The sequence below is a fragment of the uncultured Nonlabens sp. genome, assembly GCF_947495285.1.
GTDB lineage: Bacteria > Bacteroidota > Bacteroidia > Flavobacteriales > Flavobacteriaceae > Nonlabens.
The window spans coordinates 57,672-115,342 of record NZ_CANLXZ010000008.1 but is presented as its reverse complement, the minus strand read 5'-3'; the positions used below and the strand labels follow the sequence as shown (position 1 = coordinate 115,342).

Below are 57,671 nucleotides of genomic sequence, written 5' to 3'. Positions count from 1 at the left end.
GAGTTAGATCACCATCTTAATTACCTTTTCTCTAATTCTAGAAATTTTAATGGCACAAATGGTATCGATACCTGTGAGTTATTAAGTAACACATCGATATGCACTACCATTACTAACAGTTTAATTTCTAGTAACAGACCTACAGCTATGAAAGTCTCGCCCTACACATTAGGTTCTTCTACCTTAATGGTCGGAACAGAGTTCTCTCTAGTACTAAAAGTTACCAACGCAAATACCACAAATCCTATATGGACTAATATCACTGGACCTAACTTTTTAGGTAGTGTGTCAGATATAGAATTCGGTGCGACAGAGTCAGAAATTTATGTAACCATGCACAATTATGGAGTTGAGAATATATGGTACACAAATGATGCTGGTGCAACATGGAGTGCCAAAGAAGGTAACTTACCTGATATGCCTGTAAAAACTATTTTACCTAATCCATTATTACCAGGAGAGGTTATCATAGGCACTGAAATGGGAATCTATGCAACCAGTGATTTTAACAGCGCTAGCCCAACATGGCAACCACTTATAAATGGTATGACTAACGTAAAAGTTGTAGACCTGGATTTAAGAACTACAGATAACACCATACTAGCAACTACTCATGGGCGTGGCATGTTTACTGGAAAATTTGATACTCTTAGTATAAGTGCGGTAGATAAAACAGATCTAGGCATTAAAATCTACCCTACCGTGTCTAGTGGAAACATTAGCATCACTTCTAGTAAAGATCTTATAAACACAAATATTAAGATCTATAACTTAAGTGGACAACAAGTTTTTATGAATAATAGCGATTTAAGCACTGTAGAAACTGCGTTACAACTCGATTTAAAAAGCGGCTTTTACCTAGTAAAAATTAGCTCTAACGGCAACACGCAGACAGAGAAAATTATAATTGAATAATTAAAGAAGTTCTTTAATCAATTTCAACACGGCCTCCTTATCGATTCCTGCTATTTTATGCAAATCGGCAGTGGGGCCGTGTTCCATGAATGAATCTGGAATACCTAGTTTATATACTTTTCCTTGGTACGCTTTCGCGAAAGCGAGATCACCAACAACACTTCCTAGTCCACCTACTACCGTACCGTCTTCAATGGTAATAATGTGATCGTGATTTTTAAAAATCAATTCTAATGCCTTAGTATCTATAGGTTTCAAAAACCTAATATCTAAATGAGTAATACTTAATTGCTCTTCCTTAATTATGTCTTGAATCATAGTTCCTATAGGTCCTATGCTTATTACGGCTATATAATTTCCATCACATAGCAATCTAGAAGAACCTATTTCCATAAGCGTAAAAGGTTGCTGCCAGTCCACAATTTTACCACGCCCACGAGGGTACCTGATTGCGATAGGTAAATCCAGTCCTTGAGAAGCGGTAAACATCATATCTCTTAATTCTACAGCATCCATAGGTGCTGAGATAATTATGTCTGGTATACAATTTAAATAAGCCAGGTCAAAAACACCGTGATGTGTCGCACCATCTTTACCGACTATACCTGCTCTATCTAGACAGAAAATTACCGGCAATTTTTGCAACGCTACATCATGAATTACCTGATCATAAGCTCGCTGTAAAAAGGTGGAATACACGTTACAAAAAGGTACTAATTCTTGAGTCACCATTCCAGCGGCTAGTGTTACCGCATGCTGCTCTGCAATACCTACGTCAAAGGCACGATCTGGCAATTCTTCCATCATAATTTTCATGGAACTACCAGTAGGCATCGCTGGAGTGATACCTACGATGCGATCATTTTTCTTTGCTAGTTCTAATAGAGTGATTCCAAAAACGTCTTGAAATTTAGGAGGTAATTTACTAGTATCACAAGGTGTTAATTCTCCTGTGATTTTATCAAATTTCCCTGGCGCGTGGTAACGCACTTGGTCTATTTCGGCCTGTTTAAGTCCTTTTCCTTTTACCGTTCTCACATGTAAAAGTCTAGGTCCTTTTAAGCTTTTTTGTCTTTTTAGCTCTTTAATTAACAGCGGTAAATCATGTCCGTCTATAGGTCCAGAATAATCTAAGTGTAGTGATTCAAAGATATTATCACTACCTGTCTCTTTACCAGATTTAGTTTTGGTCAGGTATTCTTTAAGCGCACCTACGCTAGGGTCTATTCCTATCGCGTTGTCATTGAGAATAACCAGCACATCTGCTCCACTGACGCCAGCATGGTTCAAAGCCTCAAAGGCCATACCGCTAGCTATACTCGCATCACCTACTATAGCAATGTGTTTTCTATCTTCTTTCTTTAAAGCACTAGCCATAGCCATTCCTAGAGCGGCACTTATAGAGGTAGAACTATGCCCTGTCCCAAAGGTATCGTAAACACTCTCCGATCTTTTAGGAAAACCAGATATCCCACCTAGATCTCTATTGGTATGAAAAACGTCTCTACGACCAGTTAAAATCTTGTGTCCATAAGCCTGGTGCCCTACATCCCAAACCAGTTGGTCGTCTGGAGTATTAAATACATAGTGTAGAGCGATAGTAAGCTCTACCACACCTAGACTTGCACCCAAATGTCCTTCTTTAGCAGCTACTACATCTATAATAAAAGCTCTTAATTCTTGTGCAACTCTAGCCAGATCCTCTTCAGGAAGTTGCTTTAAATGAGCAGGAGAATTAATCTTAGAAAGTAGTGTCGGAGCCATGTTTCAAAGGTAAGACGTATGAACTTGAATCTGAACTCGAAAATGAATTTTGAAAAACAAAATCAAAAAAACTCATTCTAATCATATGAGATATAAGCTACAGTAGTTTTACATAAAATAAGCGATAAGTCTCCTGTTTTATTAAATCATTCAACGTCTAGAAACTAACATGCTGCGTTTTTTTCTTGGCATCTTTGGTTAATATCAACTGAGCTTAGAAATAGCAAAAAAGAATCAAGACCAGATTTAAACAATGCCAACACAAATAGTTACATGTTAAATCTTACGTATTTCTCTTACCGAGATTTTAATAGCGTTTTCGAATACCACTCAAACTAACAATGTTTTTCTTTTACTTTTATTTTTGATTTTGAAATTATAAAAACCAACATGCAAAGTGCTTCTAATGAAATGTTAAAACGACTTCGATAAAGCTAGATATTTATCTAAAACGAATATCAAAAACTAATTTAAACAATGCCATCACAAATAGTTACATGTTAAATCTTACGTATTTCTCTTACCGAGATTTTAATAGCGTTTTCGAATACCGCTCAAACTAACAATAATTTTCCTTTACTTTTATTTTTGATTTTGATTTTGATTTTGAAATGATAAAAACTAACATGCAAAGTACTTCTAATGAAATATTTAGACGACGTCGATCAAGCTAGATAATTGTCTAAAACGATTATCAAAAACTGATTTAAACAATGCCAGCACAAATAGTTACATGTTAAATCTTACGTATTTCTCGTACCGAGATTTTAATAACGTTTTCGACTATCGTTCAAACTAACAATGTTTTTCTTTTTACTATTACTTTTGATTTTTAAAATTATAAAAACCAACATAGCTGACGTCGATCAAGCTAGATAATTGTCTAAAACGAATATCAAAAACTAATTTAAACAATGCCAACACAAATAGTTGGCATGTTAAATCTTACGTATTTCTTTTACCGATATTTTAATAGCGTTTTCGAATACCGCTCAAACTGACAATGTTTTTCTTTTTACTTTTGTTTTTGTTTTTGATTTTGATTTTGATTTTGAAATTACAAAAACCAACATGCAAAGTGCTCCTAATGAAATGTTTAAACGACGTCGATCAAGCTAGATATTTGTCTAAAACGAATATCAAAAACTGATTTAAACAATGCCAACACAAATAGTTGGCATGTTAAATCTTACGTATTTCTTTTACCGAGATTTTAATAGTGTTTTCGAATACCGCTCAAACTAACAATGTTTTTCTTTTACTTTTATTTTTGATTTTGATTTTGAAATTATAAAAACCAACATGCAAAGTACTTCTATTGTAGTGTTTAGACGACGTCGATCAAGCTAGATATTTATCTAAAACGATTATCAAAAACTGATTTAAACAATGCCAACACAAATAGTTGGCATGTTAAATCTTACGTATTTCTTTTACCGATATTTTAATAGCGTTTTCGAATACCGCTCAAACTAACAATGTTTTTCTTTTTACTTTTGATTTTGATTTTGATTTTGATTTTGATTTTGATTTTGATTTTGATTTTGATTTTGATTTTGATTTTTAAAATTATAAAAACCAACATAGCTGACATCGATCAAGCTAGATATTTATCTAAAACGATTATCAAAAACTGATTTAAACAATGCCAGCACAAATAGTTGCATGTTAAATCTTACGTATTTCTCTTACCGAGATTTTAATAGCGTTTTCGAATACCGCTCAAACTGACAATAATTTTCCTTTACTTTTATTTTTAGCTTTATTTTTACTCGATGATAGAACCATTCGACCACGAGTATTTTATGAGAAAAGCGCTACAGGAGGCTGAGGCTGCTTTTGATCGTAATGAAATTCCTGTAGGCGCAGTTATAGTAGCGCAAAATAGAATCATAGCCAAAGGTCATAACCTCACAGAAACACTTACAGACGTGACTGCTCATGCAGAGATGCAAGCCATAACCGCGGCATCTAGCTTTATAGGTGGTAAATATTTAAAAGATTGTACGCTCTATGTAACCTTAGAACCTTGCCAGATGTGCGCCGGTGCTTTATACTGGTCACAAATAGGTACTGTAGTTTTTGCTGCTAGTGATGTGCAACGTGGCTACCTAGCTATGGGAACACAACTGCACCCTAAAACTAAAGTAATATCTGGAATTCTAGAAGAACCTTGTGCAAAATTAATGAAGGACTTCTTTATAAGACAGCGAGGATTAAATTAGAAAACTCCATTAAACACACAAAAAACGCCTTATTTCTAAGGCGTTTTTCAATAAAGTATATAAAAAACTACTGTTCTTGCTTCTTTCTATATTGTAAAAAGAGATATAGAGGGATTATGATAAAGCAAGCAATAACCGCTAGGATTAAAAATTGCATTATAAATAAACCTAAACTAAAATCATTAATCGTCTCTACCATTTTATAAATCAAATTTATCGTTTATAACCTAGACCTACTCTATTTTAAGAATCAAAACGCGCCTTCACACGGTCTGCGATATCCTGCATTTCTTCTTTACTTAAGCTCACTTTGTTACTAAAACGCATATCTTCCATATCACGTAATGGTATTAAATGCACATGTACATGTGGTACTTCTAGCCCGATTACAGACATGCCTATACGCTCGCAAGTAACCTCTTCTCTTAATGCAAGAGCTACTTCTCTAGAAAAATCCATAAGATCAAAGTAAGTCTCACTATCTAGATCAAAGATTTTATTCACTTCTTTTTTAGGAACACAAAGTGTATGACCTGGCGCATTAGGGTTGATGTCTAGAAAAGCGATAAAATCATCATTTTCTGCTACTTTATAGCTAGGTATTTCTCCAGTAATAATTTTTGTAAAAACACTCATAATTAGTCTCTTGTAATTTCCATGATTTCTAACTTAATCGTTCCTACTGGTACAACAGCCTCTGCCACCTCGCCTACTTCTTTACCTAATAATGCCTTACCTATAGGAGACTCTACAGATATGTGACCTTTAGTTACGTCTGCCTCACTTTGTGCGACTAGCTTGTAATTCATGGTCATTTTATTATTTAAGTTTTTAATTTTAACCGTACTATGAATTAAAACCTTAGAAAGATCTAGCGTGTCCTCATCGATTATACGTGCATTACTCACTATAGCATCTAATTGTGAGATGCGCATTTCGAGCATTCCTTGAGCTTCCTTTGCCGCGTCATACTCTGCATTTTCACTTAAATCTCCTTTATCACGAGCCTCTGCTATGGCTTGCGACGCTGCAGGACGCTCCACATCTTTGAGTTGCTTTAACTCGTCCTTTAATTTTTTTAATCCTTCTTCTGTATAATATGATACGTTACTCATGTCTTTTCAATTTTAAGTGTTGTTGTTTGTGTTCCGCTTTCGCGAAAGCGATATAACCACCAGCCTCACTGCTTACATCATGACTAGGTGTCTATAAATAACAAAATCCCATCATTGCTGCGGGATTATCAAACAAATATAATAAATATCAATCAGTTCGTTATACTTTTGAAGCCAATTGATTTCTTATGAACCTACGTCACCCTTATATACTCGCTTTATTGCTTACCGTTTTTGCTTGCACGAGCGATGACAGCCGCAATAACAACCCATTTCTAGTAGATCTAGGATTCCAGATGGACCTTAATACTAATTTACCTCAATATAGTAATCTTAATTTCCCTGGCAATTTTGTGATCATTCCTAACGTAGGTTTGCGCGGTGCGGTGGTTTATAATTTTAATAACTCGCAATATGTGGCTTATGAATTAAGCGATCCTAATCACTCGCCTAACAGTTGCTCAACACTCGAGATAAACGGTATAGAAGCATCCTGCCCATGCCCAGATGATATTAACAAATATGATATTCTAACCGGCCAGCCTATAGAAGGTGACGGACAGTATGGCCTAAAAGCCTATCGTGTAGAAAGAAATGGTGCGATTATTAGAATATCTAATTAATTAACACCATAAAAGTGATTTATAAAACAAGACCATTAAGAATAAATGTAAATATCTATTTATTCTTAATGGCGCTTGTTGATTTTATGTTTTAAAAAATAAGCGTCGCGCCTAATAGGAAATTAGTTCCTGCCTGAGGATAAAATCCTGCTCCTTCTACCGTTGAGATAGTTCCTGGATTTGTAAAATCGTCATCAAAGGTGAAGTAATAACCGTTAGAAACAAACTTCTCATTAAAGATGTTGTTCACTAAACCGGTAAACGTAATGCTCTGGAAAACAGATTTAGGCTCTATAGTATAAGTTACATTGATGTCGTTAGTAAAAAAGCTGTCTAACTTAGATAAGTCTGCCTCTGTATTACTCATGAATTGTTCTCCTACAAATTTACTTAATAAAGAAAACTGCAGGTTTTTCACTGGTTGATACACCAGGGCATTTGCTGCCACTACATTAGGAGAGAATGCTATATCTGTACTTACTAGGTTTTGTAAAGCTCCATCAAAATCGCGTATGGTCTCTACATTCTTGTTGATGCTTAAAGCAAGATTAGGCTGTATAGTAAATTGCTTAGTTACAGGAATAACGGCTTCCAGTTCTAGACCTAAACGGAAACTCTCTCCACTATTTGTTCTTAAAGGAGCACCTACATCATTAATTTCACCGCTTAACACTAATTGCTCATTGTACAGCATTAAATAGGAATTTGCATTAAAAGAAAAGTTTCCTTTTTTATGACGCCATCCTAATTCAAAATCATTTAATTCTTCTGGTCGTATGTCTGGATTACTTTCAAAGTCATTTCTATTAGGCTCTCTATTAGCACGAGCATAAGAAACATAGAAGTCGTTATCTTCATTAAATTTATATGTAAGTCCAGCTTTAGGATTAAAGAACGTAAAGTTTTTATCTACTAGAAACAATGATAGATCTGAGTTGATACCAGATGTCTTATAATTTACATTTCTTACTTGTAGATCTCCATACAACTGCACGCGATCGTTTACTTTATAAGTAGCTTTAGAGAATACAGAAAAATCGTTTTTTCTTCCGTTACCTTCATAATAGCGACTACCCAACGGTAATTCTGAGGCGTACTCAGCCCAAATCACCTCTCCAAAGTGATCTCCATCATAATGACTTAAAGACGTTCCGAAGATCAAATCAATGTCGTTTGCTTTATAGTTAGCACTAGCATTTAAAACATAATAGTCATTATCCAACCATCTACGTCTTATGTAATCCATACTTTCTATAGTCTCACCGTCAACATTTATAGGATCCAAGCCTAAAAAATCAAATCTAGAGTCACCAGAAAATAAAATGTTAGAATAATAATAATCATCTATATATTCTTCGAAATAACCACGCCCATAAGTATAATTCAAACCTATGTTTGTAGACCAGTTTCCATTTATACGTTCATTCCAGTGCAACTGGTAATGATCTTGTCGATAATTATCTACCTGATTATCATAAAAACCTGTTCTGTTACCATCATTATCAAACTGGATTCCACCTATGTTAAATTGTCTATTTTCATTCAGATTTGGGTTTTGACCTATGGCTGCAATAGTCCCAGGATCAAAACCGAACCACGATTGATAGGTCACATTATTACCACCGAAGGTAACCGCTTTAATTAAGGTATTATCATCTACATAAGAACCTTGTAAAAAGTAAGACTTAAGACTTGTAGAAGCGCGATCTATATAACCGTCTGACTCAATATTAGATAATCTACCAGCAATCTCAAAGTGGTCATTCATCAAACCTGTAGAAAACTTTACAGTATGTTTTCTACTATTAAAACTACCGAAACTATTAGAAATTTCTCCACTAGCCTCTTGAGAAAAACCGTCGGTAAGTATATTAATACTCGCACCGAATGCTCCACTACCATTTGTACTCGTACCTACACCACGTTGCACTTGTAAGTTTTCTACAGAAGATGCAAAATCTCCTAAATTCACCCAGAAAGTTCCTAACGACTCTGCATCAGAATATGGGATTCCATTTATAGTAACATTAGTAGATTGCGAGCTTACACCACGTATTCTTAAACCGGTATATCCTATTCCTGCACCAGCATCACTAGTTGTGACTACCGAAGGTAAAAAATTAAGCAACTGCGGGATGTCCTGCCCTAGATTGCGTTTGGCAATTTCTTCTTTAGAAAGGTTGCTGTGCGTAATAGGTGATTTTGCATTTACTCGTACTGCTTTTACTAGAACTTCGTCTAGTTTTTCAGCGTTTGTAGAGTCTTTGACTTGTGTGTTTTGCGCCATTGCAAGACTGGTTGTTGCCAGTGCAGCTGCAATTAAAACGCGGGATAAATGTTTCATAAGAACTTTTTTAAGTTCAAATAAAAGGGGCATTTATTCGGTTTAATTAAAATAAAATGTTTGAAGGATTCTCTTGATAAAGAAAGAAACTATGCACGCTTTCGCGAAAGCGAAATTATAACACACACATCAACTAACTTACATCTTTTCCCTTAGCGACATTACTCGCCCAGGTTCCTTGGGTATTATCTCAGCCTTATTTAAAAAGCACCCCTTGAGACAGGCGGCAAAAGTACGACTGAAATTGAAAAAGAAAATCAAAATCAAAAATAATTTTAAACCTAGTTCAAAAATTATTTTAATCTATTTTATTTCAACGACTTACTATGTATTAAAAAGCTTTTTGTTTTCTTGTTGTAAGAAATGTATCTAAATGTAGTTGCAGTAAAAACGGTAGACGAGTGTTTTAACTTCTTGTTATTATCTATATCATCGATGTAAGATTTCTTATCTATGTTTTTATGAATAGTAGTCACATCACTAGCCGGCATGATAGATCCATTAGCATGAAGACCTATTTCAAAAAATGAATCTGCCTTTTCTTTTACCGTATAAATAGGGTATGCGTCAGACACATCTGGCCCAAAACGCGGCAGGCTGTTTTGTAACATCATTCTGTTTTGCTGTTGTTGCATGATCCACATTTGGTTTTGCATCATCCAGTGATGGTGCCACCACCAGTTATAATTGTAACTATATAACTTCTTATTTACATAATCAACTCTCAGTTTTAACGCACCATCTCGTGCCTCATTAACTGTAACGGTAGGTTGGTTCTTACCTTTGGTAGCATTTTTAAGAAAGCTATTTGCGGCTGCTTTACTAGAAGCTGCACTTACCACATCACCACTCAATAGGTTAAGTTGCTTGTTACTTTTATCATCTAGATTGTGAATATCTAGAGTAGCAGCATCTTTTTTAAGATTCATCTGGAACAACTTATTATCTGAAACGTAAGAAGTACTTTTCTTCAACTTACCTTCTCCACTGTCATTACTTTTAAAGTTAGTCACCTTTAATTCTGTATTTGAAGAATCACTGGTGTCTATTTGCGCCACATTTGTAGTACCTTCTTTAGTATTTTCTTGTGTAATGGTAATCGTGCCTTGATCACTATAGATTCTAAAATCGTTTATAGAACCATTTTCTACAAAATCTTGACTACTTATTGCATCAAGATTATTTTTAGAAAGCGCTTTTAAAAAATCTTTATTAGCAGCCGTAGCTTCTATAGTGATATCTTTTACATCGCTAGCATTTTTAACAGCCACTATTTTAAGCGACTCTTTCTCTGAAAAGACCAGAAAATTTTGATCTTTTTCTCTAACCGTGGTTTTATAATTCTCACCATCTAGAGCCTCAGATTTTTTAACAGTGTGATCTTTAAGGTTTACATCTACCACCTGAAACTTTCTAGATTTACCTTCATTATAAGAAGTAACTACAGATAATTGATCTCCATTATTATGAAATGACAACACATTAGGCTGCTCTTTAAAAGTGATAGGATCCATTTTCACAACCTCTTCATTCTTAAATTGAAAAGGTAAGATATTGTAGTTTTTCTCTTTTTTATTTTTTGCTATTATAAAATGAAAGCTGTCCTCACCTTGAGTATTTCCAGAAAAAGTTCCTTGTACTTTATAGTTCTGGTCTATTTTAAAACCATTTGCCGTATTGCGATCTGGCTTTATAAAACTGGTTAAAATGACAAAAGCTAACAATAGTTGGATGGTTGTTTTCATTGGACAGTAGGTTTGGTTAGGCTAAATATATGAAGATTAATGATATGTAGAAATTATTCCTATTAATAATGATAAGTACTCTTACGAAAAGTAGATTTGTGATGTAATAGCCGTTAAAAATAATTAATCAAATGTCAAATCGTTATATTTGATTAGAAATCCAATTTTTAAACACCTGATTTAAAATGAATTATTTAATAAAACCGTTCTCAATTATTTGCGCGCTCATAATTCTTAGCAGCTGTGAAGAAGATGAAGTTGTAGAAAAATGTCAATTCACTGATCCCACTTATCAATTTACAACAGAGCAAGAGCAAAAAAGAATCTCATTTGAATATTTTGAAGGACAGATTATTAAATATCGTAGTAACGATAATGAAGTATTAAATTTTGAGGTTTACGAGGTGAGAAATTGTCCTAGAGGTTCTTATGAATCAGGATTTTTTGGAACTTCTTTAAAACACACTTATGACAGTCAAATTATAAGGCTACAAATTATCGAAAATGACACTGCCAAATACAGTTATAGAACTAAAGTTCAATATTTTCTAACTTCCCAAGGAAATAGATTTAGAAATGCTTTCAATTTTCCACTTTGGAATGTTAGAAATGCTGGCTATGCTAATCCAGAAGAACAAGACCCTGCAAACATTTTTATAACCAACAATGACGAAATCAATTCTATTGGTACAATGAACATTCTTAACCATACCTTTAACAAAGTAATAAAAATAGAATCTAACTCAACAGATGTTGTTTCAAGTAGAGAATTTGGCTTGTTGGATCAAAATGTTAATATCCTTTACTATGATCAAGACTTTGGAATAATTCGATTTGACGAAGTTGATGGAACTATTTGGCAAGTAAAATATCCTGAGTAACCATTTCAAATCTTAGATATTAAAAAAGGGGCAGAATTAATTCTGCCCCTTTTTGATATAATGTATTTTAATTTCTACGCTATAACCGCACCATTCACACTAGCATCATCTGGATTTACAAAAACTAGTTTTCCATCAGGATCTTCGGCTAGTAAAATCATTCCTTGAGATTCTACACCTCTTAGTTTTCTAGGTGCAAGGTTTACTAAAACCGTTACTTTGCGACCTACTAATTCTTCGGCAGTATAGTGTTGTGCGATTCCAGAAACGATGGTTCTTTTATCTATTCCCGTATCTACTGTCATGACCATAAGCTTGTCTGCTTTAGGCATTTTTTCTGCAGTAAGAATCTCTCCTACTCGCAGGTCCATTTTCATGAAATCGTCGTAATTAGTTTCGTCTTTTTGTGGCATGAGAGTTAATTTTTCTGCAGCATTTGCAGTTTTTGTAGCTTCTAATTTATCTAGTTGTGCTTGTATCTGCTCGTCTTCTATTTTAGAAAAAAGCAATTCTGATTTGTTGATTTCATGTCCTGATGGTAGCGTAATTAATTCATTCCATGAATTAAGAGCCGCAGGCTGCGCATCGCATGCGCTTTTATAATCAAGAATATTTTTTAATTTCTCAGATGTATGTGGTAAAAACGGCTCGCTTAATACAGCAAGCGCCGTCGTTATTTGTATACATACATACATGATGTTCTTTACCTGTTCTGGATCTGTCTTTGCTAGTTTCCATGGCTCAAGACCTTCTTCGGCAATGTACTTATTACCTATACTGGATAAGTTCATCAATTCCTGTAACGCCTCTCTAAAACGGTAACGATCTAGACTATCACCTATAGATTTAGGGAATGTCTTAATCTGATCTAGAACTTTTTGATCACGCTCTGTAAGATTTGACGTTTCTGGGACTATACCGTCGTAATACTTATTAGTAAGTACAATAACACGGTTTACAAAGTTTCCTAAGTTAGCTACCAGTTCATTATTATTTCTCGCTTGAAAATCTTTCCAAGTAAAATTATTATCCTTTGTTTCAGGAGCATTGGCCGTTAACACATAACGCAATACATCTTGTTGCCCAGGGAAATCTGCTAGGTATTCATGCAACCATACTGCCCAGTTTCTAGAAGTAGATATTTTATCGTCTTCTAGATTTAGAAATTCGTTTGCAGGTACATTTTCTGGCAATATAAAATCACCATGAGCTTTTAACATCGCAGGAAAAATAATACAGTGAAAAACAATGTTATCCTTACCTATAAAATGAAGTAGAGAAGTATCCTCATTTTTCCAATAATCTTCCCAATTTTTACCTTCTCTAGCCGCCCAATCTTTAGTTGCAGAGATATATCCTATCGGTGCGTCGAACCATACATAAAGCACCTTTCCATCTGCTCCATTTACTGGAACTGGGATACCCCAATCCAGATCACGAGTCACTGCACGTGGGTGCAGCCCGTCTGTAATCCAGCTTTTAACCTGACCTAGTACGTTTGCTTTCCAGTCCTTAGAATGTCCCTCTACGATCCACTCATTTAACCAGTCGCTGTACTCATCTAGTGGTAAAAACCAGTGTTTAGTCTCTTTTAATTCTGGTGTATTTCCTGTTATGGCACTTTTAGGATCTATTAAATCTGTACCGTTATGAGAAGTACCACATTTCTCACATTGATCTCCATAAGATTCTGTATTACCACATTTAGGACAGGTACCTACTACAAAACGATCTGCCAAAAACTGGTCTGCTTCTGGATCGTATAACTGTTCTGTTACTTGTTCAATAAATTTACCATCATTATATAATTTGGTAAAAAATGCGCTAGCCGTTTCATGATGAACTGGCGCACTGGTACGGCTATAATTATCAAAAGAAATACCGAATTCCTTAAAAGAATCTCCTATGATCTTGTGATAACGATTTACCAATTCTTGAGGTGTAATCCCTTCTTTCTTTGCCTTGATGGTAATAGGCACACCATGCTCATCACTACCACAAATAAATGCGACGTCGCTACCCTTCATACGTTGGTAACGTGCATAAATATCTGCCGGGACATATACACCAGCTAGGTGACCTATGTGTACTGGTCCATTAGTATAAGGCAATGCTGCCGTAATCGTAAAACGTTTTTGATCGCTCATGAAATTCTTTTGAAAGCTGCAAATTTACGACATTGATACCTCTTTAAAGAGGCTTTTAGTATTCTATAAATGGGAGTTTATCTCGCTTTCGCGAAAGCGGAATTCCAACAAACCGCAAACATATTTAATCGATTGCCGTATTTTTAAACCAAATCTCTTGAAAAATTGAACTACCACTCTATTCCCCAACTTAAAGAAGGCGACCACATAAGGATTTTATGCACCGCTAGAAGTGCCGAAAAAAGCCAACTAACACCTGCAAAAGACCTATTAGAATCATGGGGACTTAGGGTAAGTTATGGAAATACGATAGGAAAAACAGAACACCAATTAGGCGGTACAAAAGAAGAGCGCCTAACCGATTTACAAAAAAGCATAAACAATACCGATGTAGATGCCGTATGGATAGCACGTGGTGGTTATGGAACGGTACAGTTAATAGATGCGATTGACTTCTCTGACTTTACTAAAGTAAAATCTACCATCATCATAGGCTACTCTGACGTAACATTGCTTCATGGTAAATTACAGTCTCAAGGTTATGCTAGTTTACATAGTTTCATGCCGCTAGAACTATCTAAAAAACCAGTTTCTAGTATAGAAAGCTTAAGGAAAGCTCTCTTCGGCCAAAGCCAAACTATAACCATCAAAAATTCATTTCACTTATCTAGTCAGGTGATAAAAGCCCCTGTCACCGGTGGAAATCTTTCCATTTTATACAGTATGTTAGGCAGTGACACCTTTCCAAAAACGGACGGTCATATTTTATTTATCGAGGATATAGATGAATACCTTTACCATATAGAACGTATGATGTACTCCTTAAAAAGAGCGGGCAAACTTAAAAACATAAAAGCATTACTAGTAGGCGGCATGACAGATATGAATGATCATGAAATCCCTTTTGGCAAAAATGCCCAAGAGATTATTCTATCCCTTACAGAGAGTTATGAATTTCCAGTTATTTTTAATTTTCCTGCGGGACATATTAAAGATAATCGCTCTTTAATTTTAGGCAGAGAAATAACTATAAGTATAACACCAGAGTCTATTAACTTTAATCAATAATCATGGCAGAGCATAATGAATTAGGTAATGAAGGTGAAGAACTTGCTGCCACACATTTAATTAAAAACGGATATGATATTCTGGTAAGAAACTACACCTATTTAAAGGGTGAGATCGATATTATAGCTCGCAAAAAAGATGTAATAGTTGTGGTAGAGGTTAAGACGAGGTCTACTCCTGACTTTGGCGATCCACAAGATTTTTTAAAACCTGGACAAATTCAAAGACTGGTCGCTACGGCAAATCATTTTGTGGAAAACCTTGTAGATGAGGATGTAGAGGTACGTTTTGATATAGTCGCCATTATTAAAAATAAAGCCGGCACAAAACTGGAGCATATAGAAGATGCTTTTTATCATTTTTAAGCAAAAAAAGCACCTCTATTGAGGCGCTTTTTTTAAATATCATAATACCGGAGTATCGATATATTACTATTTTTATGACGCTTTACCGCTGTCCTAGATTTCTTTTACTATATAAACAAATACCGGAAAGTGATCACTGAAGCCGCCTGTAAATGCACCGTCAGAAAAACTACGCATAGGGTATCCTTTATACCTACCTGTTTTATTAGTCATAAAAATTGGGTTATAGATATTAGCCTGGTAATAACGGTAACCACTTTGATTTGCTTCATTAAGCAATGGATAAGTAAACATAATCTGGTCAAAAATATTTCCAGAATCACGATATGCTAGGGTGTTAAAACCATCTTTTAACATCTGTATATATGGATTATATATCATTTGTGGTTTTACGTCTTCTCTATCTTTTTGTGCATTAAGAGTAACTAACACGCTCTTATTAGTAGGATCGTCGTTTAAATCTCCCATTACAAAAACCTTAGACATCGCGTCTATACTATGTAAAGAGTCTATTGCTTTTTGATTTAAAGCTGCTGCTGCCACACGAGACGCACGACTTTTTTGCTCTCCTCCACTACGTGATGGCCAGTGATTAACGATAATACTCATTTTATCACCATCTAACTCTCCTGTAACGACTAACTGGTCACGTGTATACCTGCGTTTTCCAGAATTTTTATCATAAATAACTAGCTCATTGCTCTGACTATTTAACACTCTAAAATCACTCTTTTTATAAAGCAATCCTGTATCAATACCACGACGGTCTGGAGAGTCGTAATGCTCAATTCCATAATCAAATTCTATAAGCAATGGATGATTTACTAAGTCTTCTAAAACTTTTCTATTTTCTACCTCACAAACACCTAATATAGATGGAGCAGATTGTGATTTTTCAGCACCTATCTTACGAATTACACGCGCCATAGAAGTAAGCTTTTTCTTGTAGACCTCTGCTCTTACACCTTCGGCCATTTCCATGATCGGACTAGCCTCATCATTAATCGTTATGTCATCTTCTGTGTCAAATAAATTCTCTAAGTTATAGAACGCAACCGTTCTCACTTTATATTTTTTTGCTTTTACAGTGTTTTGTGCTGTTACAGCTTCTGCAAAAGCAAAAACACACAAAGCACTCAATATTAGTTTTTTAAACATTTTATTAAAGATATGTTAAGATATGTTAAGTTATGTTATTGTAAACTTCATTACAAACTATGAGCCAAAGGTACGCAACTGATTATAAAATTGTAATTTTGCCCGCATTTCATAACGTATAATTAATATTAATAAATGACAAATCAACATTTTAAGAAGTTTTTCCTGGGTGTTTTTATGCTCGTATCTAGCCTAGGTATAGCACAAGAGCTGTTAAAAGGTCGTGTGATAAGTGACACTACTGAAGAACCTATTCCTGGTGTGATTATTTCTGTACAAGGAACAAATTTCAAAGCTGCAACTGATGCAAATGGATATTTTACGGTAAAAGGGGCTATTCCTGTAGGAGATCAAAAAATAGTTGTAAGTATAAATAATTACTACCCTAAGACTATCCCAATAGTGATAGACCTGGCCAGTGTAGTGGATATAGACCCACTTTATTTAGAAAGAGACAACTCTGACATTACCCAATCTCAAGGTATTATTTCTTTAACAGAAAATGATCTTGCAGATGATGAGAATGCAGCAAACAATGTTTCTGGATTGCTTCAAGCTTCAAGAGATCAATTTTTAAGAGCAGCTGCTTTTGATTTCAGCGCTACATTCTTTAGACCTAGAGGTTTAAATAGTGAAGATGGTAAGGTACTTATAAACGGTATCGAGATGAATAAACAATTTTCTGGTAGACCACAATGGAGTAACTGGGGTGGAGTTAATGATTTACAACGTAATCAAACGTTTACAATGGGATTAACTGCTGCAGACCAAAGTTTTGGAGGGTATGCAGGTGTACAGAATATAGATATGAGAGCTTCTCAACAAAGAGCTGGTAGTCAGATATCTTATGCGAGTTCTAACAGAAGTTATAGAGGTCGTTTTATGGTCTCTCATCGTTCTGGTCTTCTTAATAACGGCTGGTCATATGCTATTACCGCTTCAAGAAGAGCTGGTGAAGAAGGTTTTACGGACGGTACTTTATATGACGCAAACTCTTTAGGTCTCTCTGTAGAAAAAAAGATCAATGATGCACACTCTATCAACTTTACGGGATTATATACACCTAATAGAAGCGGACGCCGTACTGCTGTCACTCAAGAAATAAGAGATTTAAAAGGAATCAAGTACAACCCATTCTGGGGCTTACAAAACAATGTACAACGCAACAGTAGAATAAGAAAGATAGAAGAACCTATTTTTATGCTGAATCACTACTGGACGATCAATGATAAAGTGAAATTAAACACTAACCTAGGGTATCAACTAGGTAAAATAGGAAACACTCGTATTGATAACGGTGGTACTAGACTCGTAGAAACTGATGGTCAAAGCTCTTACATAGGTGGAGCTAGAAACCCAAATCCTGATTATTATCAAAACTTACCTAGTTTTTTCTTAAGAAATGGACAAGACGCTATCGATTTTCAATATGCATATGAAGCACAACAAGCTTTTATAAATGACGGACAGTTAAACTGGGATGCGCTTTATGAAGGTAACCGTATCGTAAGAGAAAACGGTGGTAATTCAATTTATGCTATTCAAGAAGACCGTATCGATGATAAACAATTATCTGTAAATACTATTTTAACAGCAGATATTACTGACAACATCCTTTTTAACGGTGGTGTTAGATATAGAGGATTAAACAGTCAAAACTATGCTCAAATTAATGACCTTTTAGGAGGTACAGGTTTCTTAGATGTAGACTTCTTTGCAGAAGAAACAAATGATATTAATTTAGATCAAGCTGCACAATCTAATGTACGTACTCCTAATAGAATAGTACGAGAAGGTGATCGCTATAAATACAACTACGATATCAACGCAGAAGTTGTTGCCGCATTTGCTCAAACACAATTCAAGACTAAAAACGTAGACTTCTTTGTAGCTGGTAATGTTTCTAGAACTACGTACCAAAGAGATGGGAAATTTGAAAATGGTAACTACCTAGGAAATCTTTCTTTTGGTGAAAGTGAAGAATTAGACTTTACAGATTATGGCTTTAAAGGTGGTGTAACTTATAAAATTTCTGGACAGAAATTTATTACTGCAAATGCAGCATATATAACCCAGGCGCCGACTATCAGAAACTCTTTCAGTAATGCAAGACAAAATAATGAAACTGTAGTAGGGTTAGAATCTCAAAGATCTTACAGTGGTGATATTAGTTATGTATACACTACTCCTGTGGTAAAAGCGAGACTAACTGGTTATTACACACAGTTTACTAATGGAACTGACTTAGGTTTCTATTTTACAGAAGATATTACAGGACTTCCACTTGATGATGGCAGTGCATTTGTACAAGAAGTATTAACTAACGTAGAGAGACGTAATGCTGGTATGGAATTAGGTCTAGAAGTACAAGTAACACCAACTATTAAACTTAAAGGTGCAGCTGCGGTAGGGCAAAACGTTTACACTAATAACCCAAATCTATATCTTACAAGTGACGATTTTGATGGTCAACTTACATTTGGTGACGGTACAACTAGTTTAAAAGATTACCACGTTGCTGGTGGACCAGAAACTGCTTTACAAGTAGGTTTTGAATACAGAGATCCAGACTATTGGAACGTAGGTGTAACAGCTAACTATTTTGCAAACGGTTATTCTGACATTAGTAACTTAAGAAGATCTGCTAATTTTAGATTAGATTACGACGGACAAGAATTTAATGATTTTGATAGCGCTGTTGCAAATGATTTATTAAAACAAGAACAATTTGATAACTACATGTTATGGAATGTAATAGGTGGTAAATCATGGAGAATTGATGGTAAGTATGTAGGCTTCTTTGCTACTATCAACAACGTATTTAATCAGGAATACAAAACTGGCGGTTTTGAACAATCTCGTAATTCTAACTTTAGATCAGTACAAGAAGATCAAAACAACCCTCAAGAAGTATTTGCACCACGTTACTTCTTTGGTAACGGAACAACCTATTACCTAAACGTATATTTAAGATTTTAATAAGCAATGATGAATTTATTTAATAATAAGAATATGAGAAATTTCAATAAACTTTTTGCAATTGCTGTGCTATCGGTAATTACATTTTCTTGTGTTGAGGATGACGACTTCAGTATTCCAGAAACTACCCCACAAGATGTACAAATAGAAGGAAGTATTATCACTCTTAATGCTCTTTATAGCAGGATGGTACAGGATGATTACATCACAACTTTTGATTCTGCCTCTGACGCTTATACAGTAGGATATGTAGTATCTAGTGATGAAGGTGGCAACTTCTTTGAAGAATTACTAGTACAGGATAGTCCTGAAAACCCAACTAGAGGCGCTCGTATAAGTATAGACGCAAGTCCTTTATTCACTAAATATAATGTAGGTAGAAAAGTGTTTATTAAACTTGCTGGCCTCTCTGTTACTACAAACACAGAACCTGAATTTGATAACTTTGGCAACATACAAAACAGCAGTCTTTTAGGGATGACCATAGGTAAAGGATCTACAGTAGGTAGAGCAGAACAGATAGGTGGTTTTCAAGAAGAAAACGTCCTTGTTCGCGATGCTGAAGTTGCTACCATAGTTTACAATGAACTAGAGTTTACAGACCTAACTGCAGCAAATATCTATACTGCTGTAAAATTTAACGATGTACAATTCGACCGTAGACAATTAGATTTAACTTTTGCAGGAGAAGTTTCTGACACTTTTGACGGTGATAGAACTCTAGTAAGCTGTTCTTCTAATGCAACTGGTTTGTTCCAGACTTCTACCTTTGCAGATTTTAAATCGCTTAATATTCCTGATGGTCGTGGTTTCATAAATGCAGTAGTTGCAACAGATTTCTTTGGTGAGAACTATACACTATCTGTAAACACTCCAGATAACATTGTATTGACTGATTCTAATAGATGTGACCCTAGTTTCTTAGAATGTACCACACCAGGTACAGGTGGATCTACTGTTATCTTTGACGTTGACTTTGATACTACTGTAACTAATCAAAGCGATCTAGATGCGCAAGGCTTTGTTAATGAAAATGTTTCAGGTGGTTCTGAGCGTTATGAATTTGGAAGCTTCAGCAACAACAGTTATTTAAGTGTAAACGCATTCGGACAGTCAGATGACCCAATGATTGCATGGTTAGTACTTCCAGGAATGGATTTAAACACTACAACAGACGAAGCTTTAGAATTTGCTGTACAATCTAACTTTGATCAAGGCGGCTTGTTAGAAGTATTCATAAGCAACAACTTTACTGGTGATGTGAACACAACTACATGGACACAATTAGATGCTGCCATCCCAGTTGGTCCCGCAAATGGATTTGCATCCAGCTTTTCTAATGTACCTGCCATCAACATATCCTGTGTAGACGGAACAGATGTACGTATTGCATTCAAATACACCGCATCAGACCCACAAGGAACTACTACACGTTACCACATCGATAATATATCAGTTACTGGTAACTAAATTATAAATTAAACGATAAGAGTTCTATTTATGTAGCTTTCGCGAAAGCGCAATTTTAAAAAGCCCCTAGCATCAATTGATTCTAGGGGCTTTTTCATGCAGTTAATTTAAAGCTTTATAGCATACATAAGTACCATCTACTTAATATAGTTATTAAAACAACACTAAGTTGATTGAGAAAGCTTGTTTAAGGTTCAAAAGAGCAAGGGAAACAACTACTGGAAGTAAACTTATTAGGTTTATACAACAGACAATCATACCAGCATTATTTATAAAACAACATCAAGTTGATAGGACATCATCGCTTACATATTTACTTTACATAAATTAGAACAGCCTTCTTCTTACACTTATAATACTTAAAAAGATGAGTCGCACATAAACCTCTATCAACTTTCATTAAAACAACAATGTTTTTGGAATAATACAGTCTCCTTACAATAATAAAAGAAGGGTATTGAGATTTAGTTACCGCATTAAAATAGAGGTAGAAATAGGTTTAAACAAGATCTAGTCTTTAAGGGAACTATGAGTTTAAAGCACAAAAAAAGCCACTCTTTTCAGAGTGGCTTTCTATTATCATTAAATGTTAGTGATAACTTATTTTACTAAGTTAATCTCTACACGTCTGTTTTGAGTTCTACCAGCTTTAGTACTATTGCTAGCTACAGGCTTAGCCTCTCCATATCCTTTAGAGCTTAAACGGAATTCATCAATTCCATTCTTTACTAAGTAATCTTTTACAGAAAGTGCACGATCATCAGAAAGTCTTTCGTTGTATTTAGCACTACCTGAACTATCAGTATGACCTTCAATTGTAAACTTAGCTTGTGGATATTTTTTTAAGATCGCAGTAATATCAGCTAACGTTGATGCAGACTGTGCCTTTATAGAAGCTTTGGCTGTATCAAATAAGATTGTTTTAGCATACTCATTTAACTGTGCTTGTACTTCTTTAGTAGGTACAACTGGTCTAGGACAACCATTTAATTCTGCAATACCCTTCACATCTGGACATTTATCCATAGCATCTTCAACACCATCATTATCTCTATCTTTAATAGGACAACCTTGTCTTGCAACAGGACCAGCTTCATTAGGACACTTATCATCAGCATCAGCAACACCATCACCATCTGCATCTGGACAACCCATAAGAGCTACAACACCAGGAGTATCAGGACATTTATCATCTTTATCAAGAACCTTGTCACCATCTCTATCTGGGCAACCGTTAGTTTCAGCAGGACCGAAATCGTTAGGACAGCCATCTTTAGAATCTTCAATACCGTCATTATCAGAATCTGGACAACCCATAAATTTTTCTAATCCAGCTACTGTAGGACATGCATCTTTAGAATCAACAATACCATCACCATCAGTATCTACTGCGCCCCAAGTAAACTTAACACCAGCTACATGTTGCCAGTGCTTAGGAAAATTATCTTCAAAGGCATGCTTGTAAGAAGTTTGAACATTTGCATAAACGTTATCGATTATCTTCACGTCAAAACCAAAAGCACCATTAAAAGTACCAAAACCTTGATCATCTAACCACTGGTAAGAACCACCAACACCTAAATAAGGGTTAAAAACTTCACCACCGTTCCATAATTCTGCAAGATTATATCTCAATCCTCCATCTAAAGAATAGTAAGAAAGGTTATCAATGGAGCTATCTCCAACAGTATCTATTGAATTCACAGAAAACGCACCAGTTGCAACGATGCCATCACCTACGTAGTATCCTACTTCCACACGGCTAGGTGCAGTAAGTAAGTTGTAGTGGTCTAGATTAAAGAATTCATCAAAGTAATCACCTAATCCAGCATCTTTTTCTCCTACAGGATAAAGGTCGATTGCATTAATTCCTACTGCGATACTCCAGCGATTGCTTTCATCTTGCGCGTAACTCATGCTGGCAGAAAGTAAAATTGCACCAGCAACTAATAATTTGTAAATATTTTTCATGTTGGGGTTTTTATTAATCAACAATGCAAAATTAAACCGTTCCATCTCTTTAACAAGACATAAACTAATAAATTTGTCTAAAAATGCAGTTTTTGTTGCTTTTAACTTATTAATTTTAGATAACACCTAGCTTTTTTCCTACTTTTTCAAATGCTGAGATAGCCTTTTCTATGTGAATTTGCTCATGTGCAGCACTTAACTGTACTCTAATTCTTGCTTTTTCTTTAGGAACCACTGGATAAAAGAACCCTATTACATAGATACCTTCTTCTAAAAGCATATCTGCCATTTGTTGAGACAACTTTGCATCGTATAACATTACTGGTACTATGGCACTATCACCATCCACGATGTCAAATCCTAAGTCTTGCATTCCTTTTTTGAAAAACGCCGTGTTGGATTGCACTTTATCGATAAGCTCTGTACTTCTATCTATTAATTCTAGTGCTTTTAATGATGCCCCTACTATAGAAGGCGCAAGAGAATTACTAAAAAGATACGGTCTAGAACGCTGTCTTAATATTTCAATCACCTCTTTATTTGCACAAGTATAACCGCCCATAGCTCCACCTAATGCTTTTCCTAGAGTTCCAGTAATAATATCTACTCTACCTAAAACACCTTTTGCTTCTAGAGTACCACGACCAGTATCTCCTAAGAAACCTGCGGCGTGACACTCATCCACCATAACTAGAGCATCATACTTATCTGCTAGATCACAAATCTCGTCTAGAGGTGCTAATAAACCATCCATAGAGAATACACCATCTGTAACAATTAGTTTAAACCTAGCACCATCTACAGTTGCTTGTTGCAGTTGTTTTTCTAGGTCTGCCATGTTACCTGTAGCATAACGATACCGACCAGCCTTACATAAACGCACACCATCTATAATGGACGCATGATTTAAAGAATCTGAAATAATGGCATCTTCCTTAGTAAGTAATGGTTCAAAAACACCACCATTAGCATCAAAACAAGCAGCATATAAAATAGTATCCTCGCAACCGTAAAAGTCAGCAAGTTTTTGTTCTAACTCTTTATGAATGTCTTGAGTCCCACAAATAAACCTGACAGAACTCATACCAAAGCCATGGGAATCCAAAGTATCTTTTGCAGCCTGTATCACTTCTGGATGGGAAGAAAGTCCTAAGTAATTATTAGCGCAAAAATTAATCACCTCATCTCCATCATTTAATGTAATAACAGCGTCTTGTGGTGATGTAATTATTCTTTCTTTTTTATATAGTCCAGCTTCCTTAATTTGAGCCAGCTCTTCCTGTAGGTGTTCCTTAATTGATCCGTACATATTGATTTATTTGTTTTTAAGTTTTACAAAGGTAATAAGACTATTAAGGCTTACCCTTGCCATTTCACTATTTCTAGAGAATCTGTATAGACCAGTATTTTTTCTAAAACCTCCATATTCATAGAGATTAATACAGCCTCATACTTATTAAGTTGAGATCTGTGATCATCCATAACTGCTCCTGTTTTATAATCCATGATTACAACCCCTTCCTTTTTAATAACTAATCTATCTGGTATTAATCGCGCACCAGTAGGAAGCAAAATAGGCTGCTCATTGCGCACCTCTAACCCTTCTTTATAATAAGAGACGAGTTCTGGATGATGTATTACACTTGTAATCATCACATTCATCTCTTTTTGTTCCTTTTTTGATAAAGAAAAATCACGATCTATTTTATTCTTTACTTTCATTAAATCGTTAACCACAACAACTTGTGAAAGATACTCGTGTAGCACATTACCCTTTTGGATCGCATCACTAACACCGCTAGCCCACAGCAGTCCTTTTCTAGTAGAAATACTCAACCTATCTGTGTCTAGGTTTACCTTATACTCTTCGAGCATCTCGCTCTCTTCTGGTTTTACCTTTACTGACCTGCGGTGCACCTCTCCTATTTGAGCGCTTTGAAAACCTTCTTCGATATTTAAAATAAGTCCCTTTCTATCGACAAAATCTTTTAATAAAGAAGAATAATTAGTCGTTTTACTATCTATACCACTTATAAACAACTGCTCTCTAGCTCTTGTAAATGCAACGTAGAGTGTATTTATTTGATCCATCTGTGCTTTGGCAAGATTATTCTGATAAACTTGTGGCGCCTTGCCAGGATAAAATTCATTCTCTTTTTTTAGATTGATATAAACGTGATCAAAACCATCATATTCCTTCTCATCTACTGTAACCCAACCGGCCGGATTTCTAGCATCATCTAGTTTCTTATCGCAATGTGGCACTATCACAACAGGAAACTCTAGTCCCTTAGATTTATGGATAGTCATTATTTGCACCGCATCAGAATCTGCAGCAGCTGGTACGCTTAATTTTTCTTTTTTCAATTCCCAGTGCTCCATAAAACCAGAAAGTGAGACTTCATAACCTGTGGAGTATTCAAATAAGAATTCCATAAAAGCCTGTAGTCTGGTATCCTGTTCTTTAAATAATCCTAAAGAATCTGCTACGTGTTCTGTTGCCTGAAATAATGCCGCTTTCGCGAAAGCGGAACCTAAATCATCTTCTTCTACACCTACTAACTTTTTTCCTAGATCCAGCAGGCTCTCCTGTAAATGTGCCGTCACAAAAGAATGTATATCTTCCATATGAAAGACTCTCGTATAAGCTATTAAGAACTCGAAACGTGGCTGTTGCTGGTCTGGAACCTGGATCATTTTCATTAATGAAACTAACAACTGGACTTTATGAGACGCAAAAACTAGCAGACTATCTCCAGAAACCACACGCATTTCTTGAGACACGAGATATTTTGCAATCTCATGACCTTCTTTATTTGCGCGAACTAAAACACATATCTCGCCTAAGGAAAAGCCATTATTATAGGCTTTTAAAATCTGTTGATGCACGTGATATGGGTACGGTGTTTTAAAGTCGTCTTCATTCTCATAAGGCGCTTCAAAATCTTTATCTATAAAATCTATTTGTATGTAACCTCCTTCTTTTGCCCTAGTTTTTTGTTCTAAATACTCTTTGTACAAAGTCTGATAGACGTCGCTAATTAAGTGATCTCCATAAGTGTCAAAGAATTCATTATTGAATTTAATTACCTCATCAAAGCTGCGCCAGTTAAACTCTAAGGTCTCGTCTTTTTTAGGCAACATAAAAAGGTCTGGTGTAGCGAGTAGTCGTAAAAACTGATCTGCATCTCCACCACGGAATCTGTAGATGGACTGTTTTGCATCTCCCACGAGCATGAGACTACCTCTTTCTTCATTTTCTCGTTCTTGCTGCAACTCATTTTCTATGAGTGGCGAGAGATTTTCCCACTGCATGCGGCTGGTGTCTTGAAACTCGTCTATAAAATAATGACGGTAGCGCTCACCTAGTCTTTCGTAAATAAATGGTGCTGGCTGGTCTTTTATCTGCTCTGCAAGAAGTGCATTAAATTCATAAATAGGTACAATTTGTTCTGTTTCCTTAATTTTATCGATTTCATGGAGCAACTCATTAAGTAAGGATAATGGTGTGAGAGTGCTCGCTATGTTTTTATAAAAAAGCACAGTACCCATGTTTTCTTTATACGACTCTGCAAATTCTTTAAGGTCTCTCGCCATGGTATCGATAGCGTCTTTAATTTCTTGTGCCTTATTTTTAGGATACAGGTCACCTGCTATTAAATCTCTTATAGAGGCTGCGTCTAGTTTTACCGTAAAATCTTCTTGAGACACTTTAACAACTACATTAAAAATACTTCTAGAACCACCTTTAAAATCTTTGGGAGTAATATGTAGGCTTTCTGACAGTGCAACAAGAGTTTTTGCTTTATCAGTTAAGTGTTTTTGAGATAGGTTGATTTTCTTATATAAACTTGTGCGAAAACGTAAAAAATCTTCTACCTCTTTCCCCTTTAATTGCTTTAAATAAGTGTAATGATTTTCATTAAGAATTAATTTTGCGATATCTAAAAGATCATACTCTACATCCCAACTTTTACCTTCTTCTATCTTCAAAAGAGAAAAATCTACCAGAAGCTGTGTAAGCTTATTATCTTTTCCTGCACGCGCAATAAGGTTATGAATGGCTTTTGATATAAGTCTATTGCTATCTAATTCTACCTCAAAATTATCTGGCAGGTCTATATCCTTTGCAAAGGTTCTTAAAATACGATGGTTAAAAGAATCTATAGTCACGATATCAAAAGCAGAGTAATCGTGAAGCAATTGATTAAAAATAGCACGCGCTTTCTTTTTAAACTGCTCCTTATCTAGAGCTGTCTGGTCCATTATATGACTAGCGATACCAGCAACACTGTGTTCTAATTCTTCTAGAGTAAATTTATGTAGGTAATCGAGAATACGTTCTTTCATCTCGCCTACTGCTTTATTTGTAAAAGTAACAGCGAGTATGCGACGATACCCATTTGAATATGGATTTTTAAATAGCAGTGTGAGGTAATCCTTAGCTAGTGTAAAGGTTTTACCAGAACCTGCGCTGGCGCTATAAAAGGTAGTAGATGATTGAGACATAGTCAAATATAAGCATAGAAAACAGGATCAATTTAAATTAATATTAAAAGAAGTCTTTATTCTTTTAACTATTTTACTCATCATTTTAAGGTTGAACACTTTAAGTATAATATAACGCAGATTATTTTAACAGTAACTTTTAAGTACTTAATTTTAGAGCTCGAGAATTAACACAATAAAAACTATATAAAATGGCTTTTGAATTACCAAAATTAAATTACGCAACAGACGCACTAGAACCACATATCGATGCAAAAACTATGGAAATACACCATGGTAAGCACCACCAAGGATACACAACTAAATTAAACAACGCTGTAGAAGGTACTGATCTAGAAGGTAAAACTATCGAGAACATCCTTTTAAACTTAGACTTAGAAAATAAGGCAGTAAGAAATAATGGTGGTGGTTTTTATAACCATAGATTATTCTGGGAAGTAATGACTCCTAATGGTGGTGGTCTTCCTACTGGCGACCTAGCAGATGCTATCAATGCTTCTTTTGGTTCTTTTGAATCTTTCAAAGATAAATTTAGCGCTGCTGCAAAAGGACAATTCGGTTCTGGATGGGCATGGTTATGTGTTCACAAAGATGGAAAACTAGATGTATGCGGTACTCCTAATCAAGATAACCCATTAATGCCTGGTGTAGGCTGTGGTGGTACTCCTGTTTTAGGTCTTGATGTATGGGAGCATGCATACTACTTAAACTATCAAAACAGACGCCCTGATTATGTTGAAGCTTTCTTTAATGTAATTAACTGGGAAGAAGTATCTAAAAAATATGCTGAAGGGAAGTAATCCTAACTAGCTAAAATTTAAAATCCCCAAATCAACGAGTTGATTTGGGGATTTTTTTATGCCATAAATACTAGCTCTTAATAAGCACGCTCATCATTTCCTTCAAAGAAATTGATATATGCGCGGTTTACTACACGATTACCGCCTACAGTTGGGTAGTCACCTGTAAAATACCAGTCTCCTAAATTTTTAGGGCAGGCCTTATGAAGATTTTCTACCGTTTGATAAATCACCTTCACCTCTGCATTGATGTCTTCGTCAGATAGCAACTCTCCTATTTTATCAGAGATCTCCTGGTCTTCAAATGGTGCATATAAATCTACTACGTGATTTACTACATCTACATCTTCTAACTCTGTTTGTAATTTACATTTATTATAAATATCTTCTATAACATGATAAGTACCACGATCTTTATGTAATGCTAGCGCCGCTCTAAAAGCAACTAGACCTTCTAATCGTGCCATATCGATACCATAGCAATCTGGGTAACGTATTTGTGGCGCACTAGAAACTACTACTATTTTCTTAGGGTTTAATCTATCCATCATTTTAAGGATAGACTTTTTTAACGTCGTTCCTCTTACGATAGAATCATCTATGATTACCAGATTATCTTCTGGCTGCACTACTCCATAAGTCACATCATAAACGTGAGCTACAAGATCATCACGAGAAGAATCTTCTGTAATAAAGGTACGTAGTTTTGCATCTTTAATAGCTATTTTCTCAGTTCTCAGCTTTCGCGACAGCGTTTCTTCCACCTGCTCTGCTGTTAACTGTCCATTACCTGCAATAATGAAATCTCTTTTTTGCTGATTAAGAACTGCATGACCTTCTTCTACCATACCGTAAAATGAAGTTTCGGCAGTGTTAGGGATGTATGAAAAAACGGTGTTATCAATATCGTTATCGATACTTTCCATAATCTTAGGAAACAATAATTTTCCTAACATTTTACGCTCTTTGTAAATCTCTGCATCACTACCACGAGAAAAGTATATACGTTCAAAAGAACACGCTTTGCGTTCTAATGGTTCTGTAATCTGGTCTAGGGTAACCGTACCGTTTTTCTTTATAATAATTGCTTTACCAGGGTCCAGTTCTTTTACCTCATCAAAAGGTGCATTAAAGGCAGTCTGTATAACCGGTCGCTCACTTGCTACTACTACTACCTCATCATTTTTAAAATAATAAGCTGGTCGTATTCCTGCAGGATCACGCAACAAAAACGCATCTCCATGCCCCATAAGTCCACCCATGGCATAGCCTCCATCCCAGTCTCTTGCACTTTTACGCAAGATCTTTGCAACATCTAGTTCTTCTGCTATTTTAGGACTAGCCTCTCTTTTAGAAAGTCCTTTAGATTTAAATTTCTTGTATAGCTTACTTACTTGTCTATCCTGAAAATGACCTACTTTTTCCATGACAGTTACGGTGTCTGCCATATCTTTAGGATGTTGTCCTAATGACACTAACTTATTGAAAAGCTTGTGGACGTTAGTCATATTAAAATTACCTGCCATAATCAGGTTGCGGTGCATCCAGTTGTTCTGTCTTAAAAAAGGATGTACCGATTCTATACTATTTTTTCCAAAAGTTCCATAACGCACATGCCCCATTAAAACCTCTCCTATATATGGAAGTTGTTCTTTCTGGGCAGCAAAGTCGTCTTTAAGTTCTGGATTTTCAATAAGCCCAGTATTAATGCGGTCGTTAATTTGAGCAAAGATATCTTGAATAGGTTGCGCAGCATTACTACGTACTCTAGAAATATAACGTTGCCCTGGATCTAGATCTAGTTTAACACTTGCAAATCCAGCACCATCCTGACCGCGGTTGTGCTGTTTCTCCATCATTAGATACATTTTATTTATACCATAAAAGGCTGTACCATATTTCTCCTTGTAAAATTCTAATGGTTTAAGAAGACGGATAAGTGCTATACCACACTCGTGTTTTAATTGATCGCTCATGATGGGGATTATAAGGATATAAAAATAAAAAAGCCCCAAGAAAATCTTGAGGCCTTTTGATAGAATTATTAACTTTTTATTTCAAACTTTGTGAGCGCCTTGAATTGCTCTAAACGTGTTTTGATCTCTTCATTTGTAATGGTCTGCATGCGCTCTGTACCAAATTTCTCTACTGCAAAAGATGCAAAGTTAGATCCATAGATAATGGCACGTTTCATGTTTTCAAAACTATAGTCACCGCTAGCTGCAAGGAATCCTGAAAAGCCACCTGCAAACGTATCTCCTGCTCCAGTAGGATCAAAAACTTCTTCTAGTGGTAATGCTGGTGCAAAGAAAATCTCTTCATTATGGAATAATAAAGCTCCATGCTCTCCTTTTTTAATCACCACATACTTAGGCCCCATAGCATGAATCTTTCTTGCTGCAGCAACTAGAGAATATTCTCCAGACAGTTGTCTAGCCTCTTCGTCATTAATAGTGATTACATCAACTTTGGCAATTACCTCGTGCAACATATCTAGTGCACTGTCCATCCAGAAATTCATGGTATCTAGGACGATTAATTTTGCTGCTGGAGTCTGCTCTATAACACCTAATTGCACTGCTGGATGTAAGTTTCCTAACATCACAACCTCAGCATCTTTAAATGATTCTGGCACAACTGGATTAAAATCTGCTAATACATTAAGCTCTGTAACTAACGTATCGCGCGTGTTCATGTCGTTGTGGTATTTTCCTGACCAGAAAAAAGTTTTCCCTTCTTTTACCACTTCTACACCTTCCACATTCATGCCGCGGTTAGTCAGCATGTCTAAATATTCTTGAGGAAAATCACCTCCTACCACACTTACTAGACCTACTTCTGTATTAAAGTGAGATGCACTAAGTCCTATAAAGGTAGCGGCTCCACCTAAAATCTTATCTGTTTTACCAAACGGAGTTTCAATCGCATCAAATGCTACTGTACCTACCACAACTAATTTGCTCATGTAAAATTTTTTTGCAAAAATACGGTTTCGTTTTGAGTTATAACTTGCTCGCTATAGATTTTAAGCATAGTTCTTTTAAAGATTAATTATGAGGCTCTAGAACATCTATCTATCTCGAGCAACTCATCCATGTACTCTCTAGAATTACTTAATCTAGGTATCTTATGTTGACCGCCTAGCTTATCCTTCTTCTTTAACCAATTGTAAAATACATCTGGCTTTGCATTGTGTATGATCAATTGTTTTAAAGTTATATCATTAGCCCGTTTTGCCTCATAATCACTATTTACTCGTTGTAGATTGTGGTCTAACGCTTTCGCGAAAGCGGAAACATTTTCTGGCTCTGTTGCAAATTCTACCATCCACTCATGCGCTCCTTTTTCTTTACCTTCCATAAAGATGGGCGCTACACTGTAATCTTTAATAGCACAAGGAATTTCCTTAATGGTTTTCTTAAGTGCTTCTTCGGCATTTTCTATAATAAGCTCTTCACCGAATACGTTTATATGGTGTTTAGTACGACCACTTACTTTAATACGATAAGGGCTTTTACTAGTAAAACGTACCGTGTCACCTATTTTATAGCGCCACAGACCAGCATTGGTCGTGATGATAATAGCATAATTCTCACCTAACTCTACCTCGCTAATAGGTATCACTTTTTCTTGCGGCGTTCCATAAGTTTTCATGGAGATAAACTCATAAAAAATTCCATAATCTAGCATAAGTAATAGTTCCTTACTATCATTAGTATCTTGGATCGCAAAGAAACCCTCACTCGCATTATAAGTCTCGTAATACTTTATATGTCCTGCTGGTAATAATTTTTTAAACTGCTCTACATAAGGATCAAAACTCACACCACCATGAAAGAAGACCTCCATTTGTGGCCATACCTCTAGAATATTATCTTTTCCTGTAGTCTCTAGAACATTATTGAGCAACACCATCATCCAGGAAGGTACTCCTGCAAGACTGGTTACATCTTCTTTTATTGTTTCTTTTACGATCGCAGGCATTTTAGTTTCCCAATTTGCCATAAGAGCTACGTCATTACCTGGTGTAGAACTATAGTCTGCCCAAAAAGGCATGTTATCTATTAAAATGCTACTCAAATCTCCAGCTACAGTTCCCGACTTTTTATCTAGTGTATTGCTACCACCTAGTCGCAATCCTTTTCCTTTGAATATCTTAGAATCTGGATTGTTATTGAGGTACATGCACAATAAATCCTTAGTTGCTGCATAATGGCAGTCTTCTAGTGATTGCTGGCTTACAGGAATATATTTGCTACGCGCACTAGTTGTACCACTACTCTTTGCAAACCATTTAATATCACTAGGCCAGAAGATATTACCTTCTCCGCTCATCGATCTCGTTATGGCATCTTGCATTTCTGTATAATCAGACATTGGGACGCGGCTTGCAAACTCTGCATAGGATTTTATAGTATCAAAACCATACTTTTTACCGACCTCTGTATGTCGGGCATAATAAATAAGATCTTGTAATATATTATCTTGTAATTCTTGTGGATGCTTCATAAAAAGCTCCATATCATGAATACGTTTCTTAAGAAACCACGATACTACAGAATTGACTAGTGCGTTTGCCATTATTAATTAGAGTTCATCTTATTTTTACAGATTCAAAGATACTTCGATAATTTTTAAAGTTACTAAAATGATCCTTACTGGCACTATAAGAAAAATGCAAACTGAACTCAAAGAAACAGTTCAATACTATCTGGTATTCCCAGACAACTTTGTACACATGAATCAGTTGCTGGATAAAAGCATTTCTTTAAAGCATGTAGGTAATGAGTGTCTTAACTGTAGTCTGGATAAAAAAATATGGCGTCAGGGTTTTTGTTACGATTGTTTTACCGCATCACCACAAGCTGGCGACTGGATTATGCGTCCAGAATTAAGTCGCGCTCACCTAGAGCAAGAAGATAGAGATCTAGAATATGAGAAAAAAGTACAACTTAAACCACATATCGTTTACCTAGCAAACAGCAGTAATATAAAAGTAGGAGTAACTCGTAAAACGCAGGTTCCTACCAGATGGATCGATCAAGGTGCACATGAAGCTGTTGCCATTCTTGAAACACCTAACCGTTACCTAGCCGGTATTGCAGAAGTCGCACTAAAAGATCACGTAGCCGATAAAACCAACTGGCGCAAGATGCTTACTAATAGTATAGAAGATGTTGATTTGTTACGCTTTCGCAAAAGCTTACTCCAGCACATTCCTCAAGAAGCACAACCTTATATTCTCGATAATGAAAAGGAATGGGAAATCAACTTTCCTGTACTTCAATATCCTGAAAAAGTGACTAGTGTTAATCTTGCAAAAATTACCGAGTACGCAGGAAAACTGAAAGGCATTAAAGGACAATACTTAATCTTTGAAGATGGTAAAGTAATGAACTTGAGGAGTCATGAGGGGCTTGTGCTAGAAATTAAGGTGGAATAGAGAAAGTAGGAATTTTACGGACAAACATCTCTTTAAAAAACTCCCCTACAAACCACTATTGTGGAAAAACTATAATATCCTACTAGAAACTGAATAAGAAGCAAAAATGATCAAAGACCTAGAAAAAAAGATGAGCCTTAAAGAACAATTTGAGAAAAATTAAAAATCAATTGACATCAAACTTGCGAGCCTCGTTTTTTTTTTTTGATTTGTAGAGAAAGCTAAACAAAATGTCTAGCAACTAATCAAAATATATTATTTATGAAAACGTTAAGTTTAAATGAAAGTAGTAGTGTAATGGGTGGTGACAGATGTTCAAGATTAACAGCTCGTTTGGCACGTCAGACTGCGCGAGGTAATGCAGGTAGCGCAAGATGGATTAAGACATTTGCAAAGGGTGCAGCTGCTTGCGCAGGGCAGTAGTAAACTTTCTAGCTTTATAAGCTTATAAAGCTGGTTTAATTAAAGACCAGCTTTATTTATTTTAAAAATATGAAAAACATACAAATTATAATTTTGTTTTTATTGACAACTACGTCCGTATACAGTCAGCGTATAATAAGTGGAACAATAACCAGTAGTAATAATGATATTCCAATAGCTAATGTAAATATTTCCTTTCAAAATGTAAATTTAGGAACAATATCAAATTCAAATGGTGGCTTTGAGATAATTACACCCAATGATCCAAAATATTCAGTGCTTGTTTTCTCATACATTGGCTATAAAAATTATTATCTAAGAATAGACTCATTAAAGAAATTTACTAATTTAAAATTAAAACTTGAGCCACAAATTATTCAGCTGGATGCGATACTCTTAGAAGAAAGAAAAGAATACAATGCAGATGAAGTTATTGATTTTGCTATCAATAACATGAAAAACAATTTGATAACAAATCCATATATAGCCGAAGGATTTTTAAGACACACCGAGAAATCGTCAAATCAAGTGAAATGGCTAATTGAAGCCGCTATATCAGTTTATGATGAAGGCTACTTGACTGATACTAACAACATTCAAATTAGTATAGATGAATTAAGAAAAAGTATTGACAACAGAGATTTAGACTCTACATACTTGTACACCAAATATTTAACAACGAATAAAGGTTTTCGATTTAAAAAAGCTTTGAAAAGTGCTCAAAGAAAAGATTACTCTGATCTTGAGTTTACAAAAGCTTTAAATTACCTAGATAATCAAAAAAGTTCTTTGGAACTCCTCTTAAAATCAAATCAAAATTTGATTAGATACGCTTATGAAAAAAATGCCATTTTAGACGATGATTTTAAGGAAAAGCATACTTTTAAATTGGACTCAATGGTAACTCAAAATGATAGATTTCTTTATAAAATAAAAATACTACCATCTTCAAAAAATAAAAGATTGAATAACTTACTAAAAGATAATTATTTACCTATTGGATGGATATACATATATGCTGATAATTTTGCAATCAAAGAGTTAACCTACTCTTTAATTGGAAGTGAAAAACGTAGAGAAAGTATGCGCATTTTCACTGGTACGGAGATACTATATACTTTAAATTACAAATTTAAATCTTATTACGACAAGATGTTTTTGACATATATCTCGAAAACTGAACCAAAAATAATAGGAACAGAAGCCACTGAAAATTATTTGGAAAACAATTTAAAAGATAATTTTAATTTGACCAAACAAGAAATACTATTTAGCAACTATGTTACCAATGAAGATGTTATCGAAACGAAAATGAAAAGTTCTAAAAACAATGGTTTATTCGAAAAACGACCTTATAATGCTGAATTCTGGAAAAACTATAACATTTTACTAGAGACAGAAGAAGAAGCAAAAATGATTAAAGACCTAGAAAAAAAGATGAGCCTTAAAGAACAATTTGAGAAAAATTAAAAATCAATTGACATCAAACTTGCGAGCCTCGTTTTTTTTTTTTGATTTGTAGAGAAAGCTAGACAAAATGTCTAGCAACTAATCAAAATATATTATTTATGAAAACGTTAAGTTTAAATGAAAGTAGTAGTGTAATGGGTGGTGACAAATGTTCAAGATTAACAGCTCGTTTGGCACGCTTGCAAGCTAGAACACAAACTATCAGAAGAGCCGATAGAATATACAAACAACAACAAAAAGCGGCAGATGCAAAATGCCCAGGATTTATTAAAGGTTAAGAAATATGAAATCTATAGAACTTAATACGCTAAGCGAAATAATAGGTGGAGATTACTGTAGTAGAATCAATGCAAGATTAGACAGATTAGGTGATCGAGAAGTAACGGATAGAAGAACAAGAAGAATTAATAAACAAATAAGAAAATTAGGTGAAGCTCGCTGCTCAAGGAATGGTGTGTCTGTCCTAAATCCACATAGTTAATTATTTTAATAACACTATAGAGTTTAAAAAGGTTACGATTATAAGTGAAACCTTTTTAAACTTTTTTTTTTAAAATGATATGAAAACATTTTACGCTATTTTACTGTGTTTATTGACTTGTCTTTCCGAGTATTCTGATTTTGAGTTAAAAATCATAGACGCAAATGGCAACTCTATGGAATCTGTACATATATACGTTAAAGATCTGAATCTAACATTAATTTCAAACTCAGATGGCAAAGTTATCCTTCCAGTTAATAGGCTGAGTAACAACACAAAAATTTCATTCAGTTATATAGGATTTAAAACATATATCACAAGTCTAAGCGACCTTTCGAAAAAAAATAAAACCGTTATTATGGTTCGAGAGTCAACTCTTTTAGAATCTGTAGTTTTGAAACCTTTGTTAAAGAACCCTAAAAAAATTATAGAAAATGTATTGTTAAATTATTATGACAATTTCCCGTCAAAACCTTTTGCTACAACTGGTTTCTTGAGGTATACTGAACGAACTAAAAATGAGTTCAGATTCCTTAGTGAAGCCGCTATAAAAATATGTGACCCAGGTTTTAATTTTCCCTCACAAAACATTTCGGTTGATTTTTTAGAAACTAGAAAAAGTTTAGACTTTAGAGAGTTAGATTCTATATTTATACTATCACAGCATCTTAGAAAAACAAGGGAATACTCATTTAAGAGAAGCAGAAAAAAGGCCTTAAAAGAAAATGAGTTTTATAGTAAAGCCCAATGGAATGAAATAATTAGAGTTTATGATCAACGGAATTTTGAGGGCTTAAACCTTTTTGACACTCGTATTATTAAACCAAAAACAAATAAAAAAGGTAAAATAAATTTAAAAAATAATAATTTTATTAATCAACATAGTTTTAAGTTAGACAGTGTTATACATAGTGAAGACAATACAATATATAAAATCAAAATTCTACCCACAACACCACCTTCAAAAGTTGTACCAAAATGGGGTGATTCTATGCTTCCGTTTGGCTATATTTATGTTAATGCAAATAATTATGCTATTTTAGAGATGGAATACACTCTTATTATCAATCCCTCCAAAAATTTTGTTCAAACATTTGAAAAAATTAATGGTTCTAAAATATCTCTACAATACAAAATTAAATTTAAAGAGCTTCATGAAAGAATGTATCCATACTATATTTCTTATTGGAGCCCTTTGTGGCACAACGCAACATTATCGTCAACCGACAAAAATAAAAATGATCAATATTACTATAATAAAATTGAAATTTTATTATCAGAAACCGTGTTAGAAAGTAATGAGGTTACTGTAAACAAAAAAGACCTGAATATTAACAATAACGTATTATTTAATAAAAATAAATACAACCCAGAATTTTGGAAAAATTACAATGTCCTATTGGAAACCGAAGAAGAAGCAAAAATGATTAAAGACCTAGAAAAAAAGATGAGCCTTAAAGAACAATTTGAGAAAAATTAACTACACATGACTCGATTTTTAAAAAGCCACGTGCTTTTAATAGCATTAATGGTTGCAATTTTATGTTTTATACTGTCCTATCTAAGTACAGACGTAGTATTAAACGATCAAGTATATCAAGAATTTCTAGATGAAAAATATGAGGCAAAGTATGATGAGTATCAAGATCTAGATATAGACCTCAGCGAGTTTGAGGAAGAGCTTGCTGCCTTTGAACAAGATGTAGAAGAAACCTCTTACGGTTGGGATGAGCTTTATGTAGATGCCTTGTTTATTTTTATACCTTTATTACTAGTAGTGGTAGGATATAGTTGTACTTATCTGGTATTGATATTGTTTCATGAACGATTAAACATTATTAAATACGCAAGTTTATTAAAAGTCACTTTAACTAGTTTTCTAGTTTTTTACATTCCAGAGCTATTAGCAACCATTTATTTTGTCATCTTTAAAAGTGATTATAAAATGGAAGACATAAGGCATTTTGATAATTATTTTCAAATGTCCAGTTGGTTTGAAAAAGAGAATGTCCCAGCATGGCTGTGGAATATTGTAGCAGAGACCAGTTGGGTTTATATCTTATTCCCTTTACTAGTAGGTTTATTACTGCGATTGCTCTACAAACAATTTACTGCGTTACAATTGATAGGGTATTCGTATCTCGCATACCTTATTGTATTTATTTTTTACAACACCATTTTCTGGTATTTGTTTGACCTTTTTTAAAATGATGCGCAAAATCTATGTAGTAATCATTGCGTCACTACTTCTATCGGTAATAATGATTGTAACTTTAAAAGCACAAGATGTTAAAGAGAATCATGAAATAGTCAAAGAAGAAAGCGATATTACGTCATTAAACAATCAAATACCCTTGTTTGAATTTTTACAACAAGATGGTACTCCTTTTTCTAAATATGATCTTGATAAGCAGCGTAATTTAATTCTTGTTTACTTTGATCCAGACTGTGGTCTTTGTGAGAAGTCTGGTGCCTTTTTTAAAACATTTGCAAAGCTTCATGCATCTTCACAAGTCATATTTACAAGTCCTGCCTCATGGGATAATATGATAGATTATAAAGAGCGACATGAGCTGGATAAGGTTTCTAATGTATCGTTTCTACAATGCGATTCAGATCAGTTTTTTACACTTTTTAAAGAAGCTGGCACACCTACCTATTTCATTTACGATAAAAAGCAAGAATTAGTAAAAACGATTAACGACCAGTTGCCTGCACCTCTACTTATTAAATATATTAAAGGTGCTCAAATGGAGTAAGAGTTGGTTGTATTATCGCTTTCGCGAAAGCGAAATAAACTACTTTCAAAATAAAAATGTTTAAAACTTATAGCTATAAAAAACACCTTGTTTTACAACAGGATCAAAAGGATTGCGGTTGTGCATGTCTTAAAATGGTACTGCGGTATTATAGTAGTGATGAAAATCTAGAGTATCTCAAAGAATTAAGTGGTACAAATGAAAAAGGCACTTCTTTCCTAGGATTAATCCAGGCTAGTGAAAAGCTAGGTATAGAAGCTATTGCCTATAATGCTTCTATAGAAGATATTATAAAGCTAGAGACTCCATATATATTACATATAGAAAATGATGGAATGTTGCACTACGTGTTGTGTTTTGGCTATAATAAAAAGAAAGGTTTCATAATAGCAGATCCTGGTTATGGAATGGCTTACTACAGTACAAACCAGTTAGAAAAACTCTGGAAAAGTGGTAATATTCTTGTTTTTAATAAAACAGAGCGACTGGTTACCAAGTCTGTATCTAAATACGAGCACTTTTTTTGGGTAATGAGTATGATTAAACAAGATCAAAGCTTTTATATTGCAGCGGTTTTTATAGGAGTTATGATCTCTTTACTAAGCATGAGCACCTTGGTTTTTACAGAAAAACTTATAGATGTAGTTTTACCATCACGTGATATAGGGTTGTTGTTTAAGACGTTAACGATATGGTTTTTGCTTTTAATTACTATTCTCATTTTGAGTTTTGTGCGTTCTAAGGTGTTATTAAATCAAGCATATCGTTTTAATATTAGGGTTTTTGACTTCTTTTTTAAACGATTATTGCGCATGCCTAAACTTTTTTTTGATAGTAAAAAGAAAGGCGATATGATTGCCAGAATGAACGATACACAGCGCATACAACGCAATGTAAAAACCATTATTGCAGACTCCTTTATTGAGTTTTTCACCTTAGTCGTAGCACTTATATTTTTGTTTTCTTATTCTACAGCAGTAGGCTGGTTAGTAACAGCATCGTTTCCAGTATTGCTATTATCTGTATGGTTGTATATTCCTACTGTTAAAAGATTGCAGCAACGTATGTTTTCTAAATATGCTGTTGTAGAGTCTAATTATATAGATACTATAAGCGGTATAAATACCATTAAAGTATATAATAAAGAGCCTATTTTCTTTAGTAAAACGGTTGACTATTATAAAGCCTTTCAAAAATCCATTCTGGAACTAGTACATAAAGATATTTCACAGGCGCTTTTAGTGACTATTTCAGGCACTATTATTACTGGAGTAGCTATTGCTTATGCAGTATTGCAAGTCTATGATCGCGCTATAGAAACAGGTGATCTAATTGCTATTATCTCATTAGTTACGATGGTAGTAGGTGGCGTTGAAGGTATAGTACAGCTTAACTTTGAAATCCTAGAAAGTAAAATAGCTTTACAGCGCATGTTTGATTTTGTACAAAGAGGAACGACCTTAGAAACCGAAATTCAAACGGATCAAAACACTTCAATAGATCAGATATACTCTATTTCTATTAATAACGTAGTCTTTGCATATCCTGGGCAATCATTAATTATAGAGAAAAGTGATTTATCATTTAAAAAAGGGCAAATACATTATTTAATGGGTTCTAGTGGTAGCGGTAAAAGTACACTGGCACAATTATTACTCAAATTTTATAACCCTGTTGAGGGCACTATTATGATTAATAATGACGTTAACCTTAAAAACATAGATAATAAGAAGTGGTTAAGTTATGTATCTTATGTGCCGCAAGACATTAAAATATATAATGAAAGTTTATATTACAATCTAACGCTAGGTCTAGATATAGAAATAGTTATAGATTATTGCGAGAACGAATTAGGTTTGGCTTCATTTTTCAATAAATTTAAAGATGATTATAACACTATTCTAGGAGAAGAAGGTGTAACGCCATCTGGCGGCGAGAAGCAATTTATAGCTATTGCTAGAGCCTTAATACATAGACCTAAATTATTAATTTTAGACGAGGCAACTTCGTCTTTAGACAGTTTAAGTCAACTGAAAGTGTTGAAATTACTGGACTCCATAAAAAAAAATATGATTATTTTATTTATAACTCATGATGATCGTATTGTAGAAAAAAACAACAGTACAGTTTATGAATTAAGAGATAAGATTATTTCTTTGAATAGATCTATATGATAGAAATTAAAGAAATCATACAAGTGGCTTATTCTAATTTTGATAAAAGTAAAAACTCAGGAATAACTGTTGCCTGGGGTATATTTATCTTAATTCTTTTAACCGCAACTGGCAATGGCCTTCAAAATGGAATAACAAAATCGCTCTCACAGTTTACGATAAATTCTATCGATGTGTACGCAGGGCAAATTTCTATATCAAGCTTGGGAGTAACTAAGGGCGATTATGTGGATTTTAATGAGGTTACTACCTCTCAATTAAAGCGCAATTTTAACGAGATAGAATATTTATCTCCTGTTATAAATGTATCAGGTAAACAGCTATCTTCTGATTTAAATACTACCCAAAGATTTACACTTTATGGAGTAGAGCACGATTATTTTAAAATAAAAACATTGAACCTAAAACATGGGAGATTCTATAACTATAAAGATGTAAATGAACATGTAATAGTCGTGGGACATAATATTGCAACATCTATGTTTAATAATTCAAATGCAGTAGGAAGAATACTTATTATAGATAATAGAGGGTACAAAGTTGTCGGTGTGCTTGAGGAAGATAATTTTATGAGCAATACTGGACTCCATGTATTTATGCCTTATGAAGTTGCTATTGCATTAAATGAGAATAGAAATTTTGATAATTTTGTACTTTCTATGAGTCAAAAAACTAATACGGAATCTTTTACAAAAACGTTGAAAACATACCTTAAAAAAATTAAAGGAATTCATTCTAACGATAAAACAGCATTATACCTTGACCATCCAGCCGCTATTTTAGAAACCTTCAATACTGTATTTAAGGCGATTAATTTGTTTTTATGGTTTATAGGAATTTCATTTTTAGTAAGTGGAATGTTAAGCATTTACAATGTGATGACTATAATTGTAACCGAAAGAACTGGAGAGTTTGGTATTAGAAAATCATTAGGAGCAACACCCATTTCTATACAAAAAATGGTGCTTTATGAAGCTCTTATAATTACATTACTTTCAGGGATATTAGGAATGATTCTCGGCTATTTTGTAGTGCTTCTTATTAATACTTATCTTAGTATAACAAGTACAAATGAATTTCTTGAATTAACGATCAGTCCCTATATAGTCATTTTTGGAATTTTACTTTTAATGATATCAGGATCTATAGCTGGGATAATTCCAGCTAGAAAAGCATCTAATGTACTTCCTGTTGAAGCATTAAGAGCATTAAATAATTAAAATATGAATAAAACACTAGGTTTCATAATTGTATTATTAATACTTGCAGGAGCTGCTTTTATTATAACCAATGATAATGGTAAAAATATCCCTACAGAAAAACCCAAATTAAGAAATATATCAAAAACTGATTTTTATATAGGTAATTTTAAACCATCAGAAATTGTAAAAATAGCTTCAGAAATTCCAGGAGTAGTTGACACTATTTATGTTAAAAACAACCAAAAGGTTGAGATAGGTTCTCCAATAGCAAAGGTGAAAATTATTCAAAACCCTAATATTATTCAAGATGCAAAAAGATCTGTTCAAATTACTCGTGCAGATTTGAATCAAAAGAAAATTGACCATGGCAGGAACGAGCAGCTTTTTAGCAAAGGTGTTATCGCAAGGCAAGCGTTTGAGATTACTCAGTTAGCTTTAGATATGTCTAGGATAGAATATCAAACAGCAATAAACAACTTAGAAATTGCCAGAAACGGATACGTTAAAAAGTCAAAAAACGCTCCTAATTTTATTATTTCAAAAACTCAAGGCAGAGTTTTACAAGTATTAGTTAAAAATGGCAAACAAGTTACTGAACGCAATACCTTCAATGATGGAACAACGATTGCAATAATAATTGACGATTCATCATATTATTTTTATTTTACAGTTTCTGAATTAGATATCAACAAACTGGAAGTAGGCTCTGATTTCAAGATTGTTATAAAAGCGCTAGATAATAGTGTCATAAAGGCACAAATCGAAGAAATTATCCCTGTAATCAAACCAGATGAATTAGTGGATTATAATGTTAAAGCTATAGTTTTAGATTCAATTTCTGGTATCAGACCAGGGTTTACAGGTCTTGCAGAGTTTGAAACCGCAAGTGTTAAAAAATCCTTGAGTATCAAGGAAAAAAACATCATTTATAGACGGAGAAAAAGCTATGTAGAATTAGTTGATAAGCAACAATCTATTAAAGAAATTGAAATTGAAACAGGAATGTCTGACGGTATTTTTACTGAAATTAAAACTGGATTAAAACTTACGGACAAAATAAAGATACAGTAAGATAATTATTACTTCACTTTTATCAAGCACGACTTTTAAGTCTATTTTCTACGTCGAAAATAATGCGCAAAATTACGTACTTTTGCCAGCTTTAAAACACCAGTGTAATGAGTAAGAAATTCAACGAATACAAAGGATTGAACCTACCTGAAGTAGATGAACGCATCAAAAACTTCTGGAAGGAAAACGACATTTTTAACAAGTCCATGACGACTCGTGAAGGAAATGAACCTTTTATTTTCTTTGAAGGACCACCGTCTGCAAATGGTTTACCTGGTATTCACCACGTTATGGGACGTACAATCAAGGATTTATTCTGTCGTTTTAAAACCCAACAAGGATACCAAGTTAACCGTAAAGCTGGATGGGATACTCACGGCCTACCTGTAGAACTAGGTGTAGAAAAAGCACTAGCAATTACTAAGGAAGACATAGGTACTAAAATATCTGTAGAAGAGTATAACCAGGCATGTAAAGATGCGGTATTAAAATACACCGACATCTGGAGCAAGCTTACTGATGACATGGGCTATTGGGTAGATATGGAAGATCCATATATTACTTATAAATCTAAATACATGGAGTCTGTATGGTGGCTATTAAAAGAAATCTATTCTAAAGATTTACTTTATAAAGGATATACAATACAGCCCTATTCTCCAGCTGCAGGTACAGGATTAAGCTCGCACGAGTTGAACCAGCCTGGAACGTATCAAGATGTTACAGACACCACAGTAACAGCACAGTTTAAAGTTGAGGATCCATCAAAATTACCATTTGAAAACAATGGAGATGTGTTTTTCCTAGCTTGGACTACTACGCCATGGACACTACCATCTAACACTGCACTTACTGTAGGTCCTAAAATCGATTATGTACTAGCTGAGACTTTTAACCAATATACTGGAGAATCTATGCAGGTGATTCTTGCTGAGAAATTAGTGAGCTACCAGTTTGGTAAAAAGTATGAGCTTTTAGAAGGTAACGCTTTCGCGAAAGCGAAACTAGAATACAAATTAGGAGATAAAAAAATCCCTTATCAGTTATTAGGTTCTTGTAAAGGAACTGATCTGGTAAATTTAAGATACGAGCAGTTGTTGCCTTATGCACAACCGTATGAAAACGCGCAAGATGCTTACAGAGTGATCGCAGGAGACTTTGTAACTACTGAGGACGGTACAGGAATCGTACACACAGCACCTACATTTGGTGCAGACGATGCACTGGTTTCTAAACAGGCAAATCCACCTATCCCACCGATGCTGGTTCTAGATGAAAATCAAAATCCAGTACCGCTGGTAACTCTTCAAGGAAAATTTAGAGATGAATTACCTGAGGTAGGTGGTAAGTATGTAAAGAACGAATATTTTGCAGATGGAGAAGCGCCAGAACGCTCTGTAGATGTAGATATCGCAATTGCTTTAAAAGAACAGAATCGTGCTTTTAAAGTAGAAAAATATGTCCACAGTTACCCACATTGCTGGAGAACTGATAAGCCTGTTTTATACTATCCGCTAGACAGTTGGTTCATTAAAGTGACGGAATTTAAAGACCGTATGCACGAGCTGAATAAATCTATCAACTGGAAACCTAAATCTACCGGAGAAGGAAGATTTGGTAACTGGCTAGCAAATGCAAACGACTGGAATTTATCTCGTTCTCGTTTCTGGGGAATCCCGCTACCTATATGGAGAAATGAGACTGGAACTGAAGAAATGATTATAGGTTCTATAGAAGAACTTACCGCAGAGATAGAGAAATCAATAGCAGCTGGATTCATGACTTCTAATCCTTTTGCCGGTTTTAAAACTGGCGATATGAGTGAAGAGAATTACAATCTTGTAGATCTTCATAAAAACGTGGTAGACGACATTTATCTGGTAGGTAAAAATGGAGAGAAACTAACACGTGAGACAGACCTTATTGATGTATGGTTCGACTCTGGTTCTATGCCTTATTCTCAATGGCACTATCCTTTTGAAAATAAAGAACAAGTAGAAAATCAACTGAGAAAAGCAGATTTCATTGCCGAAGGTGTAGATCAAACTCGTGGATGGTTCTACACACTACACGCTATCGCTACCATGATAAGCGATGATGTGGCTTATAAAAATGTAGTTTCTAATGGGCTCGTACTAGATAAAAACGGACAGAAAATGTCTAAACGTCTAGGTAACGCAGCAGATCCTTTTGAAACTTTAGGTAAATATGGAGCAGATGCTACTCGCTGGTATATGGTAAGTAATGCTAACCCATGGGACAACCTTAAATTTGACCTAGACGGTATCACAGAGGTGCAACGCAAGTTTTTCGGTACACTTTATAACACGTATTCTTTCTTCAGTCTGTATGCAAACGTGGATGGATTTACTTATAGTGAAGCTAACATTCCACTAGAAGAACGTCCAGAAATAGACCGCTGGGTTTTATCTGAGTTAAATACTTTGATAAAAGAAACTACTGCTTTCTATGAAGATTATGAACCTACAAAGGCTGCAAGAGCTATCACCACTTTTGTGACTGAGAACTTAAGTAACTGGTACGTACGTTTATGTAGAAGACGTTTCTGGAAAGGAACTTATGAACAAGATAAAATTGCTGCTTACCAGACACTTTATACTTGCCTTAAAACGGTTGCACAATTAGGCGCACCTATTGCTCCATTCTTTATGGATCAACTATACCGCGATTTAACTAGTGTTTGTGAAAGTGATGCTAGTGAGAGTGTACACCTTGCATTATTCCCTAAAGCAGATGAGTCACTAATAGATGCAGTTCTAGAAGAAAAAATGCACAAAGCACAAGTGATATCTAGTCTTACTTTATCATTGCGTAAAAAGGAAAGCATCAAAGTACGCCAGCCTTTACAGCGCATTATGATACCGGTTCTAGATGCAAAAGATAAAGCGCAAATAGAGGCAATTGCAGATCTTGTAAAGAGCGAGGTAAACGTAAAAGAGGTAGAATTAATAGACGACGCTAGCGGTATTCTAGTAAAAGAAATTAAGCCTAATTTTAAGGCTTTAGGGCCACGTTTTGGTAAAGCGATGGGACAAATAGCTGGTAAGATAAAAAGTTTTCAACAAGAAGATATCGCTTTGTTAGAAAAAACTGGTCAGAAAAAGGTAGAAGTAAATGGAAATGCAATTATATTGACCCTTGAAGACGTAGAGATTACATCTTCAGATATAGAAGGATGGCTAGTAGCAAATCAATCTGGAATCACGGTTGCACTAGATGTAACCATATCGCCCGAGCTTAAAAAGGAAGGGATTTCACGAGAACTTGTGAATCGCATTCAAAACATAAGAAAAGACTCTGGACTAGAGGTAACAGATCGTATTAAAATAGCTATTCAATCACAGAGTGAAATTGATGGAGCGGTTGCGTCTAACGAGCAGTATATTAAAGATGAAACCCTTGCAGATGATTTAACGTTAATACAATCTGTAGATAATGGTACGCTTGTTGAATTTGACGACATTGTGACCTCAATACAGGTTATAAAATTATAGAATATGGGAACAAATGCAGATGAAAAATTAAGATATAGCGATGCTGACCTAGCTTACTTTAAAGACTTACTTAATGCAAAAATTAAAGAAGCACAAGAGCAGTATGAACTGATTAAAAGTGCATATATGAATGGTGCTAGTAATGGAACTGATGACACTGCACCACAGTTTAAAGCATTTGATGAGGGAAGCGCAGTAATGAGTAAGGAAACAAGCTCACAACTAGCTATACGTCAGGAAAAATTTATACGCGATTTAAAAAACGGATTAATACGCATCGAGAATAAATCTTATGGTGTGTGCAGGGTAACTGGAAAACTAATCAATAAGAAACGTCTAGAGTTAGTACCGCACGCCACGTTAAGTATCGAAGCTAAAAACATGCAATAATTACATCATCTGGCGCAATGCTAGTATTTATTTTAAACCTTTGTAAATATGGATCACAGTTATACTTGTTCTAGTTTACAAAGGTTTTTATGTTTTATGATAATTGTTGCAGTTCTCGCTTTCGCGAAAGCGGATGCTCAAACAACTTCTACTACTAGAAATGCGACCAGTCATAATCTGGCTACATTTAACACCATAGATATACATCTACAACAACATGTGCAGCTAGAGATTAAAACCGGTAATTCACAAGATGTAACATTAATGACGTCCCTAAATGGAGAATATAAAGATGCGGTGGTCTTATCTAGCATAATTAGAAATGATTCATTAATAATTAAAGACCCTATTCTCCCCACGTTCTCTTTTCCTGGAGACAAGCTAGGCGTACACAAAGTTATAGACAGCGAGGCTACAATCGTACTGCCTAAGAATAAAAAATTAGTTATTAATCTACAAAGTGCCGACTTAAAAATAAGTGGAACCTATAATAGCGTATACATAAATCAACTGTCTGGAAGTTGTAAAATAGAACTACTACAGGGTGACTTACGTTTTATATCTGTTTATGCCAGCATATATGCAAACCTAAAAAACTATAATATTACTAGTGCATCACGATCGGGAAAGGTAAAAGAATTTAAAAAACCATTAAAATTAAAGTATTTTGCTAGGATAGAAACCGTATCAGGTAATATAAGCATGCTTAACAAACGTTTTAATTAGTATTTTAGCATCTCTGAAAAAGATTCAATGAAATTAACAAAAGCTATACTCATCATACTATTGATCCTTATAATTGATCAAGCTAGTAAAATTTATATAAAATTAAATTATACGTTAACCGGCAGTACTAGTCCAGCGATAGTAGATTGGGGTAAATTTAAACTTCTTTTTTATGAGAATGCGGGAGCTGCTTGGGGAATGGAGATACCAGGTGATTATGGCAAATTAATCTTAGTTGTTTTTAGAGTTTTTGCAGTCTTCGGTATAGGGTACTGGCTAGTAAGTAGTATCAAAAAGCACGGACATAAGATCTTAATTTTATGTATTTCACTAATTTTTGCAGGTGCATTAGGTAATATTATAGACTCTGTTTTTTACGGCGTTATTTTCTCTGGCAGTTATCACGGTGCCATAGCTACAGCATTTCCAGAAGCTGGAGGTTATGCAGGTTTAGGATACGGTCAGGTAGTAGATATGTTATATTTTCCATTATTTGAAGGAAACTGGCCACAATGGGTACCATTTGTAGGAGGAGAGGATTTTAAGTTCTTCAATGCAATTTTTAACGTCGCAGACAGCGCTATTACCGTTGGGGTGATTCTATTAGTAATTTTTAGTAAAAAAGCATTTCCAGATGCTGATAAAAAAACTGCATCTTAACTAAATAGAAAATGCTTTTATCATAGATTGCTTATCAATAGGCTTTGTAATGAAGGAGTTAACGATATTACTACTATTCACCATATCTATCTCAACAGGATTTATGGTAGAACTTACTACGTTAATTTTTAAACCTTCCTCTTTTATTTTAACTGCATAAGGTTGCATCTCATCTAGAAAATCCCAACCGTCCATTACGGGCATGTTAAGATCTAGCAAGACTACCTGTGGTAAGTCAGGAGTTTGCTTTTCTAACTGATCTCTAAAAAATTGAAAAGCTAGTTCACCATTCTCAAAAATAAGCAACTCTTGTGCAAGATTATTTTTTTTAACCAGCATTTTGATTAAACCGATATACAGTTTATCATCGTCTATTATACAAGCTTTCTTTATCAATTTTATTTAATATTAAATTTTACAGTGAACAAACTGCCGCTTTACGTTACCTAATACGAGTTTTACCATTTATATATTTTACTCCATTCTTTATTAAATACAATTCTATGATACTCGCATCTAACTATCAATGGAATATTTAAAAAGTATCAAAATTCTTAACATTAATGTTATATAGATCTATATCGATAACATTAACCAGAAATATAATTACATCAGCATTTCCTCAGTGTTGATTACCAGACACTTATGAATAACTGTTTTTAATAACGTAAAATAATATATCTGAAAAGATACTACTTAGAAATGACGTTAGGTAATTTACCTCTAATTTTTAAATTTATCAAATAAGATTACTAACTACTTTGAACGCATTTTGATTTGTTACAATGTAATCTAGCTTAATATCCTCATCATTTACATCTATTTTATTATTCAAAGGTTCGAAAAAAGATAAACCTACTTTTAAAATACCTGGTTTACATTTCTTTAAAAATCTGTCATAAAACCCTTTTCCATAGCCTACCCTATTGCCAAATTTATCTACTGCTAATAAGGGCACAAATACAACATCTAGTTGCTGGTCAGTAATACGTATTCCTTCTTCATGAGGTTCTGGAATTCCATATTCATTATTTATAATCTTAGTCTGATCTGTTAACAAGTAATGAGACATTGAAAAATCATCAAAATTTGATTTAGAAATGATAATATTCTTATCCTTTCCCTGGAGTATGTGTAATAAATACTCTGTATCAACCTCATTATGACGTTCTATAGGAAGAAAAATATGGTAATTAGAATACTCCCAAATATCAAGTTTCAATGCCTGATTTGCTATTTGTAAACTGTACTCTTCTACTTGATCTGAAGTAAGTGTTTTCCTGAGTTGAGCGTACTTCTTTCTAAGTTCTTTTTTACTCACCATCTTTAGATATATGAAATATAGCATCTCCCTGGTACACTAGCGGACTATAATTCACATTAATGACGTAACCAGCATGAGGTGCTTTTACTTTATATCTTAACTCTCCATAAGGATCTGTGATAACAGCAATAAACTCATCCTTTTCTACTCTTTTACCACATTCAACTTTGGGGTGTAGTAGCCCAGAATATTTTGCTCTAATCCATTTTGAACTGGTAATAATTACAGATTCTTTTTCTTCTACGGGAACTGGAACACTAGGATCTAACATTTTTAAATGGTCGAGCACTCGCATAGCACCGTTTACAGCGGTAGAAACTACTTTCTTATCGCTATGACCAGACATACCACCTTCAAAAAGTAAGTATTTCTTATCCAGGCCAGAACAAGTCGCTCTAAAGGTCTTTTTAATATTACTACCATGCATTAAAAACGGTGCATTAAACACTTTGGCCAGATCCCACGACTGCGCTTCTAGCTGGGATACTCTTAAATGAGGTGCGTTAAAACGTTGTGCTCCACCTGTGTGAAAGTCCATCACTAAATCCACTATTGGTAAAATCTCCTTAGTAATATGATAGGCAAACCTACTAGCCAGGGCGCCTGACTTCGTTCCAGGAAAAACTCTATTTAAATCCCTACCGTCAGGAAATTCTCGTTGCCCATTAAGGAAACCAAACACGTTTAATACTGGTATGGCAATTATCGTACCTATTGCTGGTTTATTTAAATTCTTAGAGATCATCTGGCGCACGACCTCGATACCGTTAATTTCATCACCGTGAATACCACCAGTGATTAGAACCACTGGACCTGCTTTCTTACTACGATTAATAATAACAGGCACCTCAATACTGGTAGAGGTGTAAAGTTTTGCCATATTAAAATTGAGCTTGTAACTAGTTCCTGGCTCAATAACAGTATCAAATATCTTAAGTTCTTTAAGCATTTACACCTTTTTCAATATATTTTATAATCTCTCCTGCAATATTCCTATTTGTAGCCGCTTCTATTCCTTCTAGTCCAGGAGAACTATTCACCTCTAACACTAATGGTCCACGACTACTTTGTAATAAATCAACACCACATACACCTAGCCCTAGAGATTTTGCTGCACTTATAGCTGTTTCTTCCTCTAGCTTTGATAACGTGATACTCTTTGCAGTACCACCTCTATGGAGGTTAGATCTAAATTCACCTTCTTGCGCTTGCCTTTTCATTGCACCGACTACTTTGTCTCCTACGACAAAGGCACGCAAATCTGCACCTCCAGCTTCTTTTATAAACTCCTGTATAATTACACGAGTTTTCAACTCGTTATTAGCATCGATAATAGCGTCTGCTGCCTCAATAGTCTCTGCTAGATTAACACCTATACCTTGAGTACCCTCAAGAACTTTTATAACTACTGGTGGGCCATCTACACGTTTACAAATATCATCAGTATGCTCACCAAAATTGGTAAACACGGTCTTAGGCATATCTACACCACTTCTAGAAAGCAATTGTAGACTTTGCAACTTATCTCTACTTCTTACCAGTGCCATAGAGCTTACCGTCGTGAAACAACCCATCATTTCAAATTGCCTAACGATAGCCGTACCATAAAAAGTAATACTAGCACCTACACGAGGTATAATAGCGTCTGGTGTAACGAGACGTTCACCATGATAATATACGGTAGGTTTTTGCTTTTCTAGTTTTATATCACAATGGAGCACATTTATTGCTTTTGCGATATGGCCAGCTTTTCTAGCCTCTTCTATGAGTCTTTTGGTACTGTAGAGACTTGTACTACGAGATAAGATATTAATCTTCATGTTGTGATTGTAAATATGAAACGTCCTGTAACTCAGGATCTACTATAAATTTAGGGGATAGAAATTTGCGGCCTATTAAAACTGGATATTTCATTTCTTCACGATTACTTAGGGTTAAAGAAATTTTATAGAGTTTCTTAAAAAGTCTAATATTTCCTTGAACTTCATATCGCATTTCTACACTACCATTACTACTGCGTACACTAGTAATTTTATATTCTTCAAAACTTAATCGCTTACCATGGTATTGCTCATGCTCCACATCTAGAAGCGTGGTGTGTAAAACACCATCTATCTCTTCTATATCCTTGCAGTGAATACTACTGGTATATGCTCCTGTATCAATTTTGATATCTATCCCTTCTATCTGTAATTTAGGGAAATCTGCACGATCGGTGCGACCTATGATTGTTTTTTTAGTTGCCAATTTTGTGTTTAATTATTCAAGCAAAGATGCATAATTATTACACGATATAATAAGTACATAGCATAAATAATTAGGTGTTCTTTGAAAGTTGTTCCGCTTTCGCGAAAGCGAGAAAACATAAATAATTTCATCAATAAATCAAATAAATAGAATTATTTAATAGATCCTCACTTCTCTTTTTATTCAAAAAGATCTATTTCTTCATGACTATCAGACAGTAATAAATTAAAGACTGGAATATCTACCGTAATTCCAAAATTGAATCGCAATATATTATCTTGAAAATCAGAGTTTTCACTCAATTTACGCAATTAGGGAATCCAGTTTCTATTACAGCTTATTCTTCTGATCGTATTTTAAGCTTCAGAAGACTTAGAATTGTAGCCGCGATTAAATTTTCTAGAAAGAATCTCAAAAAAGGAGATTCAGGAAATGAAGTAATTCTTTTACAAGATACTTTAAAACAACTAGGTCATGATTGCGGTACTTCTAACGGGATGTTCGGTCCTAAAACTGAAAGTGCCTTAAAGCAATTCCAGAGCACTGATCGCAGTATGTAAATTAATGGCGTTTTTGATAAAGCTACTCGTGAGCATTTGACTGCTTTGATTAATAGATAGCTGCACAAAACCAATTAACTCCTCTATTCTACCAAGATTTATTAACATTTTAAAAAAGAATACAAATAAATTGCATAATTACTCTACTTTACTTTACTTAGCACTTAAATTAATTTAAAAAACTTTAATTATGAAGAAATTATTTTTATTCGGTGCTATTGCTTTTGGTTTAATGAGTTTTAGTGAATTTGAAGAAGGCACTGATTGTTTTACACTTGCAAATGAAATAACTGATGAGATGCATTTGCGTGCTCCAACTTTAAGTCAAGAAGCATTAGACGATTCATGGGATCGATTTTTCACAACATGCTCAAGTCAGTCTGGTCAATTGCTGGATGAGGTAAAAGTTAAATAAATTATCAATGAAGCTTTTTATTTTTTTATTTTTATTAACAAGTTATTCATTGCAAGCTCAAATTGTCACTAATTATAGTGTTGATTACAGCGGATTCAATCTGACAGAAGGAAATAAAAAAGGAAAATCAAATGCTTTTATTAAGACCTATATAATACCAGCCGTTGACATAATTAATAATAGCATAGCTCGATTAGAAATATGTGATGGAATCTCTTTTTTGTCAATGGAAAAAAGTAATTCAGACTTGAATACTAATAACCCTATAGCAGAAGCACTATTAGCTGCGGAAACGTGGTATACTGTGGATGAAGAAGCTGCAAGTTTAAGTAAGAAGAAGAATCGATTAATTGTAGCAGATTATAATAAAAATGATTGGAAAATTGTAGATTCAGATAGAAAAATTTTGGGTTATCAATGTTTAAAAGCTACAAAAACTTTGTACTCAAATAATCCTAATTTCAAACCACGGTTGTTAGAAGTATGGTTTACTACAGAATTACCTTACAACTCAGGTTTTCGAGATGCAACAGTACTTCCAGGACTCATATTAGGTTATAATGATCAAGTGTTTGAGTTCTATGCACTTTCTATTGAGGTAGATAATAAGTGTGAATTAAACATTCCAAATATTGATAAAATTTCTTTCACAGATTCAGAAATTGAAGCTAAATTAAGATTAGACAAAAAGAGGAGAAAGAATAAATCGTAATATTTATGCCCAGAATATTGATAAAATCATTTATAACAGGACCAGCATTACTGCTGGTTTTTTTATGCAGTGGGCAGTCTGTGGTAAAGCAAGAAGGAGTTATTCTGGATAGCATAGGAGAATCCATAGCCTCTGCAACCATAATAGCGAAAGGAATAGGCCATAAAGATTTTAAATATGCTAGTGCAAATATTGATGGCGCATATAAAATAGATCTAAAAAAAGAGTTGGGTTATCTAATCACTATACGTTCTATAGGATATATAACAGTAACAGATACGGTACAATGGAGCGAGAATAAAAGCATAGATTACATCTTAAAAAAAAGCGCAGAATCTCTAGACAGCATATTAATAAAGGCTCGTGCTCCTATAAACATAAAAGGAGATACTACTGCTTATAGAGTAGAATATTTTCTTACAGGAGAAGAGCGTAAAGCAAGAGATATATTAGAAAAATTACCAGGTGTAGAAGTAGATTCTAGAGGTAATGTTCAAGTAAGTGGTAAAGATGTTACCACTCTTATGGTAGATGGTAAAACGTTCTTTTCTGGGGATGAAAAACTAGGGGTCAACAATATTCCTGCTGACGTCATTGATGAGATCGAGATCATTCAAAATTATGATCCTATCCCATTTATGAAACAATTAAAAGAAACAGAGCAAATTGCGCTAAACATCAAATTAAAAGAAGATAAAAAAAACTTTGTTTTTGGCGATATAGGACTTGGTTCAGGTTATAAAGAAAATTATAACACAAATGCAAATTTGTTTTACTATTCAAAAAAACTTGGTATTAATCTTGTCAGTGGTGCAAGTAATGATGGTAAACGAGTTTTTACCGTTGAAGATTATATTGATTTTGAAGGTGGAACCTCTTTACTATTAAATAATTCTGAAAAATATTATGAACTCCTAAACTCAGACTTATCAACCTATTTAAGAAGAGACGATTTTGAAAAAAACACCAACGTTGTAGGCGCTGTAAATGTAGTAAATGAGGTGAGTCCTAGGTCTACGATTACAGCATACAGTGTATGGCTCAATGATAAGTCCTCTTTTAACACATTAACAAGTCGTTTTTATCCATTACAAAATACCCAAGAGCAAGTAGAATCTAGAGATAACGTAAAAGCTCTGTTAGGTTTAACAAAATTAAAATGGCAATACAGAAAGACAGTAAGAAACTATTGGGATTTTAGCGCATTGTTGCGCAACTCTTTTTCTAATAGTGATTTGAATGTAGACTCTAGAAACTCTAATGTTTCTAACAGATTCATAATAAAAGATGGAGATTTTGAAAACTACTCTGTTGAATTGAGATCTTCACACCATGCGCAATGGAGTAAGAAATCATTTATAGAATGGGAGACCGTACTTTCTAAAAGTGAAAGTGATACTCGTAATAACTGGAATTTTAATCAACCTGTTTTCTCTAACTTAATTAACTATGAAGGAGCATCAAACAATCTCTTCATAAGACAAGATAGAATTACCGACAACAATTCTATAGATTCTAAATTAGATTACTATTGGAGTATTAATCGTTATAGCCAGTTAAATCCGAAGTTTCAAATTAATTACAAAAAAGAAAACTACACCTCATTAGATGGAGAGTTACTTAATGATAATTACCTTTCTTTTCAAGATGATGATTTTAATAATGATTTAGACTTTACTTCCATAATCTATGGGACTGGATTAGACTATTATAAAAATAAAGGAAATCATTCTATAAGATTGGGTTTTATGATAAATCAATATAACTATTCATTCAATAATTTTTCAGATAATTCAACATCTAAAAATTTGATTCGATTCTTACCTAAATTAGAATACAAGATTACATTTTTAAAAAATAGAAAACTTAATTTTAATTATTCAACAAGAGCATTTTTACCCAATAGTAGTGTGCTGGCAAACAGATTTAGACTCGGCAATTATAACTCCATCGTTCAAGGTAATGAATCTCTAGAAGAACAATATTTACATCGATCTAGATTGACTTACTCTAGCGGTTCTAGAGAAGTAGGACACTTATTTTTTAGCTCTATAAATTATAGTTATAGAAATCAAAGCATTACGTCTTCAAGAGAATTTATAGAAATAGACCAAATTTCTAGATATGTCTTACTTAATCAACCCAATCAAAATTTTGGACTTTCTTTTAGCTCTACTTTTCTCAATAATAACTGGAGATTTGTTACTAAACCATCATATCAAATATCATTATCAAATGATATTATTAATGGAGAAACAGTACAATTAGAAATAAATAGACTGAAATATGATTTAAGAGCAATTTCAAACTATAATGACTTTATAAATTTTAAAATTGGATTTAACCAAAGCTACACCGATTATAAAGGCTTTAGAGAAAATAGTTTTTTGAACTCTGTTCTCAGTATAGAATTATCATATGACTTTAATGATTCATGGATTGCTAATATTGACTTTAATCAAACATTATTTGAAAATTTAAGTACAAAAAACAAAAGAAGTTATGGAGTATTAAATTTTAATATTAATTATAGACCTAAAAAATCACAATGGTCATTTAACTTAAGTGCTTACAATGCACTGAATGTAAACTCTAGATTAGATTCAAGTTTTTCCGATTTTATAGTTAACGATACCGAAACCTTTATTCTACCATTTAGGTTTGTTTTAAAAACAAGTTACAATTTTTAAAAATATTCACTTTCGCGAAAGCGGAACTATAAACAACCTTTAATTAAGAAGTAGTTATTGAAGCAATGCTTGCTCCAGATCTTCTAATAAATCAACGATATCTTCTATTCCAACACTCAGGCGTATTAATGAATCTACAACACCTGTTTTCTCGCGATCTTTTTTAGGTATACTCGCATGTGTCATGCTTGCAGGGTGGCCAGCTAGAGACTCTACACCACCCAATGATTCTCCTAAAGTAAACACCTTTAAATTTTCCACAACCTTAACTGCACTTTCTAATGTACCAGCCTTTGTGCTAAAGGAAACCATACCGCCATAATCCTTCATTTGCTTTCTAGCAATTTCATGATTAGGATGGTCTTCAAAACCTGGCCAGTACACTTTATCAACATGAGGATTTGATTTTAATGCGTGAGCTACTGCTTTACCATTTTCACAATGACGTTGCATTCTTACATGTAGTGTTTTAATACCTCGCAAAACTAAAAAACAATCTTGCGGTCCAGGAACAGCCCCACTTGCATTTTGTATGAAGTACAATCTTTTAGCCAGCGCCTCATCATTTACGACTAGAGAGCCCATAACAACATCACTATGACCACCTAAATATTTAGTAGCGCTGTGCATGATTATATCTGCTCCTAAATCTAATGGCTGTTGTAAATATGGAGTTGCAAAGGTGTTATCTACCGCTAGAAGTAATTCATACTTTTTAGATATTCTTGCAACGGCTTCTATATCTATAATACTCATCATAGGATTAGTAGGCGTTTCTACCCAAAGCAGTCGCGTCTGTTCATTAATATAATTCTCAATATTAGCAGCGTTTTCCATTCCTATAAAATGGAACTTGATACCAAAATCTTGAAAGATCTGTGTGAATAATCGATAAGAACCACCATATAAATCGCTAGTAGAAATTACCTCATCACCAGGTTTTAATAATTTTAGTACCGCGTCGATAGCGGCAAGACCAGAACCGAATGTGATTCCATAAGTGCCGTTCTCTAGACTAGCCATAGATTTTTCTAAGGCATCTCGTGTTGGGTTGCCACTACGTGAGTATTCAAAACCCTTATGCCCATGTGGGGTACTTTGTTTAAAAGTAGTGGTTTGATATATAGGTGGCATTACAGAGTTATAGGCAGGGTCTATATTTTCCTGACCGCCGTGAATGGTTTTGGTATTAAATTTCATATCCTTCTTTTCTTCGGTATAAAGGTAAAAGCTAGTTTTAAAAATGGCATGTCTTTTAAAATTTATTTAATTGTTCTTAAACGGCTTTCTAATAGGAAGAACATAGCCTAGTTTATGTTCCTTAATATTA

At 34.4% G+C, this 57,671-nt stretch carries 46 protein-coding genes and 1 riboswitch (1 of these 47 only partly in view); of the genes, 27 read left to right on the top strand and 19 right to left on the bottom strand.

Annotated elements, in window-relative coordinates:
* Positions 1-915 carry the end of a T9SS type A sorting domain-containing protein gene (locus tag Q0838_RS05045; protein WP_298952023.1) on the top strand. 1,902 nt of this gene lie to the left of the window's left edge, so only the last 915 of its 2,817 coding nucleotides appear in the window; its start codon lies off the left edge, out of view; the stop codon is at positions 913-915.
* Here the strand turns inward: Q0838_RS05045 and Q0838_RS05040 are convergent, their stop codons facing one another.
* Positions 916-2,679 carry a 1-deoxy-D-xylulose-5-phosphate synthase gene (locus tag Q0838_RS05040; RefSeq protein WP_298952021.1) on the bottom strand — a complete coding sequence of 588 codons (1,764 nt, stop codon included), beginning with the start codon at positions 2,677-2,679 and terminating at the stop codon, positions 916-918.
* Between the two features lie 1,775 nt (positions 2,680-4,454).
* Between Q0838_RS05040 and Q0838_RS05035 the strand changes: the two genes are divergently transcribed.
* Positions 4,455-4,904, top strand: a complete 450-nt coding sequence (locus Q0838_RS05035; protein ID WP_298952019.1) for a nucleoside deaminase — start codon at positions 4,455-4,457, stop codon at positions 4,902-4,904.
* 243 nt (positions 4,905-5,147) lie between these two features.
* Here the strand turns inward: Q0838_RS05035 and Q0838_RS05030 are convergent, their stop codons facing one another.
* Together Q0838_RS05030 and greA are read right to left on the bottom strand one after the other, a co-directional pair.
* The gene (locus Q0838_RS05030) at positions 5,148-5,543 is read right to left on the bottom strand and encodes an HIT family protein (RefSeq protein ID WP_298952034.1); all 396 of its coding nucleotides are present in this window, start codon (positions 5,541-5,543) and stop codon (positions 5,148-5,150) included.
* Complete coding sequence (gene greA, locus Q0838_RS05025; protein WP_104513946.1) at positions 5,543-6,019, bottom strand: transcription elongation factor GreA; 477 nt, start codon at positions 6,017-6,019, stop codon at positions 5,543-5,545. The genes Q0838_RS05030 and greA overlap by 1 nt, the downstream gene beginning before the upstream one ends.
* 188 nt (positions 6,020-6,207) lie before the next feature.
* On the opposite strand from greA, the gene Q0838_RS05020 reads away from it, so the two are divergent.
* Entirely contained in the window at positions 6,208-6,642 is a 435-nt protein-coding gene (locus Q0838_RS05020) for a hypothetical protein (protein ID WP_298952013.1), read from the top strand.
* A 91-nt stretch (positions 6,643-6,733) separates the two neighbouring features.
* Here the strand turns inward: Q0838_RS05020 and Q0838_RS05015 are convergent, their stop codons facing one another.
* Both Q0838_RS05015 and Q0838_RS05010 read right to left on the bottom strand, forming a co-directional pair.
* Entirely contained in the window at positions 6,734-8,986 is a 2,253-nt protein-coding gene (locus Q0838_RS05015) for a TonB-dependent receptor (RefSeq protein WP_298952012.1), read from the bottom strand.
* Positions 8,987-9,117: 131 nt separating this feature from the next.
* A riboswitch (TPP riboswitch) is annotated at positions 9,118-9,211 on the bottom strand.
* Between the two features lie 83 nt (positions 9,212-9,294).
* The gene (locus Q0838_RS05010; RefSeq protein WP_298952010.1) at positions 9,295-10,731 is read right to left on the bottom strand and encodes a hypothetical protein; all 1,437 of its coding nucleotides are present in this window, start codon (positions 10,729-10,731) and stop codon (positions 9,295-9,297) included.
* A 185-nt stretch (positions 10,732-10,916) separates the two neighbouring features.
* Here Q0838_RS05010 and Q0838_RS05005 point away from each other — a divergent pair, with 185 nt between their 5' ends.
* Positions 10,917-11,612 carry a hypothetical protein gene (locus Q0838_RS05005; protein WP_104513950.1) on the top strand — a complete coding sequence of 232 codons (696 nt, stop codon included), beginning with the start codon at positions 10,917-10,919 and terminating at the stop codon, positions 11,610-11,612.
* 74 nt (positions 11,613-11,686) lie between these two features.
* Here the strand turns inward: Q0838_RS05005 and metG are convergent, their stop codons facing one another.
* Positions 11,687-13,759, bottom strand: coding sequence for a methionine--tRNA ligase (gene metG, locus Q0838_RS05000; RefSeq protein ID WP_298952007.1), 2,073 nt, complete (start codon positions 13,757-13,759; stop codon positions 11,687-11,689).
* Positions 13,760-13,924: 165 nt separating this feature from the next.
* Here metG and Q0838_RS04995 point away from each other — a divergent pair, with 165 nt between their 5' ends.
* Both Q0838_RS04995 and Q0838_RS04990 read left to right on the top strand, forming a co-directional pair.
* A complete protein-coding gene (locus tag Q0838_RS04995) occupies positions 13,925-14,827 on the top strand; it encodes an LD-carboxypeptidase (protein ID WP_298952005.1) in 903 nt (300 codons plus the stop codon).
* A gap of 2 nt (positions 14,828-14,829) precedes the next feature.
* Positions 14,830-15,192, top strand: coding sequence for a YraN family protein (locus tag Q0838_RS04990; RefSeq protein ID WP_104513953.1), 363 nt, complete (start codon positions 14,830-14,832; stop codon positions 15,190-15,192).
* A gap of 93 nt (positions 15,193-15,285) precedes the next feature.
* On the opposite strand, the gene Q0838_RS04985 is transcribed toward Q0838_RS04990, so the two are convergent.
* Entirely contained in the window at positions 15,286-16,350 is a 1,065-nt protein-coding gene (locus Q0838_RS04985) for an endonuclease/exonuclease/phosphatase family protein (RefSeq protein ID WP_298952003.1), read from the bottom strand.
* Between the two features lie 135 nt (positions 16,351-16,485).
* On the opposite strand from Q0838_RS04985, the gene Q0838_RS04980 reads away from it, so the two are divergent.
* Together Q0838_RS04980 and Q0838_RS04975 are read left to right on the top strand one after the other, a co-directional pair.
* Positions 16,486-19,329: a TonB-dependent receptor gene (locus Q0838_RS04980; RefSeq protein WP_298952002.1), complete on the top strand. Its 2,844-nt coding sequence runs from the start codon at positions 16,486-16,488 to the stop codon at positions 19,327-19,329.
* A 33-nt stretch (positions 19,330-19,362) separates the two neighbouring features.
* Positions 19,363-20,799 (top strand): DUF5689 domain-containing protein, encoded by a 1,437-nt coding sequence (locus tag Q0838_RS04975; RefSeq protein ID WP_298952001.1) that lies wholly within the window; start codon positions 19,363-19,365, stop codon positions 20,797-20,799.
* Positions 20,800-21,399: 600 nt separating this feature from the next.
* Here the strand turns inward: Q0838_RS04975 and Q0838_RS04970 are convergent.
* The 3 genes from Q0838_RS04970 to Q0838_RS04960 all read right to left on the bottom strand — a co-directional run bounded on the left by Q0838_RS04970 (position 21,400) and on the right by Q0838_RS04960 (position 27,279).
* Positions 21,400-22,770: an OmpA family protein gene (locus tag Q0838_RS04970; RefSeq protein ID WP_298952000.1), complete on the bottom strand. Its 1,371-nt coding sequence runs from the start codon at positions 22,768-22,770 to the stop codon at positions 21,400-21,402.
* Positions 22,771-22,885: 115 nt separating this feature from the next.
* Positions 22,886-24,079, bottom strand: a complete 1,194-nt coding sequence (gene kbl / locus Q0838_RS04965) for a glycine C-acetyltransferase (protein ID WP_298951999.1) — start codon at positions 24,077-24,079, stop codon at positions 22,886-22,888.
* 50 nt (positions 24,080-24,129) lie between these two features.
* Positions 24,130-27,279: an exodeoxyribonuclease V subunit beta gene (locus Q0838_RS04960; protein ID WP_298951997.1), complete on the bottom strand. Its 3,150-nt coding sequence runs from the start codon at positions 27,277-27,279 to the stop codon at positions 24,130-24,132.
* Positions 27,280-27,470: 191 nt separating this feature from the next.
* On the opposite strand from Q0838_RS04960, the gene Q0838_RS04955 reads away from it, so the two are divergent.
* Positions 27,471-28,079 (top strand): superoxide dismutase, encoded by a 609-nt coding sequence (locus Q0838_RS04955; protein ID WP_298951995.1) that lies wholly within the window; start codon positions 27,471-27,473, stop codon positions 28,077-28,079.
* A gap of 77 nt (positions 28,080-28,156) precedes the next feature.
* Here Q0838_RS04955 and Q0838_RS04950 read toward each other — a convergent pair whose 3' ends face one another.
* The 3 genes from Q0838_RS04950 to Q0838_RS04940 form a co-directional block, all read right to left on the bottom strand.
* Complete coding sequence (locus Q0838_RS04950; RefSeq protein ID WP_298951993.1) at positions 28,157-30,055, bottom strand: amidophosphoribosyltransferase; 1,899 nt, start codon at positions 30,053-30,055, stop codon at positions 28,157-28,159.
* A 68-nt stretch (positions 30,056-30,123) separates the two neighbouring features.
* On the bottom strand, positions 30,124-31,044 hold the full coding sequence (locus tag Q0838_RS04945; protein WP_298951991.1) for a PfkB family carbohydrate kinase: 921 nt from the start codon (positions 31,042-31,044) through the stop codon (positions 30,124-30,126).
* A gap of 86 nt (positions 31,045-31,130) precedes the next feature.
* Positions 31,131-32,660, bottom strand: coding sequence for a GH3 auxin-responsive promoter family protein (locus Q0838_RS04940; protein ID WP_298951990.1), 1,530 nt, complete (start codon positions 32,658-32,660; stop codon positions 31,131-31,133).
* A 67-nt stretch (positions 32,661-32,727) separates the two neighbouring features.
* Here Q0838_RS04940 and Q0838_RS04935 point away from each other — a divergent pair, with 67 nt between their 5' ends.
* The 14 genes from Q0838_RS04935 to Q0838_RS04870 all read left to right on the top strand — a co-directional run bounded on the left by Q0838_RS04935 (position 32,728) and on the right by Q0838_RS04870 (position 48,393).
* On the top strand, positions 32,728-33,522 hold the full coding sequence (locus Q0838_RS04935; RefSeq protein ID WP_298951987.1) for a DUF2797 domain-containing protein: 795 nt from the start codon (positions 32,728-32,730) through the stop codon (positions 33,520-33,522).
* Positions 33,523-33,783: 261 nt separating this feature from the next.
* A complete protein-coding gene (locus Q0838_RS04930; protein WP_298951985.1) occupies positions 33,784-33,945 on the top strand; it encodes a hypothetical protein in 162 nt (53 codons plus the stop codon).
* Between the two features lie 69 nt (positions 33,946-34,014).
* The gene (locus tag Q0838_RS04925; RefSeq protein ID WP_298951983.1) at positions 34,015-35,415 is read left to right on the top strand and encodes a carboxypeptidase-like regulatory domain-containing protein; all 1,401 of its coding nucleotides are present in this window, start codon (positions 34,015-34,017) and stop codon (positions 35,413-35,415) included.
* A gap of 98 nt (positions 35,416-35,513) precedes the next feature.
* Entirely contained in the window at positions 35,514-35,693 is a 180-nt protein-coding gene (locus tag Q0838_RS04920; protein WP_298951981.1) for a hypothetical protein, read from the top strand.
* A 282-nt stretch (positions 35,694-35,975) separates the two neighbouring features.
* Complete coding sequence (locus Q0838_RS04915) at positions 35,976-37,376, top strand: hypothetical protein (protein ID WP_298951979.1); 1,401 nt, start codon at positions 35,976-35,978, stop codon at positions 37,374-37,376.
* Between the two features lie 6 nt (positions 37,377-37,382).
* Complete coding sequence (locus Q0838_RS04910) at positions 37,383-38,102, top strand: hypothetical protein (protein ID WP_298951977.1); 720 nt, start codon at positions 37,383-37,385, stop codon at positions 38,100-38,102.
* A gap of 4 nt (positions 38,103-38,106) precedes the next feature.
* The gene (locus tag Q0838_RS04905; protein WP_298951976.1) at positions 38,107-38,655 is read left to right on the top strand and encodes a hypothetical protein; all 549 of its coding nucleotides are present in this window, start codon (positions 38,107-38,109) and stop codon (positions 38,653-38,655) included.
* A gap of 56 nt (positions 38,656-38,711) precedes the next feature.
* A complete protein-coding gene (locus tag Q0838_RS04900; protein ID WP_298951974.1) occupies positions 38,712-40,829 on the top strand; it encodes a cysteine peptidase family C39 domain-containing protein in 2,118 nt (705 codons plus the stop codon).
* On the top strand, positions 40,826-42,049 hold the full coding sequence (locus tag Q0838_RS04895; RefSeq protein WP_298951972.1) for an ABC transporter permease: 1,224 nt from the start codon (positions 40,826-40,828) through the stop codon (positions 42,047-42,049). Before Q0838_RS04900 ends, Q0838_RS04895 begins: the two co-directional genes overlap by 4 nt.
* A gap of 3 nt (positions 42,050-42,052) precedes the next feature.
* Entirely contained in the window at positions 42,053-43,102 is a 1,050-nt protein-coding gene (locus tag Q0838_RS04890) for an efflux RND transporter periplasmic adaptor subunit (protein ID WP_298951970.1), read from the top strand.
* A gap of 107 nt (positions 43,103-43,209) precedes the next feature.
* Positions 43,210-46,617 carry an isoleucine--tRNA ligase gene (gene ileS / locus Q0838_RS04885; protein WP_298951969.1) on the top strand — a complete coding sequence of 1,136 codons (3,408 nt, stop codon included), beginning with the start codon at positions 43,210-43,212 and terminating at the stop codon, positions 46,615-46,617.
* A 3-nt stretch (positions 46,618-46,620) separates the two neighbouring features.
* Positions 46,621-47,007, top strand: a complete 387-nt coding sequence (locus Q0838_RS04880) for a TraR/DksA C4-type zinc finger protein (RefSeq protein ID WP_298951968.1) — start codon at positions 46,621-46,623, stop codon at positions 47,005-47,007.
* A 48-nt stretch (positions 47,008-47,055) separates the two neighbouring features.
* Complete coding sequence (locus Q0838_RS04875; protein WP_298951966.1) at positions 47,056-47,733, top strand: hypothetical protein; 678 nt, start codon at positions 47,056-47,058, stop codon at positions 47,731-47,733.
* A gap of 27 nt (positions 47,734-47,760) precedes the next feature.
* Positions 47,761-48,393, top strand: a complete 633-nt coding sequence (locus Q0838_RS04870) for a lipoprotein signal peptidase (protein ID WP_298951964.1) — start codon at positions 47,761-47,763, stop codon at positions 48,391-48,393.
* Here Q0838_RS04870 and Q0838_RS04865 read toward each other — a convergent pair whose 3' ends face one another.
* From Q0838_RS04865 to Q0838_RS04845, 5 genes are all read right to left on the bottom strand, one after another.
* Complete coding sequence (locus tag Q0838_RS04865; RefSeq protein ID WP_298951963.1) at positions 48,394-48,789, bottom strand: response regulator; 396 nt, start codon at positions 48,787-48,789, stop codon at positions 48,394-48,396.
* A gap of 343 nt (positions 48,790-49,132) precedes the next feature.
* Entirely contained in the window at positions 49,133-49,714 is a 582-nt protein-coding gene (locus Q0838_RS04860; protein ID WP_298951962.1) for a 5-formyltetrahydrofolate cyclo-ligase, read from the bottom strand.
* Positions 49,707-50,666, bottom strand: a complete 960-nt coding sequence (locus Q0838_RS04855; RefSeq protein ID WP_298951960.1) for a succinylglutamate desuccinylase/aspartoacylase family protein — start codon at positions 50,664-50,666, stop codon at positions 49,707-49,709. Before Q0838_RS04855 ends, Q0838_RS04860 begins: the two co-directional genes overlap by 8 nt.
* Positions 50,659-51,537: a 30S ribosomal protein S6--L-glutamate ligase gene (rimK, locus tag Q0838_RS04850; protein WP_298951958.1), complete on the bottom strand. Its 879-nt coding sequence runs from the start codon at positions 51,535-51,537 to the stop codon at positions 50,659-50,661. Before rimK ends, Q0838_RS04855 begins: the two co-directional genes overlap by 8 nt.
* A complete protein-coding gene (locus tag Q0838_RS04845; protein WP_298951956.1) occupies positions 51,527-51,964 on the bottom strand; it encodes a RimK/LysX family protein in 438 nt (145 codons plus the stop codon). The genes rimK and Q0838_RS04845 overlap by 11 nt, the downstream gene beginning before the upstream one ends.
* A 278-nt stretch (positions 51,965-52,242) precedes the next feature.
* Between Q0838_RS04845 and Q0838_RS04840 the strand changes: the two genes are divergently transcribed.
* From Q0838_RS04840 to Q0838_RS04825, 4 genes are all read left to right on the top strand, one after another.
* Positions 52,243-52,524 (top strand): peptidoglycan-binding domain-containing protein, encoded by a 282-nt coding sequence (locus Q0838_RS04840; protein WP_298951955.1) that lies wholly within the window; start codon positions 52,243-52,245, stop codon positions 52,522-52,524.
* A gap of 190 nt (positions 52,525-52,714) precedes the next feature.
* Positions 52,715-52,939 (top strand): hypothetical protein, encoded by a 225-nt coding sequence (locus tag Q0838_RS04835; protein ID WP_298951953.1) that lies wholly within the window; start codon positions 52,715-52,717, stop codon positions 52,937-52,939.
* A gap of 7 nt (positions 52,940-52,946) precedes the next feature.
* The gene (locus Q0838_RS04830; protein WP_298951951.1) at positions 52,947-53,651 is read left to right on the top strand and encodes a GLPGLI family protein; all 705 of its coding nucleotides are present in this window, start codon (positions 52,947-52,949) and stop codon (positions 53,649-53,651) included.
* A 5-nt stretch (positions 53,652-53,656) separates the two neighbouring features.
* Entirely contained in the window at positions 53,657-56,341 is a 2,685-nt protein-coding gene (locus Q0838_RS04825) for a hypothetical protein (RefSeq protein ID WP_298951950.1), read from the top strand.
* A gap of 54 nt (positions 56,342-56,395) precedes the next feature.
* Here Q0838_RS04825 and Q0838_RS04820 read toward each other — a convergent pair whose 3' ends face one another.
* Positions 56,396-57,541: a PLP-dependent aspartate aminotransferase family protein gene (locus tag Q0838_RS04820; RefSeq protein ID WP_298951949.1), complete on the bottom strand. Its 1,146-nt coding sequence runs from the start codon at positions 57,539-57,541 to the stop codon at positions 56,396-56,398.
* Positions 57,542-57,671: the final 130 nt, after the last annotated feature.

Excerpts from the sequence above, each read along its gene's own strand:
- Q0838_RS04820 (WP_298951949.1), bottom strand. The coding sequence starts at position 57,541 with ATGAAATTTAATACCAAAACCATTCACGGCGGTCAGGAAAATATAGAC.
- Q0838_RS05020 (WP_298952013.1), top strand. The coding sequence starts at position 6,208 with ATGAACCTACGTCACCCTTATATACTCGCTTTATTGCTTACCGTTTTT.
- Q0838_RS05015 (WP_298952012.1), bottom strand. The coding sequence starts at position 8,986 with ATGAAACATTTATCCCGCGTTTTAATTGCAGCTGCACTGGCAACAACC.
- metG (WP_298952007.1), bottom strand. The coding sequence starts at position 13,759 with ATGAGCGATCAAAAACGTTTTACGATTACGGCAGCATTGCCTTATACT.
- Q0838_RS04980 (WP_298952002.1), top strand. The coding sequence starts at position 16,486 with ATGACAAATCAACATTTTAAGAAGTTTTTCCTGGGTGTTTTTATGCTC.
- Q0838_RS04975 (WP_298952001.1), top strand. The coding sequence starts at position 19,363 with ATGAGAAATTTCAATAAACTTTTTGCAATTGCTGTGCTATCGGTAATT.
- Q0838_RS05035 (WP_298952019.1), top strand. The coding sequence starts at position 4,455 with ATGATAGAACCATTCGACCACGAGTATTTTATGAGAAAAGCGCTACAG.
- Q0838_RS04940 (WP_298951990.1), bottom strand. The coding sequence starts at position 32,660 with ATGGCAAACGCACTAGTCAATTCTGTAGTATCGTGGTTTCTTAAGAAA.
- Q0838_RS04900 (WP_298951974.1), top strand. The coding sequence starts at position 38,712 with ATGTTTAAAACTTATAGCTATAAAAAACACCTTGTTTTACAACAGGAT.
- Q0838_RS04960 (WP_298951997.1), bottom strand. The coding sequence starts at position 27,279 with ATGTCTCAATCATCTACTACCTTTTATAGCGCCAGCGCAGGTTCTGGT.
- Q0838_RS04935 (WP_298951987.1), top strand. The coding sequence starts at position 32,728 with ATGATCCTTACTGGCACTATAAGAAAAATGCAAACTGAACTCAAAGAA.
- Q0838_RS04920 (WP_298951981.1), top strand. The coding sequence starts at position 35,514 with ATGAAAACGTTAAGTTTAAATGAAAGTAGTAGTGTAATGGGTGGTGAC.
- Q0838_RS04990 (WP_104513953.1), top strand. The coding sequence starts at position 14,830 with ATGGCAGAGCATAATGAATTAGGTAATGAAGGTGAAGAACTTGCTGCC.
- Q0838_RS04950 (WP_298951993.1), bottom strand. The coding sequence starts at position 30,055 with ATGAGCGATCAATTAAAACACGAGTGTGGTATAGCACTTATCCGTCTT.
- Q0838_RS05040 (WP_298952021.1), bottom strand. The coding sequence starts at position 2,679 with ATGGCTCCGACACTACTTTCTAAGATTAATTCTCCTGCTCATTTAAAG.
- Q0838_RS04825 (WP_298951950.1), top strand. The coding sequence starts at position 53,657 with ATGCCCAGAATATTGATAAAATCATTTATAACAGGACCAGCATTACTG.
- Q0838_RS04855 (WP_298951960.1), bottom strand. The coding sequence starts at position 50,666 with ATGCTTAAAGAACTTAAGATATTTGATACTGTTATTGAGCCAGGAACT.
- Q0838_RS04930 (WP_298951985.1), top strand. The coding sequence starts at position 33,784 with ATGAAAACGTTAAGTTTAAATGAAAGTAGTAGTGTAATGGGTGGTGAC.
- kbl (WP_298951999.1), bottom strand. The coding sequence starts at position 24,079 with ATGTACGGATCAATTAAGGAACACCTACAGGAAGAGCTGGCTCAAATT.
- Q0838_RS04835 (WP_298951953.1), top strand. The coding sequence starts at position 52,715 with ATGAAGAAATTATTTTTATTCGGTGCTATTGCTTTTGGTTTAATGAGT.
- Q0838_RS04970 (WP_298952000.1), bottom strand. The coding sequence starts at position 22,770 with ATGAAAAATATTTACAAATTATTAGTTGCTGGTGCAATTTTACTTTCT.
- Q0838_RS05010 (WP_298952010.1), bottom strand. The coding sequence starts at position 10,731 with ATGAAAACAACCATCCAACTATTGTTAGCTTTTGTCATTTTAACCAGT.
- Q0838_RS04945 (WP_298951991.1), bottom strand. The coding sequence starts at position 31,044 with ATGAGCAAATTAGTTGTGGTAGGTACAGTAGCATTTGATGCGATTGAA.
- Q0838_RS04955 (WP_298951995.1), top strand. The coding sequence starts at position 27,471 with ATGGCTTTTGAATTACCAAAATTAAATTACGCAACAGACGCACTAGAA.
- Q0838_RS04870 (WP_298951964.1), top strand. The coding sequence starts at position 47,761 with ATGAAATTAACAAAAGCTATACTCATCATACTATTGATCCTTATAATT.
- Q0838_RS04985 (WP_298952003.1), bottom strand. The coding sequence starts at position 16,350 with ATGTTTAAAAAACTAATATTGAGTGCTTTGTGTGTTTTTGCTTTTGCA.
- ileS (WP_298951969.1), top strand. The coding sequence starts at position 43,210 with ATGAGTAAGAAATTCAACGAATACAAAGGATTGAACCTACCTGAAGTA.
- Q0838_RS04875 (WP_298951966.1), top strand. The coding sequence starts at position 47,056 with ATGGATCACAGTTATACTTGTTCTAGTTTACAAAGGTTTTTATGTTTT.
- Q0838_RS04895 (WP_298951972.1), top strand. The coding sequence starts at position 40,826 with ATGATAGAAATTAAAGAAATCATACAAGTGGCTTATTCTAATTTTGAT.
- rimK (WP_298951958.1), bottom strand. The coding sequence starts at position 51,537 with ATGAAGATTAATATCTTATCTCGTAGTACAAGTCTCTACAGTACCAAA.
- Q0838_RS04890 (WP_298951970.1), top strand. The coding sequence starts at position 42,053 with ATGAATAAAACACTAGGTTTCATAATTGTATTATTAATACTTGCAGGA.
- Q0838_RS04915 (WP_298951979.1), top strand. The coding sequence starts at position 35,976 with ATGAAAACATTTTACGCTATTTTACTGTGTTTATTGACTTGTCTTTCC.
- Q0838_RS04910 (WP_298951977.1), top strand. The coding sequence starts at position 37,383 with ATGACTCGATTTTTAAAAAGCCACGTGCTTTTAATAGCATTAATGGTT.
- Q0838_RS04830 (WP_298951951.1), top strand. The coding sequence starts at position 52,947 with ATGAAGCTTTTTATTTTTTTATTTTTATTAACAAGTTATTCATTGCAA.
- Q0838_RS04880 (WP_298951968.1), top strand. The coding sequence starts at position 46,621 with ATGGGAACAAATGCAGATGAAAAATTAAGATATAGCGATGCTGACCTA.
- greA (WP_104513946.1), bottom strand. The coding sequence starts at position 6,019 with ATGAGTAACGTATCATATTATACAGAAGAAGGATTAAAAAAATTAAAG.
- Q0838_RS04905 (WP_298951976.1), top strand. The coding sequence starts at position 38,107 with ATGCGCAAAATCTATGTAGTAATCATTGCGTCACTACTTCTATCGGTA.
- Q0838_RS04925 (WP_298951983.1), top strand. The coding sequence starts at position 34,015 with ATGAAAAACATACAAATTATAATTTTGTTTTTATTGACAACTACGTCC.
- Q0838_RS05005 (WP_104513950.1), top strand. The coding sequence starts at position 10,917 with ATGAATTATTTAATAAAACCGTTCTCAATTATTTGCGCGCTCATAATT.